This window comes from Streptomyces sp. NBC_01306 (assembly GCF_026340465.1).
Classification (GTDB): Bacteria; Actinomycetota; Actinomycetes; order Streptomycetales; family Streptomycetaceae; genus Streptomyces.
In genome coordinates, this window is record NZ_JAPEPC010000001.1 from 4,655,001 (window position 1) to 4,712,671 (window position 57,671).

46 protein-coding genes, 2 rRNA genes, 1 other RNA gene and 1 pseudogene (1 of these 50 only partly in view) are annotated in these 57,671 nt (G+C 68.9%); 33 read left to right on the top strand and 17 right to left on the bottom strand.

Annotation, left to right across the window (positions count from 1 at the left end; translation table 11 throughout):
* Positions 1–2,237: ribosomal RNA gene (locus tag OG385_RS20530) — 23S ribosomal RNA — on the top strand; it begins 886 nt to the left of the window's first position.
* A gap of 78 nt (positions 2,238–2,315) precedes the next feature.
* A 5S ribosomal RNA gene (rrf, locus tag OG385_RS20535) occupies positions 2,316–2,432 on the top strand.
* 400 nt (positions 2,433–2,832) lie between these two features.
* Here the strand turns inward: rrf and OG385_RS20540 are convergent.
* Positions 2,833–4,080 carry a hypothetical protein gene (locus tag OG385_RS20540; protein WP_266856421.1) on the bottom strand — a complete coding sequence of 416 codons (1,248 nt, stop codon included), beginning with the start codon at positions 4,078–4,080 and terminating at the stop codon, positions 2,833–2,835.
* 156 nt (positions 4,081–4,236) lie between these two features.
* Here OG385_RS20540 and mtnA point away from each other — a divergent pair, with 156 nt between their 5' ends.
* The 7 genes from mtnA (at position 4,237) to OG385_RS20575 (ending at position 12,952) form a co-directional block, all read left to right on the top strand.
* Positions 4,237–5,349, top strand: a complete 1,113-nt coding sequence (mtnA, locus tag OG385_RS20545) for an S-methyl-5-thioribose-1-phosphate isomerase (protein ID WP_266856423.1) — start codon at positions 4,237–4,239, stop codon at positions 5,347–5,349.
* Positions 5,350–5,364: 15 nt separating this feature from the next.
* Positions 5,365–6,042 (top strand): two-component system response regulator MtrA, encoded by a 678-nt coding sequence (gene mtrA, locus OG385_RS20550; protein ID WP_005486885.1) that lies wholly within the window; start codon positions 5,365–5,367, stop codon positions 6,040–6,042.
* 1 nt (position 6,043) lies between these two features.
* Positions 6,044–8,065, top strand: a complete 2,022-nt coding sequence (mtrB, locus tag OG385_RS20555; protein WP_266856425.1) for an MtrAB system histidine kinase MtrB — start codon at positions 6,044–6,046, stop codon at positions 8,063–8,065.
* An 85-nt stretch (positions 8,066–8,150) separates the two neighbouring features.
* Positions 8,151–9,971 carry an LpqB family beta-propeller domain-containing protein gene (locus OG385_RS20560; protein WP_266861028.1) on the top strand — a complete coding sequence of 607 codons (1,821 nt, stop codon included), beginning with the start codon at positions 8,151–8,153 and terminating at the stop codon, positions 9,969–9,971.
* 251 nt (positions 9,972–10,222) lie between these two features.
* Positions 10,223–10,945 carry a ComF family protein gene (locus OG385_RS20565; RefSeq protein ID WP_266856427.1) on the top strand — a complete coding sequence of 241 codons (723 nt, stop codon included), beginning with the start codon at positions 10,223–10,225 and terminating at the stop codon, positions 10,943–10,945.
* A 349-nt stretch (positions 10,946–11,294) separates the two neighbouring features.
* Positions 11,295–11,984 carry a ribosome-associated translation inhibitor RaiA gene (raiA, locus tag OG385_RS20570; RefSeq protein WP_266856429.1) on the top strand — a complete coding sequence of 230 codons (690 nt, stop codon included), beginning with the start codon at positions 11,295–11,297 and terminating at the stop codon, positions 11,982–11,984.
* 221 nt (positions 11,985–12,205) lie between these two features.
* Positions 12,206–12,952, top strand: coding sequence for a response regulator transcription factor (locus tag OG385_RS20575; protein WP_266856431.1), 747 nt, complete (start codon positions 12,206–12,208; stop codon positions 12,950–12,952).
* A gap of 61 nt (positions 12,953–13,013) precedes the next feature.
* On the opposite strand, the gene OG385_RS20580 is transcribed toward OG385_RS20575, so the two are convergent.
* A complete protein-coding gene (locus tag OG385_RS20580) occupies positions 13,014–14,198 on the bottom strand; it encodes a winged helix-turn-helix domain-containing protein (protein WP_266856434.1) in 1,185 nt (394 codons plus the stop codon).
* Between the two features lie 192 nt (positions 14,199–14,390).
* Positions 14,391–14,966 carry a GNAT family N-acetyltransferase gene (locus OG385_RS20585; RefSeq protein WP_266856436.1) on the bottom strand — a complete coding sequence of 192 codons (576 nt, stop codon included), beginning with the start codon at positions 14,964–14,966 and terminating at the stop codon, positions 14,391–14,393.
* A gap of 280 nt (positions 14,967–15,246) precedes the next feature.
* Between OG385_RS20585 and secA the strand changes: the two genes are divergently transcribed.
* Positions 15,247–18,060, top strand: a complete 2,814-nt coding sequence (secA, locus tag OG385_RS20590) for a preprotein translocase subunit SecA (RefSeq protein WP_266856438.1) — start codon at positions 15,247–15,249, stop codon at positions 18,058–18,060.
* A gap of 90 nt (positions 18,061–18,150) precedes the next feature.
* On the opposite strand, the gene OG385_RS20595 is transcribed toward secA, so the two are convergent.
* Complete coding sequence (locus OG385_RS20595; protein WP_266856440.1) at positions 18,151–18,549, bottom strand: Rv3235 family protein; 399 nt, start codon at positions 18,547–18,549, stop codon at positions 18,151–18,153.
* 349 nt (positions 18,550–18,898) lie between these two features.
* Between OG385_RS20595 and OG385_RS20600 the strand changes: the two genes are divergently transcribed.
* The 4 genes from OG385_RS20600 (at position 18,899) to OG385_RS20615 (ending at position 25,982) form a co-directional block, all read left to right on the top strand.
* A complete protein-coding gene (locus OG385_RS20600) occupies positions 18,899–19,405 on the top strand; it encodes a hypothetical protein (protein ID WP_266856442.1) in 507 nt (168 codons plus the stop codon).
* Between the two features lie 141 nt (positions 19,406–19,546).
* Complete coding sequence (locus OG385_RS20605) at positions 19,547–20,239, top strand: HAD family hydrolase (protein WP_266861030.1); 693 nt, start codon at positions 19,547–19,549, stop codon at positions 20,237–20,239.
* 344 nt (positions 20,240–20,583) lie between these two features.
* Positions 20,584–25,566, top strand: coding sequence for an NAD-glutamate dehydrogenase (locus OG385_RS20610; RefSeq protein ID WP_266856444.1), 4,983 nt, complete (start codon positions 20,584–20,586; stop codon positions 25,564–25,566).
* A gap of 260 nt (positions 25,567–25,826) precedes the next feature.
* Complete coding sequence (locus OG385_RS20615; protein WP_266856446.1) at positions 25,827–25,982, top strand: hypothetical protein; 156 nt, start codon at positions 25,827–25,829, stop codon at positions 25,980–25,982.
* Between the two features lie 75 nt (positions 25,983–26,057).
* Here the strand turns inward: OG385_RS20615 and OG385_RS20620 are convergent, their stop codons facing one another.
* Positions 26,058–26,861 (bottom strand): ABC transporter ATP-binding protein, encoded by an 804-nt coding sequence (locus OG385_RS20620; protein ID WP_266861031.1) that lies wholly within the window; start codon positions 26,859–26,861, stop codon positions 26,058–26,060.
* Between the two features lie 52 nt (positions 26,862–26,913).
* A complete protein-coding gene (locus OG385_RS20625) occupies positions 26,914–27,807 on the bottom strand; it encodes an ABC transporter permease (protein ID WP_266861032.1) in 894 nt (297 codons plus the stop codon).
* A gap of 220 nt (positions 27,808–28,027) precedes the next feature.
* On the opposite strand from OG385_RS20625, the gene OG385_RS20630 reads away from it, so the two are divergent.
* Positions 28,028–28,651 (top strand): TetR/AcrR family transcriptional regulator, encoded by a 624-nt coding sequence (locus OG385_RS20630; RefSeq protein ID WP_266856448.1) that lies wholly within the window; start codon positions 28,028–28,030, stop codon positions 28,649–28,651.
* A gap of 146 nt (positions 28,652–28,797) precedes the next feature.
* The gene (locus tag OG385_RS20635; protein ID WP_266856450.1) at positions 28,798–30,798 is read left to right on the top strand and encodes a glycosyltransferase family 2 protein; all 2,001 of its coding nucleotides are present in this window, start codon (positions 28,798–28,800) and stop codon (positions 30,796–30,798) included.
* Between the two features lie 110 nt (positions 30,799–30,908).
* On the opposite strand, the gene OG385_RS20640 is transcribed toward OG385_RS20635, so the two are convergent.
* The 5 genes from OG385_RS20640 to OG385_RS20660 all read right to left on the bottom strand — a co-directional run bounded on the left by OG385_RS20640 (position 30,909) and on the right by OG385_RS20660 (position 39,293).
* Positions 30,909–31,706, bottom strand: a complete 798-nt coding sequence (locus OG385_RS20640; RefSeq protein WP_266856452.1) for a class I SAM-dependent methyltransferase — start codon at positions 31,704–31,706, stop codon at positions 30,909–30,911.
* Positions 31,707–32,005: 299 nt separating this feature from the next.
* Entirely contained in the window at positions 32,006–32,932 is a 927-nt protein-coding gene (locus OG385_RS20645) for a carbohydrate ABC transporter permease (protein WP_266856454.1), read from the bottom strand.
* Positions 32,929–34,278, bottom strand: a complete 1,350-nt coding sequence (locus OG385_RS20650) for a carbohydrate ABC transporter permease (protein ID WP_266856457.1) — start codon at positions 34,276–34,278, stop codon at positions 32,929–32,931. Before OG385_RS20650 ends, OG385_RS20645 begins: the two co-directional genes overlap by 4 nt.
* Positions 34,279–34,285: 7 nt before the next feature.
* Entirely contained in the window at positions 34,286–35,662 is a 1,377-nt protein-coding gene (locus OG385_RS20655) for an ABC transporter substrate-binding protein (RefSeq protein ID WP_266856459.1), read from the bottom strand.
* Positions 35,663–35,816: 154 nt separating this feature from the next.
* Positions 35,817–39,293: an FtsK/SpoIIIE domain-containing protein gene (locus OG385_RS20660; RefSeq protein WP_266856460.1), complete on the bottom strand. Its 3,477-nt coding sequence runs from the start codon at positions 39,291–39,293 to the stop codon at positions 35,817–35,819.
* A gap of 527 nt (positions 39,294–39,820) precedes the next feature.
* Between OG385_RS20660 and OG385_RS20665 the strand changes: the two genes are divergently transcribed.
* The 4 genes from OG385_RS20665 (at position 39,821) to OG385_RS20680 (ending at position 45,497) form a co-directional block, all read left to right on the top strand.
* A complete protein-coding gene (locus OG385_RS20665) occupies positions 39,821–41,521 on the top strand; it encodes a serine/threonine-protein kinase (RefSeq protein WP_266856462.1) in 1,701 nt (566 codons plus the stop codon).
* Positions 41,522–41,786: 265 nt separating this feature from the next.
* Complete coding sequence (locus OG385_RS20670) at positions 41,787–43,067, top strand: serine/threonine-protein kinase (protein WP_266856464.1); 1,281 nt, start codon at positions 41,787–41,789, stop codon at positions 43,065–43,067.
* A 110-nt stretch (positions 43,068–43,177) separates the two neighbouring features.
* Positions 43,178–44,284, top strand: coding sequence for a peptide chain release factor 2 (gene prfB, locus OG385_RS20675; protein WP_266856466.1), 1,107 nt, complete (start codon positions 43,178–43,180; stop codon positions 44,282–44,284).
* Between the two features lie 304 nt (positions 44,285–44,588).
* Positions 44,589–45,497: a hypothetical protein gene (locus OG385_RS20680; RefSeq protein WP_266856468.1), complete on the top strand. Its 909-nt coding sequence runs from the start codon at positions 44,589–44,591 to the stop codon at positions 45,495–45,497.
* Positions 45,498–45,594: 97 nt separating this feature from the next.
* Here OG385_RS20680 and OG385_RS20685 read toward each other — a convergent pair whose 3' ends face one another.
* On the bottom strand, positions 45,595–45,789 hold the full coding sequence (locus tag OG385_RS20685; RefSeq protein WP_266856470.1) for a hypothetical protein: 195 nt from the start codon (positions 45,787–45,789) through the stop codon (positions 45,595–45,597).
* Between the two features lie 246 nt (positions 45,790–46,035).
* Here OG385_RS20685 and ftsE point away from each other — a divergent pair, with 246 nt between their 5' ends.
* From ftsE to ssrA, 5 genes are all read left to right on the top strand, one after another.
* Complete coding sequence (gene ftsE / locus OG385_RS20690) at positions 46,036–46,725, top strand: cell division ATP-binding protein FtsE (RefSeq protein WP_164266073.1); 690 nt, start codon at positions 46,036–46,038, stop codon at positions 46,723–46,725.
* 9 nt (positions 46,726–46,734) lie between these two features.
* Positions 46,735–47,655 carry a permease-like cell division protein FtsX gene (gene ftsX, locus OG385_RS20695; protein WP_266856473.1) on the top strand — a complete coding sequence of 307 codons (921 nt, stop codon included), beginning with the start codon at positions 46,735–46,737 and terminating at the stop codon, positions 47,653–47,655.
* A gap of 68 nt (positions 47,656–47,723) precedes the next feature.
* On the top strand, positions 47,724–48,893 hold the full coding sequence (locus OG385_RS20700) for a S41 family peptidase (protein WP_266856475.1): 1,170 nt from the start codon (positions 47,724–47,726) through the stop codon (positions 48,891–48,893).
* An 18-nt stretch (positions 48,894–48,911) separates the two neighbouring features.
* A complete protein-coding gene (gene smpB, locus OG385_RS20705; protein WP_266856477.1) occupies positions 48,912–49,391 on the top strand; it encodes an SsrA-binding protein SmpB in 480 nt (159 codons plus the stop codon).
* 117 nt (positions 49,392–49,508) lie between these two features.
* Positions 49,509–49,897, top strand: a transfer-messenger RNA (tmRNA) gene (gene ssrA, locus OG385_RS20710).
* Between the two features lie 98 nt (positions 49,898–49,995).
* Here ssrA and OG385_RS20715 read toward each other — a convergent pair.
* Positions 49,996–50,358 (bottom strand): hypothetical protein, encoded by a 363-nt coding sequence (locus OG385_RS20715; protein WP_266856479.1) that lies wholly within the window; start codon positions 50,356–50,358, stop codon positions 49,996–49,998.
* Between the two features lie 205 nt (positions 50,359–50,563).
* On the opposite strand from OG385_RS20715, the gene OG385_RS20720 reads away from it, so the two are divergent.
* Positions 50,564–51,220, top strand: coding sequence for a hypothetical protein (locus OG385_RS20720; RefSeq protein WP_266856480.1), 657 nt, complete (start codon positions 50,564–50,566; stop codon positions 51,218–51,220).
* Complete coding sequence (locus tag OG385_RS20725; protein WP_266861033.1) at positions 51,220–52,293, top strand: hypothetical protein; 1,074 nt, start codon at positions 51,220–51,222, stop codon at positions 52,291–52,293. Before OG385_RS20720 ends, OG385_RS20725 begins: the two co-directional genes overlap by 1 nt.
* A gap of 20 nt (positions 52,294–52,313) precedes the next feature.
* Here the strand turns inward: OG385_RS20725 and OG385_RS20730 are convergent, their stop codons facing one another.
* The 4 genes from OG385_RS20730 to OG385_RS20745 all read right to left on the bottom strand — a co-directional run bounded on the left by OG385_RS20730 (position 52,314) and on the right by OG385_RS20745 (position 53,755).
* Positions 52,314–52,778 (bottom strand): hypothetical protein, encoded by a 465-nt coding sequence (locus OG385_RS20730; protein ID WP_266856481.1) that lies wholly within the window; start codon positions 52,776–52,778, stop codon positions 52,314–52,316.
* A 26-nt stretch (positions 52,779–52,804) separates the two neighbouring features.
* Positions 52,805–53,227 carry a hypothetical protein gene (locus OG385_RS20735; RefSeq protein ID WP_266856482.1) on the bottom strand — a complete coding sequence of 141 codons (423 nt, stop codon included), beginning with the start codon at positions 53,225–53,227 and terminating at the stop codon, positions 52,805–52,807.
* Positions 53,228–53,384: 157 nt separating this feature from the next.
* Positions 53,385–53,531, bottom strand: coding sequence for a hypothetical protein (locus OG385_RS20740; RefSeq protein ID WP_266856484.1), 147 nt, complete (start codon positions 53,529–53,531; stop codon positions 53,385–53,387).
* Entirely contained in the window at positions 53,528–53,755 is a 228-nt protein-coding gene (locus OG385_RS20745) for a hypothetical protein (RefSeq protein ID WP_266856485.1), read from the bottom strand. The genes OG385_RS20740 and OG385_RS20745 overlap by 4 nt, the downstream gene beginning before the upstream one ends.
* A 113-nt stretch (positions 53,756–53,868) precedes the next feature.
* Here OG385_RS20745 and OG385_RS20750 point away from each other — a divergent pair, with 113 nt between their 5' ends.
* The 6 genes and pseudogenes from OG385_RS20750 to OG385_RS20770 all read left to right on the top strand — a co-directional run bounded on the left by OG385_RS20750 (position 53,869) and on the right by OG385_RS20770 (position 57,634).
* A complete protein-coding gene (locus OG385_RS20750) occupies positions 53,869–54,711 on the top strand; it encodes a helix-turn-helix transcriptional regulator (RefSeq protein ID WP_266856486.1) in 843 nt (280 codons plus the stop codon).
* Positions 54,687–54,890 carry a DUF397 domain-containing protein gene (locus OG385_RS20755; RefSeq protein WP_266856487.1) on the top strand — a complete coding sequence of 68 codons (204 nt, stop codon included), beginning with the start codon at positions 54,687–54,689 and terminating at the stop codon, positions 54,888–54,890. The genes OG385_RS20750 and OG385_RS20755 overlap by 25 nt, the downstream gene beginning before the upstream one ends.
* A 345-nt stretch (positions 54,891–55,235) precedes the next feature.
* Positions 55,236–56,156, top strand: a complete 921-nt coding sequence (locus tag OG385_RS20760; RefSeq protein WP_266856488.1) for a helix-turn-helix domain-containing protein — start codon at positions 55,236–55,238, stop codon at positions 56,154–56,156.
* A 56-nt stretch (positions 56,157–56,212) separates the two neighbouring features.
* Positions 56,213–56,797 (top strand): Uma2 family endonuclease, encoded by a 585-nt coding sequence (locus OG385_RS20765; RefSeq protein ID WP_266856489.1) that lies wholly within the window; start codon positions 56,213–56,215, stop codon positions 56,795–56,797.
* Between the two features lie 56 nt (positions 56,798–56,853).
* Positions 56,854–57,117 (top strand): annotated as a pseudogene (locus OG385_RS37385) (IS982 family transposase); the annotation flags it as partial.
* Positions 57,118–57,130: 13 nt separating this feature from the next.
* Positions 57,131–57,634 (top strand): DinB family protein, encoded by a 504-nt coding sequence (locus tag OG385_RS20770; protein WP_323183815.1) that lies wholly within the window; start codon positions 57,131–57,133, stop codon positions 57,632–57,634.
* Positions 57,635–57,671: the final 37 nt, after the last annotated feature.

Below are 57,671 nucleotides of genomic sequence, written 5' to 3' on the forward strand. Positions count from 1 at the left end.
AAGGCCAATCAAACTCCGTGATAGCTGGTTCTCCCCGAAATGCATTTAGGTGCAGCGTCGTGTGTTTCTTGCCGGAGGTAGAGCACTGGATAGGCGATGGGCCCTACCGGGTTACTGACCTTAGCCAAACTCCGAATGCCGGTAAGTGAGAGCGCGGCAGTGAGACTGTGGGGGATAAGCTCCATGGTCGAGAGGGAAACAGCCCAGAGCATCGACTAAGGCCCCTAAGCGTACGCTAAGTGGAAAAGGATGTGGAGTCGCAGAGACAACCAGGAGGTTGGCTTAGAAGCAGCCATCCTTGAAAGAGTGCGTAATAGCTCACTGGTCAAGTGATTCCGCGCCGACAATGTAGCGGGGCTCAAGCGTACCGCCGAAGTCGTGTCATTCCAGCACATACCCCTAACGGGGGCTGGGATGGGTAGGGGAGCGTCGTGTGCCGGGTGAAGCAGCCGCGGAAGCGAGTTGTGGACGGTTCACGAGTGAGAATGCAGGCATGAGTAGCGATACACACGTGAGAAACGTGTGCGCCGATTGACTAAGGGTTCCTGGGTCAAGCTGATCTGCCCAGGGTAAGTCGGGACCTAAGGCGAGGCCGACAGGCGTAGTCGATGGACAACCGGTTGATATTCCGGTACCCGCTTTGAAACGCCCAATACTGAATCCTCTAATGCTAAGGCCGTGAAGCCGTCCTGGACCCTTCGGGGAAAGGGGAGTGGTGGAGCCGCTGAACCAAGGTGGTAGTAGGTAAGCGATGGGGTGACGCAGGAAGGTAGTCCAGCCCGGGCGGTGGTTGTCCCGGGGTAAGGGTGTAGCCCGTTATCCAGGTAAATCCGGATGACATGTGGGTGAGACCTGATGCCGAGCCGATTGTGGTGAAGTGGATGATCCTATGCTGTCGAGAAAAGCCTCTAGCGAGTTTCATGGCGGCCCGTACCCTAAACCGACTCAGGTGGTCAGGTAGAGAATACCGAGGCGTTCGGGTGAACTATGGTTAAGGAACTCGGCAAAATGCCCCCGTAACTTCGGGAGAAGGGGGCCATTCTTGGTGATTGGATTTACTCCATGAGCTGGGGGTGGCCGCAGAGACCAGCGAGAAGCGACTGTTTACTAAAAACACAGGTCCGTGCGAAGCCGTAAGGCGATGTATACGGACTGACGCCTGCCCGGTGCTGGAACGTTAAGGGGACCGGTTAGTGATCTTTCGGGGTTGCGAAGCTGAGAACTTAAGCGCCAGTAAACGGCGGTGGTAACTATAACCATCCTAAGGTAGCGAAATTCCTTGTCGGGTAAGTTCCGACCTGCACGAATGGCGTAACGACTTCTCGACTGTCTCAACCATAGGCCCGGTGAAATTGCACTACGAGTAAAGATGCTCGTTTCGCGCAGAAGGACGGAAAGACCCCGGGACCTTTACTACAGTTTGATATTGGTGTTCGGTTCGGCTTGTGTAGGATAGGTGGGAGACTTTGAAGCGGCCACGCCAGTGGTTGTGGAGTCGTCGTTGAAATACCACTCTGGTCGTGCTGGATGTCTAACCTCGGTCCGTGATCCGGATCAGGGACAGTGTCTGATGGGTAGTTTAACTGGGGCGGTTGCCTCCTAAAGAGTAACGGAGGCGCCCAAAGGTTCCCTCAGCCTGGTTGGCAATCAGGTGTTGAGTGTAAGTGCACAAGGGAGCTTGACTGTGAGACCGACGGGTCGAGCAGGGACGAAAGTCGGGACTAGTGATCCGGCAGTGGCTTGTGGAAGCGCTGTCGCTCAACGGATAAAAGGTACCCCGGGGATAACAGGCTGATCTTCCCCAAGAGTCCATATCGACGGGATGGTTTGGCACCTCGATGTCGGCTCGTCGCATCCTGGGGCTGGAGTCGGTCCCAAGGGTTGGGCTGTTCGCCCATTAAAGCGGTACGCGAGCTGGGTTTAGAACGTCGTGAGACAGTTCGGTCCCTATCCTCTGCGCGCGTAGGAATATTGAGAAGGGCTGTCCCTAGTACGAGAGGACCGGGACGGACGAACCTCTGGTGTGCCAGTTGTCCTGCCAAGGGCATGGCTGGTTGGCTACGTTCGGAAAGGATAACCGCTGAAAGCATCTAAGCGGGAAGCCTGCTTCGAGATGAGTATTCCCACCCCCTTTGAGGGGTTAAGGCTCCCAGTAGACGACTGGGTTGATAGGCCAGATGTGGAAGCCCGGTAACGGGTGGAGCTGACTGGTACTAATAGGCCGAGGGCTTGTCCTCAGTTGCTCGCGTCCACTGTGTTAGTTCTGAAATAACGAACGACTGTGTTGTATCCGGTGTTGGTTAATTTCATAGTGTTTCGGTGGTCATTGCGTTAGGGAAACGCCCGGTTACATTCCGAACCCGGAAGCTAAGCCTTTCAGCGCCGATGGTACTGCAGGGGGGACCCTGTGGGAGAGTAGGACGCCGCCGAACAATTTTTAGCCTCAACCCCGAGCTGTAATAGCTCGGGGTTGAGGCATTTTTGCGTCCACGTGCAGTTCACTCCCAGGCAGCCGGTACCTGGCCGCTGGCCTTCCCCCTTTCTGGAGTCGGTCTGCTGAGCCCTTCTGCCATGCGGTCGGGCTAACTCCTTCCTGGGCCCTGTGCGCCGGCCTGGAACCCTCGTACCTCGTACCTCGTACCTCGTACACAGCGTCCAAGGTGCCCGCGCGTGCTGCCCCCGTCCGGCTCGCTGAGGTGCAGGTGTGCCTGGTCGTCGGCGATGCGGCCGCCGTATGGGACGTCTCGTCGAGGCTCCGACGACGAGAGCCCCAGCGCGCCCACTGGGGGCTTGCTGGGGCTCTTCGAAGAGGAGTGCCGGTACCGCGGCGGGTCAGCTCCCGGAGGGTTCGTAGCCGGGTACGCCCGCGGATCGTGCGAGGTCGATGTCGAGTGCCTCGCGGCGGATGCGCTGGTCGACGTAGAGGAGCACCGTCACGCCGGCGGTGAAGGGGTAGGTGAGCGCCGCCGTGAGCGTCGCGCCGATGCCGCTGATGATCAGGTACGGCCAGCCGAACTCCGGAGCCCTGCTGGAGACAAGGTCGCTGACGCTCTTGCCGTCGGCCATCGTGGCGGCCGCGTTGAACGGCAGATCGATGAGTCCCGAGACGAGGGCGGTCAGCAGCAGAGTCAGCAGTGTGATCCCGAAGATGCGCCACCAGACGCCCTTCACCAGCTTCGCCGAGCGGCGCAGCGCCGCCGCGATGCCCTGTCGCTCCAGCATCAGTGCGGGTCCGGCCAGGCTGAAGCAGATCCACAGCCAGACGACCACGACGACCGCGGCGAGCCCGCCGAGGGCGGCGAGTCCGGCACCCTCGGAGCCACCGACCAGGAGGCCGGGAAGAAGACCGACCGTCATCACCGCGGCGTAGGCGACGGGCAGCAGCAGGCTCAGCCCCACCAACCGGGAGAGCTGAGGCCTGGCCTCGCGCCAGGCGTCGGCGAGCGTCACCGGGCGGCCCAGCACGGAGCGGCTGACGACCATGGTCAGTACCGCGGTGGTGAAGATCGTCCCGATCAGCGTGATCGCGTACAGCGGTCCCAGGCCGATCAGGGTCGTCCGCAGCGAGTCCACGCTCTGGTGCAGCTGCTCTGTGGGGCCGGCCCCGCTGTCGATCTGGGTGGGCTCGGGGAGCAGGTAGTGCTGGACGAGGATCGAGCAGAGCTGGACGGCGGCTGCCACGCCGATCGTGAGGCCGAGTGCCGTGCGCCAGTGGGCGCGCATCGTCGACACCGCGCCGTCGAGGATCTCTCCCACGCCGAGCGGCCTGAGCGGGATGATGCCCGGCTTGGCCACGACCGGCTGCTGATATCCCCAGCCGTTCTGCGGCGGTCCGCCCCAGCCGGTGTTCTGCCGGCCGCCGCCGTTACCGGACTGCGCGCGCGGGCCCCGGCGGGACGTCTGCTGCGGTGGTACGGGAGCCGGGCTCGGCGGAGTCCACTGCGCGGCAGGCGGCTGATTGCTGGACCACTTCGGAGCGGCTTCTCCCTGGCCGGTCGGCTCGGCGGGGCGGGGGACGCCCGGCTCCTGTCCGTCGGAGGGGGCGGATCCGGGCGAGGCCCAGCCCGGAGAGTCGTTCATTGTCGCTCCTTCATCATGCCTGTCCGCCGCATGCCCGTCCGTGCGTCGAGGCAGCAGGTCGGCAGCCATCGTGTCATGCGGGGTGTGGCAGCGGAGCCGCTGCTGTATCTCCTTTGCACCTTCAATTGTCGGTGCCACACGGGGCAGACTGTGCGGATGGCTGATCAGGACGAGCAAACCCCGCTGGGCGCGGGGCCGCCCATGCTTCCTTCGCTTCGCTGGGACGAGCCGCCCGAGGGGCCGGAGGGGCCGGTCGTCGTGCTGCTCGACCAGACTCGATTGCCCGGTGAAGAGGTCGAGCTGGTGTGCACGGATGTTCCCGCGCTGGTCCGGGCGATCCGGACACTCGCTGTCCGGGGGGCGCCGCTGCTCGGGGTCGCCGGGGGGTACGGGGTCGCGCTCGCGGCGGTACGGGGATACGACGTGGAGGAGGCAGCGGCGCTCCTCGCGGGTGCGCGGCCCACGGCGGTGAACCTCGGGTACGGGGTGCACCGGGTGGCCGAGGTGTACCGGGCAGCTGTCCGGGGCGGTGCGGACACCGGTGCGGCGGCGGCGCTCGCCGAAGCCAGGGCGCTGCACCAGGAGGACGTCGAGGCCAGCCGGCAGATGGCGGTCCGGGGCCTGGAGCTCCTCGATGAGCTGCTGCCGGGCGGCGGGCACCGGATTCTGACACACTGCAACACCGGGGCGCTGGTCTCGGCCGGTGAGGGCACCGCTTTCGCCGTGGCGCTGGCGGCGCACCGCGCGGGCAGTCTGCGGCGGCTGTGGGTGGACGAGACGCGGCCACTGCTGCAGGGGGCGCGTCTGACGGCGTACGAGGCGGCCCGCAACGGGATGGCGTACACCCTGCTCACCGACAACGCGGCTGGTTCGCTCTTCGCGGCGGGCGAGGTGGATGCCGTGCTGATCGGTGCCGACCGGATCGCCGCTGACGGCTCCGTGGCCAACAAGGTGGGCAGCTATCCGCTGGCCGTGCTGGCCAAGTACCACCATGTGCCGTTCGTGGTCGTCGCTCCGACGACCACGGTCGATCTGTCCACGCCGGACGGTGCGTCCATCGAGGTGGAGCAGCGTGCGGGCGGGGAGGTCACCGAGTGCGGCGGGGTGCCGGTGGCGCCGTTGGGGACGCAGGCGTACAACCCCGCGTTCGATGTCACACCCCCCGAGCTCGTGACGGCCGTCGTCACGGAATCGGGGATCGCATCCCCTGTCACCAGGGACGCACTCACCGCATTGTGTGACAGGTCACGCCAGGTAACGATTAGCTAATGGGATGATGTCGGTATGAAGGGACGCGTCCTTGTCGTCGATGACGACACCGCACTGGCCGAGATGCTCGGCATTGTGCTGCGTGGTGAAGGTTTTGAGCCGTCATTTGTAGCGGACGGCGACAAGGCACTGGCTGCATTCCGTGAGGCCAAGCCGGACCTGGTGCTGCTCGATCTCATGCTGCCCGGACGGGACGGCATCGAGGTCTGCAGGCTGATCAGGGCCGAGTCAGGTGTGCCGATCGTGATGCTCACGGCGAAGAGCGACACAGTCGATGTGGTGGTGGGGCTCGAATCCGGGGCCGACGACTACATCGTCAAGCCGTTCAAGCCCAAGGAACTCGTCGCCCGTATCAGGGCGAGGCTGAGGAGGTCGGAGGAGCCCGCGCCGGAACAGCTGGCGATCGGTGATCTGGTCATCGATGTGGCCGGTCACTCCGTGAAGCGGGAGGGGCAGTCGATCGCGTTGACCCCGCTGGAGTTCGATCTGCTGGTCGCGCTGGCCCGTAAGCCCTGGCAGGTGTTCACCCGCGAGGTGCTGCTGGAGCAGGTGTGGGGGTACCGCCATGCTGCGGACACCCGGCTGGTCAACGTGCACGTACAGCGGTTGCGCTCGAAGGTCGAGAAGGACCCCGAGCGGCCGGAGATCGTCGTGACCGTCCGCGGTGTCGGATACAAGGCCGGACCGAGCTGACATGGCCCGCAGCAGCGCCGCTCCGGCGCCCGGGGAGCCGGGAGCACGGCCGGAGCGGGCTGCCGGAGCCGCGGTGAACGCGCCCCGGCTCACCGCACCGCCCGCGTCGTCAGGTCCGTCCGACGGCCGGGCGGCCGTGCTGCGCAGGTTCGGCGACCGTTTTCTGCGGGGTGGCCGGCTGCTCCAGGACGGAGCGCCCGGCGGTCATGTGCTGCGGCTCTTCGCGCGCTGGGTGCGCCGTCCGCTGCTTCCCGCTGTGCGCCTCTGGCGGCGGAACATCCAGCTCAGGGTGGTCGCGGGCACACTGCTGATGTCGCTGGGCGTGGTCCTGGTGCTCGGATTCGTCGTCATCGGCCAGGTGCGCAACGGTCTGCTGGACGCCAAGGGGAAGGCCGCGGTCAGTCAGGCCGCGGGTGGTTTCACGGTCGCCAAGGACAAGGCCAACGCGACGACGGTGTCCGACAGCGACTCCGCCGACACCGGGGCGGCCAGCAACTCCCGCCAGTGGCGAACCGACCTCGTGGCCCAGCTCGCCAGCGGCGGTCAGGGTGCGTACAACGTGGTCACCCTCGCCCCGGCCTCCGAGGAGACGGGTGCGGGCAACGGCGGGGAGCGTACGTCCGGCCAGGTGAGCCCCGACAGCGTCTCCGAGAAGCTGCGCATGAGCGTCGACCAGGGCACCGCGCCGTACAAGACGTACACGGACATCAAGTACGTCGACGGGCGGGCGCCGGAGCCCGGTCTGGTCGTGGGGCAGCGTCTTGAGGACATCGACCACAAGCCGTACCAGCTCTACTACCTCTTCCCGCTCTCGCAGGAGGAGAAGACCCTCAGCCTGGTGAAGCGCACCCTGGCCACCGCCGGGCTGTTCGTGGTGGTGCTGCTCGGGGCGATCGCCTGGTTCCTGGTGCGTCAGGTGGTCACGCCGGTGCGGATGGCCGCCGGGATCGCCGAACGGCTCTCTGCCGGGCGTCTCCAGGAGCGGATGAAGGTCACGGGCGAGGACGACATCGCCCGGCTCGGCGAAGCCTTCAACAAGATGGCGCAGAGCCTCCAGTTGAAGATCCAGCAGCTGGAGGAGCTGTCCCGGATGCAGCGCCGCTTCGTCTCCGATGTGTCGCACGAGCTGCGCACCCCGTTGACGACCGTACGGATGGCCGCCGACGTCATCCATGACGCGCGCAGCGACTTCGACCCGGTGACCGCTCGCTCGGCCGAGCTGCTCGGCGATCAGCTCGACCGTTTCGAGTCGCTGCTCGCGGATCTGCTGGAGATCAGCCGGTTCGACGCGGGCGCCGCTGCGCTGGAGGCGGAGCCGATCGACCTGCGGGAGACCGTGCGCCGGGTGATATCGGGTGCCGAGCCGCTCGCGGAGCGCAAGGGCAGCCGGATCCGCGTCGTCGGTGACGAGCAGCCAGTGGTCGCCGAGGTGGACGCGCGGCGGATCGAGCGTGTGCTGCGCAACCTCGTCGTCAATGCCGTGGAGCACGGCGAGGGCAACGATGTGGTGGTCCGCTTCGGTGTCGCGGGGGGCGCCGTCGCGATCGTCGTGCGCGACTACGGTGTGGGGCTGAAGCCGGGCGAGGCGACCCGGGTCTTCAGCCGTTTCTGGCGGGCCGACCCGGCGCGGGCCCGTACGACCGGCGGCACCGGGCTCGGTCTGTCCATCGCCGTCGAGGACGCGCGGCTGCACGGTGGCTGGCTCCAGGCGTGGGGCGAGCCGGGTGGCGGTTCACAGTTCCGGCTGACCCTGCCGCGTACTGCGGACGAACCGCTGCGCGGCTCCCCGATACCGCTGGAGCCCGACGACTCGCGCCGCGCCCGCGCCACGCAGGCCGAGGCGGGGCGGCTGGTCGCGGTGCCGGCCCAGTCCGGTGCGGACCGTTCGCCGCTGCCGCCGCTGCCCCGTGCGATACCGGCCGACCCGACGGCACTGCCGGGCAGCGGTGCCCGGGTGGTGCCGAGGGCCGGTGACTGTGCAACGCAAGCTTCGGACCGGGAGGACACCGCCCGTGGGCGATGATCGTGGGGGCAGCCGCGGCGTACGGGGACTGAGGGCGTACGCCTGGCTCGGCTGCGGGGGCGTGCTGCTGGCGGGCTGTGCGTCGATGCCGAACAGCGGGGACATCGAAGCCGTCGATCCTTCGCAGCGCAGCGACTCACAGGTCAAGGTGTATGCGGTGCCGCCGCGTGAGGGGGCCGCGCCGGCCGAGATCGTGGACGGTTTCCTGGAGGCGATGACCAGCGATGATCTGCAGTTCGCCACGGCCAGGAAGTATCTGACGAAGGAAGCGTCGCACAAGTGGGATCCGGGCGCGCGGACCACGGTGCTCGCCGACGGGCCCACGCGCCGGGCGAATCCGGCCAACGACCGGGACGCTCCGCAGGTCTCCTCCACCTTCGAACTGAGCGGCACGGAAGTCGCCGTGGTCGACAAGCAGCACGCGTACCAGCCCGACAAGGGCACGTACCGCAACTCCATCCATCTGGTGCATCAGAACGGCGGGTGGCGTATCGACGATCTGCCCGCCGGTCTGCTGCTCAGCCTCTCCGACTTCCAGCGCAACTATCACTCCGTCAACAAGTACTACTTCGCCTCGGTGCCGTCCGGGGCATCCGGGACGTCCGGGGGGTCGGGAGCGTCCGGTTCGCCCGGCGGCTCGTCCGGCCGCAACTGGCTTGTCGCCGACCCGGTCTATCTCCGTCAGGGCATCGACCCCGAGACGAGGATGGATCCACTGACGCAGACGGTCGCCTCTCTGCTGGACGGGCCGACCAACTGGCTGCGTCCTGTGGCGAATTCGCGCTTCCCGGTCGGAACGGCGCTCAAGAAGGGTGTCCGGGCCCTGACGCTCGACGACCGTAACGGCCTCAAAGTGCCGCTCAACGAGAAGGCGTCGGGCGTCGGGCAGGGGCAGTGCCGGCAGATGGCGGCTCAACTGCTCTTCACGCTGCGCGATGTGACGTCCATGCGGGTCGAGCAGGTGGAGCTGGAGCGTACGGACGGCTCGCAGCTGTGTGTGCTCAGCGCGGACCAGTCGCAGGAGTACGCGCCCGACCACACATCGGGCAGTCCGGCCGGCGAGTACTTCGTGGATGCCAAGGGCCGGCTCGTACGGATGCAGGCCATCGGCGGTGACAGCTCGGGGAAGGCGGATCCCGAGCCTGTCGAGGGTCCGCTCGGCACGGGCGCCAAGCCGCTGAGCACGGTTGCGGTGGCGCGCGACGAACGCCGCGCGGCGGGTGTGTCGAAGGACAGCAGCACGCTGTCCACTTCGTCGATCGTCTCCGGCGACGAAACGGCCGAGCAGCTGTACACCAGCCATGCGAAGCAGAAGAAGAACCGTCTGTCGGCCCCGAGTTGGGACGGATGCGGAGATCTCTGGGTGGCTGACCGGAACCCGGCGAATCCGCAGCTGCTGCGGTTCCCCGGCGGTTCGGGCGAGCCGCAGTCCGTCCCGGTACTGGGGCTGGACGGCGCGCATATCGCCGGGCTGCGGATGTCGTCCGACGGGGTACGGATCGCGCTGCTGCTGACGAAGGACGGGCATACGACGCTGAAGGTGGGCCGGGTGGTCCGGCAGGGCAGCGCCGACAGCCCGACGGTCTCCGTCGTGGACGAACTGCGCCCGGCCGCACCGCAGATGGCGGATGTGACGGCGGTGTCCTGGGCGGGGCGCAGCCGGCTCGTGGTGGTCGGCAAGGAGGCCGGCGGGGTGCAGCAGGTGCGCTATATGCAGGCGGACGGTTCGGTCTCCGGTGTGAACCCGCTGCCGGGCGCCAACCGGATCACCGCCGTCGCCGCTTCGGACGACGACAGGCTGCCGCTGATGGCGCTCTCGGACGAGGACGGAATTGTGCGTCTTCCCCCGCGTGCGAATTGGAAAACCGTGGTGGAGGAAGGGAAGTCGCCGGTCTATCCCGGATAGGCGGCTGTCCGGGACGGACCGGCTATCCGGAGGCGGCTTCCGGATAGCCGGATAGCTTCCGGAAGGCTTCGGAAGGGCTTCGGGTGGCTTCGGCATTGTTGCTGGACCGCTGCCGGATGATCGCCGGATGGCGCTGGACAGTTGTATCCGGATGACCGCTGGACAGTTGTATGCGGCAGGTGTCCGTGGCCGTCCGCCCCGGTTATCCACAGGGGTGGCCGGAAGCTCCGTTGCTTGGCAGAGTAGAGGCCATGAGGGGGTGGTGGCAGGAAATCTCCGAAGTGGTGCTGCCGAGCGCATGCGGAGGCTGCGGAAGATCTCGTACGGCGCTCTGCGCGGAATGCGCCGAGGCTCTCTGCGGCGGTCCGGTGCGCAGGGCCAGACCGGATCCCGAGCCGCCGGGGCTGCCGGCGGTGTGGGGTGCCGCGGCGTACGAGGACGCGGTGCGGGCGGTGCTGCTCGCGCACAAGGAGCGGGGCGCGCTGGGGCTGGCGGGGGTGCTCGGCCGTGCGCTCGCCACGGCGGTGCGGGCCGCGGCAGGGCGGAGCGCGGGTGAGGGGACGCTGCTGCTCGTCCCGGTGCCCTCGTCGCGCGGTGCGGTGCGGGCCCGGGGGCATGACGCGGGCCGCCGGATCGCCTGTGCCGCCTCGGCCGAGCTGCGCAGGAGCGGTACACCGGCGCGGATGCTGGGGGCGCTCAGACAGCGGCGTGCGGTGGCCGACCAGGCGGGTCTGGATGCCCCGCAGAGGCTGGCGAATCTCTCGGGTGCACTCGAAGTGGTGCCTGGGGGCGTAGGGCTGCTGGACGGGGGCAGGGTGGTGTTGGTGGACGATCTCATGACGACCGGAGCATCACTCGTGGAGGCCGCGCGTGCTGTACGGGCAGTGCCCGGCCGGGAATTCGCCGGAGCCATGGAACCGGTGGCCGCGGTCGTCGCCGCACCGCCGTTGTCTTTCGAAATAAACCGGAACTGATAGCTAACTTGCATCGTTGCAGGTAGCGAGGGAGAAAAACCACCTGAACGGGGGTACGCGTGAGTAGCAGGTGCCGATACCCGTCCCAGCGAGCTATGTTCGGTTGTGAGGAATGGCGAAAGCTGTGGCTCACTTGAATACACGGACGTGCATGGCACTTTCCGGTTTCTGCTGGTTCCGTGGAAACCCGGATGCTTGCGAGGCCGGAGGTTGGTGTGGGTGGGGATCTTCCCGACGGGGGAGGAGGAGGTGAAAGTCACCAAGTCCGAGACTCCGGTGCTCACCGGGGTCTGGTGCAAGAGGGAGCTGCTCCGCCGCTGAGCGGAGCGATCCGGGAACGGAGTTCTGCGTGGACATCGTCGTCAAGGGCCGCAAGACCGAGGTACCCGAGCGGTTCCGCAAGCACGTCGCCGAGAAGCTGAAGATTGAGAAGATCCAGAAGCTGGACGCCAAGGTGATCAGCCTTGACGTCGAGGTGTCCAAGGAGCCCAATCCGAGGCAGGCCGACCGTTCGGACCGTGTGGAAATCACGCTGCACTCCCGAGGCCCGGTGATCCGGGCGGAGGCAGCGGCAGGCGACCCGTACGCAGCGCTGGATCTGGCCACAGGCAAGTTGGAGGCGCGGCTGCGGAAGCAGAACGAGAAGCGCCACAACAGGAGGGGTGCGGGCCGCATTTCGGCGGCCGAAGTCGTCGACGCGGTGCCGGACACGGCGCCGATCAACGGCAACGGTGAGTTCACCGCCGACCTGGCGACCCAGACCATTCCGACCACCAGGATGGGTTCGCTCGAAGTCCAGGGCGAAGGACCGCTGGTGGTACGCGAGAAGACGCATATCGCAGCAGCGATGTCGCTCGACCAGGCGCTCTACGAGATGGAGCTGGTGGGGCACGACTTCTATCTGTTCGTCGACGCGGAGACAAAGGAGCCCAGTGTCGTCTACCGGCGGCACGCCTACGACTACGGTGTCATCCACCTGACGACCGACCCGCTCGCCGACATGGAGGCGGCCGGCGCCGGCGGTGCGCTCGGCGGATGACTCCATTACCCGTCGCGGTGCCCCTGGACGTGTATATGCGCGCCGGGGGCTCCGCCGTGCGGTAGGGATCGGTGCGGGGGATCGGGGCTGGGGATCACCGTTCCGTCGTTCCGGCATGAAATCATGGGCGCACGCGCCAACCGGGCTTCTGTGAGCTGCGGTTGGTGTCGTAGGTGAACGTCGTACATGAACTTCGGGCCCATGCTTCAGGGGGAGGAACGATGGCGGACCGCTTCGGTCCCGCACACGACCGGGACGAGGACCTCATGGACCATGGTGCGGCGGACCATGGTGGGGCTTCGTGCAAGGAGCCGATCCGGGTCCTGGTGGTGGACGACCACGCGCTCTTCCGGCGCGGTCTGGAGATCGTTCTCGCGGCTGAGGAGGACATCCAGGTCGTCGGCGAGGCGGGTGACGGCGCTGAAGCGGTGGACAAGGCCGCCGATCTGCTGCCCGACATCGTGCTGATGGACGTACGGATGCCCAAGCGCGGTGGCATCGAGGCCTGTACCTCCATCAAGGAGGTGGCGCCCAGCGCGAAGATCATCATGTTGACGATCAGCGATGAGGAGGCCGACCTCTACGAGGCGATCAAGGCCGGGGCCACCGGCTATCTCCTGAAGGAGATCTCGACCGACGAAGTGGCGACGGCGATCCGGGCGGTGGCCGACGGGCAGTCCCAGATCAGCCCCTCCATGGCGTCGAAGCTGCTCACCGAGTTCAAGTCGATGATCCAGCGCACCGACGAGCGCAGGCTCGTACCGGCGCCGCGGCTCACCGAGCGTGAGCTGGAGGTGCTGAAGCTGGTGGCCACCGGGATGAACAACCGGGACATCGCCAAGGAGTTGTTCATCTCCGAGAACACCGTGAAGAACCACGTCCGCAACATCCTGGAGAAACTGCAGCTGCACTCCAGGATGGAAGCCGTGGTCTACGCGATGCGCGAGAAGATCCTCGAAATCCGCTGAGGGCACCCGCTGAGCGCATCCGCTGGGGGGGCATCCGCTGGGGAGTGGATGGCCGGGGTCGCTACCGGGCCGCGTCCAGTGTCCCGGCCAGGGCCGCTGCCAGCGGAGCCCGCAGCTCCGGTTCGTTGATGCGCTCCACCCGCACGTCCGTGCACCCCACCCAGCCCGCGGCTTCGGTCAGCGCCTCGGCCATCGGCCGCACCGCCTTCCGGTCGGCCAGGGAGATCTGCCTGGCCACCAGGGTGGTGCCCTCCCGCGCGGGGTCGACCCGCCCCACCAGCTTCCCGCCGGCCAGCAGCGGCATGGAGAAGTAGCCGTGGATCCGCTTGGGCTTCGGCACGTACGCCTCCAGCCGGTGGGTGAAGCCGAAGATCCGCTCCGTACGGGCGCGTTCCCAGACCAGTGAGTCGAACGGCGAGAGCAGCGTCGTACGGTGGCGGCCGCGCAGCGGGGACGACAGCGCCTCCGGATCCGCCCAGGCCGGTTTGGACCAGCCCTCGACCTTGACCGGGACCAGGCCCGAGTCCGCGACGACCGCGTCGAACTGCTCGGCCTTGAGGCGGTGGTAGTCCGCGATGTCCGTACGGGTCCCCACCCCCAGGGACTTACCCGCGAGCGCGACCAGCCGCCGGACACACTCCAGGTCGTCCAGCTCGTCATGGAGCAGCGGGCCGGGGATCGCGCGCTCGGCCAGGTCGTACACCCGCTTCCAGCCGCGCCGCTCGGTGCACACCACCTCTCCGTACATCAGGGCCCGCTCGACCGCGACCTTCGACGCCGACCAGTCCCACCACTCGCCGCCGTTCTTCGCGCCGCCCAGTTCGGTGGCCGTCAACGGCCCCTCCGCGCGCAGCTGCTTGATCACGGTCTCGTAGGCCGACTCGGGCAGCTCGTGATTCCAGTGCGGGCGGTCGCGGTAGGCGCGGCGGCGGAAGGCGAAGTGCGGCCACTCCTCGATGGGCAGGATGCAGGCCGCGTGCGACCAGTACTCGAAGGAGCGGCCCCCCGACCAATACGCGTCCTCGACGGTCCTGCGCCCGACGGCGCCCAGCCTGGCGTAAGGGATGAGCTCGTGCGAGCGCGCCAGGACCGAGATGGTGTCCAGCTGCACCGCGCCGAGATGGCGCAGCACCCCGCGGACCCCGCCCCGCCGGTCGGGCGCGCCCAGGAATCCCTGGGCTCGCAGCGCTGTCCGGCGGGCTTCGTCGGCGGAGAGTTCGACGGCTGGGGGCGGCACAGGAGTCATGCCCCGAACGATAGGGGGCAGCACTGACAGCCGGGGGCGGGCCGGTGGATCCGGATCAGGAGCGGTGGACCTGGTCAGGACCGGCGGATCCGGATCAGGGCCGGCGGATTCGGATCAGTGGAGCAGGCCGATCGCGGTGCGGGGGCCCGGGCGCGCAGGCGGCGGATGCGGTCCGCGTGCAGGCGGCGCGGTTCACGGCCCTGCCGGAAGGTACACGTGTTCCGTGGGCAGCCCCAGGTCGGAGGGGAGTATCGCGCCCAGCCAGGCGTCTCGGCGGGTGCCCTTGTTGAGGAGGTCCGCGCGCAGCACCCCCTCGACGCGGAACCCGGCCTTCTCCGTCACCGCCCGCGACCCCGTGTTGCCGACCTCGGCCCGCCACTCCAGCCGCTCCGCGCCCAGCTTGGTCAGCGACCAGTGCGTGAGTACGGTCACGGCCTCGGCCATGTATCCGTTGCCCCGGTGCTCCTTCGCCATCCAGAAGCCGATCTCCCAGGTGCCTGCCTGTCCGCGCTGGAACACGGAGATCGCACCGATCAGCCGGACGTCCGCGCGGGCCAGCACGGCGAAGGCCAGACTGGTGCCCGCCCGCCAGCCGTCCGGGACCATCCGTACGGTGAAACTCTCCGCGTCCTCGCGCCGGTAGGGGGACGGGACGATCGTCCAGCGCTGGATGTCGGGGTCCTGACAGGCCTGGAACACGGCCTCGGTGTCAGCGGCGGTGAAGGGGCGCAGCAGCAGCCGCTCCGATGTCAGTGTTATAGGGTCCATCGGCTGATTCTGCTGCCCGTGCGGAGCAGGTGCCATGGCTTTTTCGGGGTTCTCCCGGCACCTTCCGTACGCCCCGACCGTTGTCCTGAGCGGCAGGCCTCCCGGCGCGGCGGGGTCCTCGCTTACGATGGCCGTTGCTCTACCCCGGTTTGCCGCGTGAAAGTAAGCCGGGCTCCCTGGTCGGTCTGTTTCTCCGGCCCGGGTCCGGGGGTAGCACCCCGGGAGGTTCAGACCATGAACTCGACCGCGCCAGGCCCGACCGGCAAGGAGACCAACCCCCGTGTCCGTCTTCAACAAGCTCATGCGTGCAGGCGAAGGAAAGATCCTGCGCAAGCTGCACCGCATTGCGGACCAGGTCAACTCCATCGAAGAGGATTTCATCAACCTCTCCGACGCCGAGCTGCGGGCCCTCACCGACGAGTACAAGGCGCGGTTCGCCGACGGCGAAAGCCTCGACGACCTGCTGCCCGAGGCCTTCGCGACGGTCCGTGAGGCCGCCAAGCGCGTCCTCGGCCAGCGCCACTACGACGTACAGCTGCTGGGCGGCGCTGCCCTGCACCTCGGCTATGTGGCCGAGATGAAGACCGGCGAGGGCAAGACCCTGGTCGGCACGCTCCCCGCCTATCTGAACGCGCTGTCCGGCAAGGGCGTCCACCTGATCACGGTGAACGACTACCTGGCCGAGCGCGACTCGGAGATGATGGGCCGGGTCCACAAGTTCCTGGGGCTCGAAGTCGGCTGCATCATCGCCAACATGACCCCGGCGCAGCGCCGTGAGCAGTACGCCTGCGACATCACGTACGGCACGAACAACGAGTTCGGCTTCGACTACCTCCGCGACAACATGGCGTGGGCCCAGGACGAGCTCGTCCAGCGCGGCCACAACTACGCCATCGTCGACGAGGTCGACTCGATCCTGGTCGACGAGGCGCGTACGCCGCTGATCATCTCCGGCCCGGCCGACCAGGCCACCAAGTGGTACGGCGACTTCGCGAAGCTCGTCACGCGGCTGACCAAGGGCGAGGCGGGCAACCAGCTCAAGGGCATCGAGGAGACCGGCGACTACGAGGTCGACGAGAAGAAGCGCACGGTCGCCATCCATGAGCCCGGTGTCGCCAAGGTCGAGGACTGGCTCGGCATCGAGAACCTCTACGAGTCGGTGAACACCCCGCTCGTCGGTTACCTCAACAACGCGATCAAGGCCAAGGAGCTCTTCAAGAACGACAAGGACTACGTCGTCATCGACGGCGAAGTCATGATCGTCGACGAGCACACCGGCCGTATCCTCGCCGGCCGACGCTACAACGAGGGCATGCACCAGGCCATCGAGGCGAAGGAAGGGGTGGACATCAAGGACGAGAACCAGACGCTCGCCACGATCACCCTGCAGAACTTCTTCCGTCTGTACGGCAAGCTCTCCGGCATGACCGGTACGGCCATGACCGAGGCCGCCGAGTTCCACCAGATCTACAAGCTCGGTGTCGTGCCGATCCCGACGAACCGGCCGATGGTCCGCATGGACCAGTCCGACCTGATCTACCGCACCGAGGTCGCCAAGTTCGACGCGGTCGTCGAGGACATCGCGGAGAAGCACGAGAAGGGCCAGCCGATCCTGGTCGGCACCACATCGGTCGAGAAGTCCGAGTACCTCTCGCAGCAGCTCTCCAAGCGCGGTGTGCAGCACGAGGTGCTCAACGCGAAGCAGCACGACCGGGAGGCGCCGATCATCGCGCAGGCCGGCCGCAAGGGCGCCGTCACCGTCGCGACGAACATGGCCGGACGAGGTACCGACATCAAGCTCGGCGGCAATCCGGACGACCTCGCCGAGGCGGAGCTGCGCCAGCGCGGCCTGGACCCCGACGAGAACGTCGAGGAGTGGGCCGCGGCCCTGCCCGCCGCACTGGAGAAGGCCGAGCACGCGGTCAAGGCCGAGCACGACGAGGTCAAGGACCTCGGCGGGCTGTACGTGCTGGGCACCGAGCGCCACGAGTCGCGCCGTATCGACAACCAGCTGCGCGGCCGTTCCGGACGACAGGGCGACCCGGGCGAGTCCCGGTTCTACCTCTCGCTCGGTGACGACCTGATGCGGCTCTTCAAGGCCCAGATGGTCGAGCGCGTCATGGCGATGGCCAATGTGCCCGACGACGTGCCCATCGAGAACAAGATGGTGACGCGGGCCATCGCTTCGGCGCAGTCGCAGGTCGAGCAGCAGAACTTCGAGACGCGTAAGAACGTCCTGAAGTACGACGAGGTGCTGAACCGCCAGCGTGAGGTCATTTACGGCGAGCGCCGCCGGGTCCTGGAGGGCGAGGACCTGCACGAGCAGGTGCAGCACTTCATGGACGACACCATCGACGCGTACATCCAGGCGGAGACGGTCGAAGGGTTCGCCGAGGAGTGGGACCTGGACCGCCTGTGGAACGCGTTCAAGCAGCTCTACCCGGTGAAGGTCACGGTCGAGGAGCTGGAGGACGCGGCGGGCGACCGGGCCGGCATCACCGCCGAGTTCATCGGTGAGTCGATCAAGGACGACATCCATGAGCAGTACGCGGGCCGCGAGGAGCAGCTCGGCTCCGAGATCATGCGTGAGCTGGAGCGCCGCGTGGTCCTGTCGGTGCTGGACCGCAAGTGGCGTGAGCACCTCTACGAGATGGACTATCTCCAGGAGGGCATCGGCCTCCGTGCCATGGCGCAGAAGGACCCGCTGGTCGAGTACCAGCGCGAGGGCTTCGACATGTTCAACGCCATGATGGAGGGCATCAAGGAGGAGTCCGTCGGCTATCTGTTCAACCTGGAGGTTCAGGTCGAGCAGCAGGTCGAGGAGGTTCCGGTCCAGGACGCGGCGGAGAAGCCCTCCCTGGAGAAGGACGCGGTGCCCGCGGGTGCGCGTCCGGAGATCCGGGCCAAGGGCCTGGAGGCCCCGCAGCGGCCCGACAGGCTGCACTTCTCGGCCCCGACCGTGGACGGTGAGGGCGGTGTCGTCGAGGGCGACTTCGAGAACGAGGACGGCCCGTCCCGCTCCGAGGCGGACGGGATGACGCGCGCCGAGCGCCGCAAGGCACAGAAGGGCGGCGGCCGGCGCCGCAAGAAGTAGCGGCGGCAGCGGCGCGAGCCGCATGTCGTAGGGGCCGGGCCGGACACCGCAGAAGCTGCGGTGTCCGGCCCGGCCCCTACCGTTTTCGGGTCATACGCCGACGCGTTCGCCGCCCAGCTCCACCGCTGCGCACCGCCAGCGCAGATCGCCGCCCTGTTCGAGCCGGAACGCCATCGCCTGTACGTGCTCGCCCGAGCCGATCCTGGCGAACGCCTCGATCACGCCGGGCGCCGGGACGAACTCGCCGCAGTGGCGTACGACGGGCCGCACCCCGGGCCCTCGCAGCGGTGTGCCGGGTGCCAGCAGCACGAGCTGGTCGTAGGCCTCGCCGATGGTGTGTCCGAGCATCCAGTGGACGGGCCGCTGCCCGCTGAGCACGGCGAGGAGCCGCTCGGCGAACCAGTAGTGCGGCTTGAGCCGACGGCGCTGGATCGGGGTGGTGCCTGGCCTGTGCTGGTCGTGCCGGCCCGCCGGCCTGGTCCGCTGCATGAAGTGAGTGCCCCCGCTCTGCCGGGCCCGGTTTCGATACCGGGCGGTAGCTTCTGCTGAGCCTCTTGTACGGGGGGCGGCGAAGCTGTGGCAAGGGAGCGGGCGGTGTGCGGACGGTGCTGTTCGGGATCACCTATCCGGGTGACGGGGCCGGTGCCACGGGCGGATGCGGCGTGCTCCCGGACGTCGCCGGGTGGACGCCGTACCGGGCTGCTCCCGGCGCCACGAAGGGGGACCCGGTACGTATCCTGGGACCCTCTTCATCAGGCATCACCGGGCTCTGCCGGGCCGCCTTCCGGTCCTCCGGACGGAGCCCGGGGCGCCCATCCGACGACGAAAGCGGCCGGCCATGCGTGTGTACGTCCCACTGACCCTCCCCGGTCTCGCAGCGGCGCACGCGGCGGGCGAACTGGGCCCAGGACCGCTGACCGCCTACGCCGTGACGCCCGGCCTGCGGGAGTGGTACGTCTCCGACGACATCGAAGAGCTGGAGTACGCGGCGCTCAACCGGGCCGCATCGGCCTCGCTGCGGCTGCTGGCCGGGGCCCCGGGCGTCGCCCGCCGCCGGGTGGTCGTCGCTGTCGACGTGCCGGACCAGGACGCGGTGGCCGACCCGGACCGCGGTCTCGACGCGAGTTCGCTCGGTGAGGTGCGGATCGCTTCCGCCGTGCCGCTGACGAAGGCCGCGGCCGTCCACGCCGACGCGGACGACGCCGAGCCGGACGTCGCGGCCGCGGCTGCCGCCCTGGGCGCCGCCGATCACGGTGACGACGACGCGCAGTTCACGGTGGACGGCGCCGAGGACCACGAACTGCTCTGGTTCGGTGTGCAGGAGATCCCGCATCTGATCGCCTGATCCCTGCCCGGTCACGGTCTGCGGGGTCCGTTGTCAGACCCCCCGCGTACCGTTGTCGAAGTGGGGAAAGCGGGGCACGGGCGGTGCCCCGCATGGTCCGGGAGAGGTTCGAACGGGGGGCTGGACATGAGCGGGCTGGACATGAGCGCGGACGTGGACACCGGGTCGGGTGCCGCACCGGCGGGGACGCACATCGTCTGGGACTGGAACGGGACGCTGTTCCACGACATCGACGCGGTGATCGGGGCGACGAACGCCTCGTTCGGCGAGGTCGGTATGGCGCCGATCACGCTGGAGCGCTACCGGGACCTGTACTGCGTGCCCGTTCCGCGGTTCTACGAGCGGCTGATGGGCCGGCTGCCGACGGACGCCGAGTGGGCCGTCATGGACGAGGCATTCCACCGGCACTACTGGGCGCTGGCCGAAGGGGCGGGGCTCGCTCCGGGGGCGGAGCAACTGCTCAGGGACTGGCAGGCGTCCGGGCTCACCCAGTCGCTCTGTTCGCTGGCGCCGCACGACCAACTGATACCGATCGTGCGGACACACGGGATCGAGCGGCGCTTCCTGCGCGTGGACGGCAGGACCGGCCCGTCGAACCGGGGGAAGGCGGAGCACATGGTGCGCCACCTGGCCGGGCTCGACGGTGTCGTTCCCGAGCGCGTCGTGGTGATCGGTGACGCGGTCGACGACGCGGTGGCGGCCGCGCACGCCGGGGCACGGGCCGTGCTGTACACGGGCGGATCGCACAGCCGGGCCAGCCTGGAGACCGCCGGGGTGCCGGTGGTGGACTCGCTGGCGGAGGCGGTCAGTACCGCACGCGACTGGGCACTCTGACCGGTTTCCGCACCTGGCCGAAGTGTCGAAGTGCGGGATGCCGACTTGTACAGATGCGGCCGGTGACGTCCACCGGTCCGGGGGCGATAGCCTAGGTCCCGTGATCAGCGCGATATCTCGCGGGGGCATTGACGCCTCTGCCCTGCGCCCGGAGCACTACGGTGTCCGGGTCATCGCTGGCACCCCTCACCCGGACCGGCCTTCGAAAATGGCCAATAACGTCGCGGGTATCTCTCAATGCGGCATAACGTCGACTTCGACCGGATACCTCGCGTCGTGGTCGTGGCGTTGCACCGCTTCTTTCACCTACGTCACGCAACGGCGCGCGACAGGAGCCAGAGGACATGCAGACCAAGCTGGACGAACCCAAGGCAGAACTGCTCGCACGCGCGGCCCAGGTGGCTGAGAACAGCCCGACCGGGGGGCAACTTCCGGGTGGGTCCACGAGCGGGGGGAGTCCGGACCGGGACACCGTCCTTGCGTACCTTGAGCGCTACTACCTGCATACCGCTCCGGAGGACATCGAGAACCGCGACCCCGAGGACGCGTTCGGAGCGGCGCTCTCGCACTACCGGCTGGCCGAGAAGCGCCCGCAGGGCACCGCGAACGTCCGGGTGCACACCCCGAGCGTCGAGGAGAACGGCTGGACCTGCAGCCACACGGTCGTCGAGGTCGTCACCGACGACATGCCGTTCCTGGTCGACTCGGTCACCAACGAGCTGACCCGCCAGGGCCGCGGCATCCACGTCGTGATCCACCCGCAGCTCCTGGTACGCCGTGACGTGACCGGCAAGCTCATCGAGGTGCTCGGCAAGGACGAGACCGGCGAGGGCCTCCACGACGCCCTGGTCGAGTCCTGGATCCATGTGGAGATCGACCGCGAGACCGAGCGCGCCGATCTGAAGCAGATCAGCACGGACCTCCTGCGGGTCCTCTCCGACGTACGGGAAACCGTCGAGGACTGGGACAAGATGCGTGACGCCGCCGTCCGCATCGCCGAGGAGCTGCCCACCGAGCCGACCGCGGCCGATCTGCCGGTACGCGAGGTCGAGGAGTCCCGCGAGCTGCTGCGCTGGCTCGCCGCCGACCACTTCACCTTCCTCGGCTACCGCGAGTATCAGCTGACGGACGAGGACTCACTGACCGCGGTGCCCGGCACCGGGCTCGGCATCCTCCGCTCCGACCCGCACCACAGCGTCGACGAGGAACACCCGGTCTCGCCGTCGTTCGGCAGGCTGCCCGCCGACGCCCGCGCCAAGGCCCGTGAGCACAAGATCCTCGTGCTCACCAAGGCCAACAGCCGCTCGACGGTGCACCGCCCCAGCTACCTCGACTACGTCGGCGTGAAGAAGTTCGACGCCGAGGGCAACGTCATCGGCGAGCGGCGCTTCCTCGGGCTGTTCTCCTCCGCCGCGTACACCGAGTCCGTACGCCGGGTCCCCGTCATCCGCCGCAAGGTCGCCGAGGTCCTCGAAGGCGCGGGCTTCACGCCCAACAGCCACGACGGCCGCGACCTGATGCAGATCCTGGAGACGTACCCGCGCGACGAGCTGTTCCAGACGCCCGTCGACCAGCTGCGCTCCATCGTCACCAGCGTGCTCTACCTCCAGGAGCGGCGCAGGCTCCGGCTCTACCTGCGCCAGGACGAGTACGGGCGCTACTACTCGGCGCTCATCTACCTGCCGCGCGACCGCTACACGACCGCGGTGCGGCTGCGCCTCATCGACATCCTCAAGGAGGAACTCGGCGGCACCAGCGTCGACTTCACCGCACGCAACACCGAGTCCATCCTCTCCCGGCTGCACTTCGTCGTGCGGGTCCCCGCGGGCACGGAGCTGACCGAGCTCACCGACGCCGACGCGGACCGGATCGAGGCCAGGCTCGTCGAGGCCGCCCGTTCCTGGGCCGACGGGTTCAGCGAGGCCCTGACCGCCGAGTGCGGTGAGGAGCGCGCCGCCGAACTGCTGCGCCGCTACGGCCAGTCCTTCCCCGAGGGCTACAAGGCGGACCACTCGCCGCGTGCCGCCGTCGCCGACCTCGGCCACCTCGAACACCTCCAGCCGGGCGAGAAGGACTTCGCGCTCTCGCTGTACGAGCCGGTGGGCGCGGCTCCCGGCGAGCGCCGCTTCAAGATCTACCGGATCGGCTCGCAGGTCTCCCTCTCCGCGGTGCTCCCGGTGCTCCAGAAGCTGGGTGTGGAAGTCACCGACGAGCGCCCGTACGAGCTGCGCTGCGCCGACCGTACACATGCCTGGATCTACGACTTCGGGCTGCGGATCCCGCAGATCGAGGGCGTGGGCGGCGACCACCTCGCCGACGACGCCAGGGAGCGCGTCCAGGACGCGTTCGCCGCTTCCTGGACGGGCGAGGCGGAGAACGACGGCTTCAACGCCCTGGTGCTCGGCGCCGGGCTGACCTGGCGGCAGGCGATGGTGCTGCGCGCGTACGCCAAGTACCTGCGCCAGGCCGGATCGACCTTCAGCCAGGACTACATGGAGGACACCCTCCGCAACAACGTCCACACCACCCGGCTGCTCGTCTCGCTCTTCGAGGCCCGGATGTCGCCGGGCCGCCAGCGGGCCGGCACCGAGCTGACCGACGGGCTGCTCGAAGAGCTCGACGGCGCACTCGACCAGGTGGCGAGCCTGGACGAGGACCGCATCCTGCGCTCCTTCCTCACCGTCATCAAGGCGACGCTCAGGACCAACTTCTTCCAGAGCGCCGACGAGAGCGGCGACCGCAAGGGCCGGGGCACCGAGCAGGGCACGTACCACCCGTACGTCTCCATGAAGTTCGACCCGCAGGCCATCCCCGACCTGCCCGCGCCGCGCCCGGCGTACGAGATCTGGGTGTACTCGCCGCGCGTCGAGGGCGTGCACCTGCGGTTCGGGAAGGTCGCCCGAGGCGGGCTGCGCTGGTCCGACCGGCGTGAGGACTTCCGTACGGAGGTGCTCGGCCTGGTCAAGGCGCAGATGGTCAAGAACACGGTGATCGTGCCGGTCGGCGCCAAGGGCGGCTTCGTCGCCAAGCAGCTGCCCGACCCGTCCGTGGACCGGGACGCCTGGATGGCCGAGGGCATCGCGGCGTACAAGACCTTCATCTCCGCGCTGCTCGACATCACCGACAACCTGGTGGCCGGTGAGGTCGTCCCGCCCACCGGTGTCGTACGCCACGACGAGGACGACACCTACCTCGTCGTCGCCGCCGACAAGGGCACCGCGACCTTCTCCGACATCGCCAACGCGGTCGCCGAGTCGTACGACTTCTGGCTCGGGGACGCCTTCGCGTCCGGCGGCTCCGCCGGCTACGACCACAAGGGCATGGGCATCACGGCCCGCGGCGCCTGGGAGTCCGTCGAACGGCACTTCCGGGAGCTCGGCCACGACACCCAGACCGAGGACTTCACCACGGTCGGCGTCGGCGACATGTCCGGCGACGTCTTCGGCAACGGCATGCTGCTCTCCGAGCACATCCGCCTGGTCGCCGCCTTCGACCACCGGCACATCTTCATCGACCCGACCCCGGACGCGGCGACGTCCTACGCCGAGCGGCGCAGGCTGTTCGAGATGCCGCGCTCCTCGTGGGCCGAGTACAACACCGCCCTGCTCTCGCCCGGCGGCGGCATCCACCCGCGCAGCGCCAAGTCGATCCCGCTCAACGCACACGTCCGTGAGGCGCTCGGCATCGAGTCGGGCGTGGCCAAGATGACCCCGGCCGACCTGATGAGGGCGATCCTCAAGGCCCCGGTCGACCTGGTGTGGAACGGCGGCATCGGGACGTACGTGAAGTCCTCCGCCGAGTCCAACGCGGACGTCGGCGACAAGGCCAACGACGCCATCCGGGTCAACGGCGAGGACCTGCGCGCCAAGGTCGTCGGCGAGGGCGGCAACCTGGGTCTGACCCAGCTCGGCCGTATCGAGTACGCCAGGTCGGGCGGCGACGGCACGGGCGGCAAGATCAACACCGACGCGATCGACAACAGCGCGGGCGTGGACACCTCCGACCACGAGGTGAACATCAAGATCCTGCTCAACGGGATGGTCACCGAGGGCGATCTGACCGTCAAGCAGCGCAACAAGATCCTCGCGTCGATGACCGACGAGGTCGGCGCCCTGGTCCTGCGCAACAACTACGCGCAGAACACCGCACTCGCCAACGCCGAGTCCCAGGCGCCGTCGCTCCTCCACGCCCACCAGCGCTTCATGCGCAGGCTGGTCCGCGACGGACATCTGAACCGGGCGCTGGAGTTCCTGCCGACCGACCGCCAGGTCCGTGAACTGCTCAACGCGGGCAAGGGGCTGAGCCAGCCCGAGCTGGCCGTGCTCCTCGCGTACACCAAGATCACCGCCGCTCAGGAGCTGATCACCACCGATCTGCCGGACGACCCGTACCTGCAGAAGCTGGTGCACGCGTACTTCCCCAAGCCGCTGCGTGAGCGCTACCCCGAAGCGATCGCGGGGCACGCCCTGCGTCGCGAGATCATCACGACGGTCCTGGTCAACGACACGGTGAACACCGGTGGTTCGACCTTCCTGCACCGGCTCCGGGAGGAGACGGGCGCCTCGATCGAGGAGATCGTACGGGCGCAGGCCGCGGCCCGTGAGATCTTCGGCCTGGCCGAGGTGTGGGACGCCGTCGAGGAGCTGGACAACAAGGTCGCGGCCGATGTCCAGACCCGTATCAGGCTGCACTCGCGCCGGCTCGTGGAGCGTGGTGCACGCTGGCTGCTCGGCAACCGTCCGCAGCCGCTCGACCTGAGCGAGACCATCACCTTCTTCACCGAGGGTGTGTCGAAGGTCTGGGGCGAGCTGCCGAACCTGCTCAAGGGCGACGACCTGGAGTGGTACCAGGGCATCCTGGACGAGCTGACCGCCGCGGGCGTGCCGGAGGAACTGGCCGGCCGGGTGGCCGGGTTCTCGGGGGCCTTCCCCGCGCTGGACATCGTGGCGATCGCCGACCGTACGCACAAGGACCCGATGGCCGTCGCCGAGGTGTACTACGACCTCGGCGACCGGCTGGCGATCTCCCAGCTGATGGACCGGATCATCGAGCTGCCGCGGGCCGACCGCTGGCAGTCCATGGCCCGCGCCTCCATCCGTGCGGACCTGTACGCGGCGCACGCCGGGCTCACCCTCGACGTGCTCTCGGCGGGGAACGGCGCATCGAAGCCGGAGGAGCGCTTCGAGGCCTGGGAGGAGAAGAACGCGTCGATCCTGGGCCGTGCGCGCACCACGCTCGACGAGATCCAGTCCTCGGACGCCTTCGACCTGGCGAACCTGTCGGTCGCGATGCGGACGATGCGCTCGCTCCTGCGGACGCACGTCTGAGGCGCTGAGGCGCCTGAGGCGTCGGAGCATGATGCGGGGGCCCGCCGCGTGCGTGCCCGCGTGGCTCTCGGCGGGCCCGCCGTGTGCGTGCCCCCCCCCGCGTAACCCAGGGGGCACGCGCCGTGCGTGTGCCCCCGTCGCGGCCCTGGCCCCGGCCCGTCTGTTGTCAGTACAGGCGGGCCGGGGCCGCTGCGTCTCCCAGCGGCGGTAGCGGTGGCGATTGCGGCGCCGGGCCGTGGCCTGCTGCCGGGGAGCTGCTGATGCTGCCGGGGCCCGCGCCCGTGCTGTACCGGCTGATCACCGGGAACGGTCTGCCCGCGGGCTGCCGGCCGGGTGCGGCCGCGCTGCCGGCGGGCGGGGAACGACCGGACCGGGTGCTGCTCCGGCTCCGGAGCAGCACCCGGCGGGGCGGCTGAGTACGACGGGCATGGGCCGGCCGACCCGGCGGGGCGGCCGAGCGCAATGGGCTGGGGCCCGGGTGCCCGCAGGCGTTACTTCTTGGAGGTGAACTCCTCGTAGGCGGCGACGACTTCCTCCGCAGGGCCGTCCATCCTCATCGTCCCCGACTCCAGCCAGATGGCCCGCTCGCAGGTCTCCAGGATCGACTTGTTGCTGTGGCTGACCAGGAAGACGGTGCCCGCCGACTCGCGCAGTTCGGCGATCCGGTCCTGGCTGCGGCGCTGGAACTTCGCGTCGCCGGTGGAGAGCGCCTCGTCGATCATCAGCACGTCGTGGCTCTTCGCCGCGGCGATGGAGAAGCGCAGCCGTGCGCCCATGCCCGAGGAGTACGTCCGCATCGGCAGCGAGATGAAGTCGCCCTTCTCGTTGATGCCGGAGAAGTCCACGATCTCCTCGTAGCGGTCGCGGACCTCCTCGCGGGTCATCCCCATGGCCAGACCGCCGAGGATCACATTGCGCTCGCCGGTCAGATCGCTCATCAGGGCGGCGTTGACGCCGAGCAGCGACGGCTGGCCCTGGGTGTAGACCCGTCCCGACGCGGCGGGCAGCAGCCCGGCGACGGCCTTCAGCAGGGTCGACTTGCCGGACCCGTTGGAGCCGATCAGGCCGATGGCCTCGCCCTTGTGCGCGACGAAGGTCACCCCCCGGACGGCGTGCACCTCGCGGGTGCCCGGCCGGGGTTTGCGGGAGACGATCCGGTTGAGGGCGGAGGTCGCGCTGCCCTTGCCGGATCCGGTGCCCTGGATCTTGTAGACGATGTGGAGGTCGTCGGCGATGACGGTGGGGGCACCGAGGACCACCGGTGCCGGGGCCTGGGGCACGGTGAAGGGCGTCATGGTCGGCGTCAAGGTGTCCGTCGGGGTCGGGTTCAGGGTGTTCACCGGGTTCTCAGCCACGTCCGTACTGCTCCTCTGCCTTCCAGAAGTAGATGAAGCCGCCCACGCCTGCCACGACCGCCCAGCCGATGGCCAGCGCCCAGACATGCGGCGGGAGCTGGTTGGCGTGGTAGCTGTCGATGAGCGCGTAACGCATCAGGCCGATGTAGACCGCGGCCGGGTTGGACTGGAGCCCCAGCAGGACGAGGTGCGGCAGGTTGTCGTGCGCCAGCACCTTCTTGATGCTCCACATCACACCCGAGACGTACATCCAGGTGCGCAGGATGAACGGCATCAGCTGCGAGACGTCCGGGGTCTTGGCCGCGAGCCTGGCCATGACCATCGAGATCCCGGTGTTGAACAGCGCCTGGAGGGCCAGTGCGGGGATCGCGAGCAGCCAGCTGATCTTCGGGTACTCGCCGAAGCAGACCAGGATGACGACCAGCGCGCCCATCGAGAACAGCAGCTGCTGGAGCTGCTGGACGGCGTACGCGATCGGGAGCGAGGCCCGCGGGAAGTGCAGGGCCCGCACCAGGCCCAGGCTGCCGCTGATGGCGCGGGTGCCCGTCTGGATCGAGTTGCTGGTGAACGTCCAGATGAAGACGCCGGTCACCAGGAACGGGATGAAGTCGGGGACGCCGTGGCTGGTGCCGAGCAGGACGCCGAAGATGAAGTAGTAGACGGCCGCGTTCAGCAGCGGCGTCATGATCTGCCAGACCTGCCCCAGCTTCGCCTGGCTGTACTGCGCGGTCAGCCGGGCGGTGGCGAAGGCGGTGATGAAGTGCCGGCGCCCCCAGGTCCTGCGGATGTACGTGAACAGCGGGGGGCGGGCACCGCTGATGGTCAGGCCGTGCTCGGCGGCCAGCGCGGCCAGATCCTGCGGGGGCTGCGGGGAGACCCTCGGAATCGCCGCCTCCGTGGCGGGCGCGTTCCGGGCTGTCGTGGGGATCACAGCATTCGCTTTCGACGGAGTTCGACGGGATTCACGGGATTCACAGGGAAGGGCGGCTATGAGCGCGCCCCCGACATACGTCGCAACGGATCCGTATCGTCGTAACGCCGAGGTTAGGACGGATCGACGTCGAAACGCAACCGTCTCGTCGCGACGAATAGGTAAACTTCTCCCCATGGCATCCCCTGATCCCCGTACGACTGAGCCCCGTACGACCCGCCGGGCCCCCGCCGGGGCCGCCGTGCTCCGCGAGGACGTGACGGAGGCGATCCGTGCCGCCGTCTTCGCGGAGCTGGCGTCCGTCGGGTACGCGCGGATGTCCATCGAGGCCATCGCCCGCCGGGCCGGCGTCGGCAAGACCGCGGTCTACCGCCGCTGGAAGTCGAAGCTGTATCTGGTCCTCGACCTGGTCACCGCGTTCGCGGCGCAGGGCCTGCCCGCACCCGCGACCGGCTCGCTGTACGGCGATGTGCGCGCCCTGCTCGCCGTGGCGTCGACGGCGCTGCGGCACCCGGTCGCTTCCCAGGTCATCCCCGATCTGCTGGTCGAGGCCGCACGCCAGCCGGAGATCGCGGACGCGATCAAGGCGGCGCTGCTCGACAACCAGAAGGGTGTCGCCGCCGCGGTGGTCCGCGACGCGGTGGCCCGCGGCGAGCTCCCTGCCGACGCCGACCCCGCGCGGGCGCTCGAACTGATCGTGGGGCCGCTCTACTGGCGGCTCGCGGTGGTCAGGGACGACCTGCCCAAGGGCTATCTGGACGGACTCGCGGCGGCCGCGGTGGCGGCGCTCAAGGCGTGAGGGCGGCCGCTGAGCAACGGTGAAACGAGGCGGATCGGCCCTGTACACGAGAGGGCCACCCGGCGGGCCGGATGTTCCCGGCGATAGTACTGTGCACCCGCAACGAGAGATCGCCGGCGCAGAGCAGTGGGAAACGAGTGCACAGCATGACGGTCAAAGTCAGCGTGATCATTCCGGTCTACAACCCGGGGCCCTACATCGAGGACTGCATCGCATCGCTGCTGAGACAGTCGCTGCCTGACGACGCATACGAAGCGATCTTCGTGGACGACGGTTCCACGGACGGCACCGGCGAGCGGCTGGACCGCCTCGCCGAGGCACACCCGCTGGTACACGTCGTCCACCAGGAGAACTCCGGCTGGTCGGGCAAGCCGCGCAACGTCGGGATCGACGCCGCACAGGGCGAGTTCGTGATGTTCGTCGACAACGACGACTGGCTGGGCGACGAAGCGCTGGAGCGGATGTACGACTACGGCGTCAAGCACGGCGCCGACGTCGTCGTGGGCAAGATGGCCGGCAAGGGGCGGCCCGTGCCGCGCGAACTCTTCCGCGTCAACCGGCCACGCGCCACGGTCAAGAACGCCCCGCTGATCGACAGCCTCACCCCGCACAAGATGTTCCGCAGGTCCTTCCTGGACGAGACGGGGCTGCGCTTCCTCGAAGGGCGCCGCCGTCTGGAGGACCACGTCTTCGTCACGGAGGCGTACCTGCGGGCGAAGAGCGTCGCCGTGGTCAGCGACTACGTCTGCTACTACCACGTCAAGCGGGACGACGCATCGAACGCGGGCTTCCGGCGCATCGAGCCGGTGGGCTACTTCCACAACCTCGGCGAGGCGCTCGACGTCGTGGAGAAGTACACCGAACCGGGGCCGCTGCGCGACAAGTTGCACCGCCGCTGGTTCCGCAACGAGATGATCGAGCGGATGCGCGGCGCCCGGCTGCTGGCCACGCCCGACGACGGCTACCGGCAGGACATGTTCCAGGAGATGCACAAGCTCGCCGTGGAGCGGTTCGGCCCGGGGGTCGGCGCGTCCCTGCTGCCCACCCAGCAGCTCGTCGGCGCGCTCATCAGGGCCGACCGCTACCAGGACGTCGAGCACTTCGCCCGCTGGGAGTGCGGCATCGCCGCGCACGCCGAACTCACCGGGCTCGCCTGGGAGGACGGCACGCTGAAGCTGGCGTTCACCGCAGGACTCAAGGCGGGGGACGAGCCGGTCCACTACGTCAGGGAGGGCGGCGACGAGCTGATCGGCCTGCCCGAGGGGCTGGACAGCCCCGAGGCGCTCGCACAGCTCGGGGTGAAGCCCCTGGCGGCCGCCGACCGGGCCAAGGCCGAACTGGTGGTACGGGAGCGGTCGAGCGCCGCCGAGTTCTACCAGCCCGTCGAGTTCACCAGGGAGCGGGTGGACGGCCCGCGGGCCGGCGAGTTCCGGCTGGTGCTGCGGGGAACGGCGGCGGTCACCCCCGGCACGGCGGCCGGCGGCGCACCGCTGGGCGCCGGTGTCTGGGACGTCCTGGTCCGTGTCCACCAGAGCGGCTGGAACAAGAACGTCAGGCTCGGCTCGGTACGGACCGAGGCGGTCACGGCCGGGCGGGAGCCGGCCGTGGTGGGCGAGCCCGCCCAGGTCGTCGTGCCGTACTGGACGGCGCACGGCAACCTCTCGCTCGACGTCGGCGCGACGACCGGCAGCCTCCGCAGGGAGTACCGGAAGCTCGGCGTGCGGGAGGTCCGGGTGATGGACGAACCGCTGCTCCTCGAAACGCTGCTGCCGCTGCACACCGAGGCCGCCGACGCAGTACCCGCCGAGCTCCACCTCACGGACCGGAAGGGCTCGGGCGACACCGTACGGGTGGCGGCGACGCTGACCACGTCCAAGGGGCGCGCGGGAACGGTTCTGTGCGCCGAGCGGCCGGCCGGGGAACTGCCCGCAGGTACCTGGGAGATGGCGGTGAGCGTCGGCGGCGAGGACGCGGAGCGCACGCCGTTGCCGCTGGTGCTCGTCGCTTCCGGGGCCTCCGGCGCGCTGACGGTCCGGCGCCCGCGCGAGAGCCTGGCGCACCGGCGGGCCCGGCTGATGCGGACGCTCCGGCGCAGTGCGCTGGGGCGCGTGGTGCGCAAGGTGCGGCGGAGGGCTGCGACGCGCTAGCGACGTGGTGTAGGGCGCGAAGCGCACGAAGGGGCGCGGAGGTCATCCTCCGCGCCCCTTCGTACGGTGCGGCCGCCGCGGCTCGTACGGTGTGGCCGCCGCGGTGCGGTTCAGTAGCCGCGCAGGGCCGCCAGCTCCTGGCGTACCGTCCGCAGGCCGGCGGTCCGGCCCCGCCTGCGGGCCAGTGCCGGCCAGATCCGGGAGCCGAGCAGGGCCTCGGGCTCGACGGCCTCCACCCGTTCGAGCAGCGCCTCCGGGACCTTCTGCGGGTCCGGCGTCAGCCACTCCTGGATGATCCCGTCGTACCCGTCCTTGAGGATGGTGTTCGAGCGGTCCATGCCGAACACCAGGAAGACACCGGTCGGCTGGGTGTCGACCTGGACGGTGATCAGATCCGGCCGGTGCTTGGCCACCACCGGGATGAACTTGTAGACGTCCCCGGTCCAGGGGCCGGACGGCGCGACCCGGTCGCGGACGGCCTCCGCGTTGTTGCGCGGCAGCATGTCGTCCAGGACCACCACGCTCGACCAGCCGGTGAACCGCTCGGTGTTGATGAAGTCACGCAGCGCGTACTCGAAGAGATGCATCCCGTCGATGAACGCCAGGTCGACCTGGTTGGCGCCGGTGTACGCGCCGAGCAGCGGGCGGCCCTTGCGCATGTTGCGCAGCGGGTTGCGACAGCTCATCAGATGACCCATCGGGTGCCGGCCGGCGAAGAAGGTGTCGCTGGTGGCCGTGATCAGCTGGAGGTCGCAGTGCAGCCGCGTCCGGATCTTCGGGGCCGGGTCGACCGCGATGCTGGGGACGCGGGAGAGGGCGAGGCTCCGCCCGTCGTTGGTCCCGATCTCCAGATAGGTGCGCGGCTTCAGCACCGCGTGCAGCCGCTGCAGGAATTCGTGCCTGTGCATGGGGGCTCTCTCACGTGGGGGGATGGCACATCGTGATCAAAAGGCCATGTCGGGCTTAACGAAGGCGCCATGACGCGGTTGCGCCGGAGCACATCCCGGCCGCCCGAACCACCCTTTCGGGCACACGCCGGCCCCCCCGGGCCGGTACGTAACGCCCGTCTGCCCCCGGCCCGGTACGCAGCAGACGGGCGGGTCCGCCCCCGTACATCCGGGAACGGGCCCGCCCGTCTGCTGCCTGACTCCGCTGCTGCCCGGCTGCTCTGCTTACCCGACTGGCCGTGTCCCACCTCGACGGTGGCCTACTTCACCGCGCCCGCCATGACGCCGTTGACGAACTGCCGCTGGAACGCGAAGAACACCGCCAGCGGGATCACCATCGAGATGAAGGCGCCGGGTGCCAGCACGTCGATGTTGTTGCCGAACTGCCTGACCTGCTCCTGGAGCGCGACCGTGATCGGCGGGTGCTTGGAGTCCGCGAAGATCAGGGCGACCAGCATGTCGTTCCACACCCAGAGGAACTGGAAGATCCCCAGCGAGGCGATGGCCGGACCGCCGAGCGGCAGCACGACCCGGGTGAACAGCCGGAGCTCCCCGGCCCCGTCCAGCCGCGCGGCCTCCAGGAGTTCCCTCGGGATCTCCGCGAAGAAGTTGCGCAGCAGGAAGACCGCGAACGGCAGCCCGAACGCCACATGGAAGAGGACCACCCCCGCCGTGGTCTCGAAGAGCCCGATCTCGCCGAAGAGTTTCGAGACCGGGATCAGGGCCACCTGGACCGGCACGACCAGCAGGCCGACCACGACCAGGAACCACCAGTCGCGACCGGGGAAGTCCATCCACGCGAAGGCGTACGCGGCCAGCGAGCCGATGACCACCACCAGGAGGGTCGCCGGGACGGTGATCATGACCGTGCTGAGCAGGGAGTCGGTGATGACCTTGTTGTCGAGGATCTTGGAGTAGTTGTCGAAGGTCAGCTGCGAGGGCGCGGTGAAGACCTTCCACCAGCCGGACGCCGCGATGTCGGACGAGCCGCGCAGCGAGGAGAGCAGCAGCCCGATCGTCGGCATCAGCCAGAACAGGCCGACCAGGACGAGGAAGACCCGCATCACGCTGCCGCCCGCGCGGGCCGCGATCCGGGAGGCCAGCGGCTCCTTCGGCTTCGCCGCCGGGACCGCGGGCAGCCGGTCGTCGGGGGCCCGTGGCGCGGGCACCTGGGCTTCGGTGGTCATCGGCGCCCCTCCTTCCGCATCCTGCGGATGTTGACGAGCATGATCGGGACGACCAGGAGCAGCAGCAGTACGGCGATGGCGCTGCCGGTGCCCAGATCCGCGTCCGTACCGAACGACGAGCGGTAGAGCTGGAGCGCCAGGACGTTCGCGTCGTCCTGCGAGGAGCCGGGCGCCACGATGAAGACCAGGTCGAAGATCTTCAGGACGTTGATCATCAGCGTCACCAGCACCACCGCGAGGACCGGAGCGAGCAGCGGGATGGTGATCCGGCGGAAGACCTGCCACTCACTGGCCCCGTCCACCCGGGCCTGTTCGAGGAGTTCACGCGGGAGTCCGGCCAGGCCCGCCGCGATGAGGACCATGGCGAAGCCGGCCCACATCCAGACGTAACTGCCGATGATCGACGGGGTGACCAGGGTCGGCCCGAGCCAGTTGACGCCGTTGTACGGCTCGCGGAAGTTCGAGTCGGGGAGCCGGAGCAGCGCTCCGTCCGCCTTCGCGGGCAGCGTGAACGTACCGTCGGGCGCCGCCTTGGCGCTCGCCACCACCTTGCCGCCCTTGACCGCCTCGACCGTGACGCCCTTGAGCCCCAGCTCCTTGGGGTCGATGACGTTCGGTTTGCCGCCGCCGCCCAGGGTGAAGTCCAGCCAGGCCGTGCCGGTCACCGAACCGGCCGCGGCCTTCGGGGCTTTGGCGGGCTTCGCCGACGACGGCATCTTCGTGGGCAGTACGCCGACGAGCGGCAGCCGGACCGGGGTGCCCGCGTGCACCGGCTGCTTGGTCAGGTACGAGCCACCGCCGCCGGACTTGAGCGGGGCCACCGGCAGCGGGTGCGCCCCCGGGTACCCTGCCGACTCGGCGAAGGTGTCGTGCACGCCCACCCAGACGGCGTTGGCCACCCCGCGCCCCGGATCCTGCTCGTACACCAGCCGGAAGATGATGCCGGCCGCGAGCATCGAGATGGCCATCGGCATGAAGACGACCAGCTTGAACGCCGTTCCCCAGCGCACCCGTTCGGTGAGTACGGCGAAGATCAGGCCGAGCACGGTGGCGACGGTCGGGGCGACCACGACCCAGATCGCGGTGTTCTTGATCGCGGTGCGGATCGCGTCGTCGGTGAAGAGGGTCTTGTAGTTGTCGATACCGATGAAGCTGGAGCCTGCCTGGTCGAAGAAGGACCGGTAGACCGAATACCCGATCGGGTAGACCACGAGCGCGCCGAGCAGCACCAGGGCGGGCAGCAGGAAGGCGGCCGCCAGGACTTTACGTGTGCCTGTCACGCTCTTGTGCGGCTTTCCGGCGGGGGGCGCCCCGTTGAGGACGTCCCCCGCGACAGCGGAGGTCATCGCGGCGTCAGTTCTTGTACGCCTTGGCCGCGTCGGACTCCAGCTTCTGCTGTGTCCCCGCGATGTCCTTCGGGTTCTTCAGGAAGTCCTGGAGGTCCTTCCACTCGCCCTTGCCCGGTGTGCCGCCGAAGGACTGCGGTGCCTGGTCCGACATGTCGAAGCGGATGTCGTCGCCCGCCGCGACCAGTGCTTTGGCGATGGTGCGCTGCACGTCATTGGGGTAGGCCGACAGGTCCAGGCCCTTGTTGGGCGAGACGAAGCCGCCCGACCCCGCGGCGATCTTCGCCGCGTCCGTGGAGGCCAGCCAGGTCAGCAGCGCCTGCGCGCCCTTGGAGTCCTTGAGGATCACCGCGGCGTCGCCGCCGGTCACCACCGGCGCCTTGGCGCCCACCGCGGGGAACGGGAAGACCTTCGCGTCGGTGCCCACCTTCGCCTTGGTCTGCGCGATGTTGGTCTGCGCGAAGTCACCCTCGAAGACCATCGCGCCCTTGGGCTGGTCACCACCGGTGAAGGTCTGGGTGACCGACGTCGGGAACTCGGTCTGGAGCGCACCGTCCGCACCGCCCGAGATGAGCGACGGCTTGCCGAAGAGCTGCGCGAGCGTGGTCAGTGCGGCCTTGACCGACGGATCCGTCCACTTGATCTTGTGCTGGGCCAGCTGGTCGTACTTGTCCGGGCCCGCCTGGGAGAGATAGACGTTCTCGAACCAGTCGGTCAGGGTCCAGCCGTCCGCGCCGCCGACCGAGACCGGGGTGACACCCGAAGCCGACACGGTCTCCGCGGTCTTGAGGAACGCCGGCCAGGTCTTGGGTACGGTCGCCCCCGCGTTCTGCATCGCCTTGGTGTTGTACCAGACCAGGGACTTGTTGGCGGCCTTGAAGTACACGCCGTACTGCTTGCCGCCGACCGTGCCGAGGTCCTTCCAGACCTGCGAGTAGTTCTTGTCCAGCTGCGCCTGCGCGGCCGGGCCCACCGGCTTGGCCCACTTCTTGGCCACCGCCTGGGTGATCGCGCCCACCTGCGGCATCATCGCCACGTCCGGCGGGGCGCCGCCGGCGATCTTCGTACCGAGGAAATTGACGATCGGGTCCTGCGCGGGCACGAAGGTGACCGACGCTCCGGTCCGCTTCTCGAACTCCTTCAGCACCTTGACGAAGTTCGCCTGCTCGGGGCCGGTCCAGACCGCGGCCACTTCGAGCTTCGTACCGCTCAGCTTGGGAAGCTCGACCCCGGACGCACTGCTCTTCCCCGCGGGCTTGCCGCTCCCGCTGTCCTTCTTGTTGTCGCTACCGCTGCCGCATCCCGCGGCCAGGACCAGCGAGCCCGCGGCCACCACCGCCAGAACGGTCCTGCGTGAACGTAGAGCTGTGCCTGTTGTGCGCATTTGCCCCGACCTCTCCCATGCGCGTGCGGTCGGCGCGCCCATGACATCGGCGACGCCGTTGTCCCGTGAGCACAGTCCTACGCCGGGTGACTCCGGCGCCGCAATACCGGGCCTTGGTCCAACTATTCGATTGTGATGGGCCTGTGACGTTACGTCAGGCATTCAGGGAGGGTATGGACATCGCGTCGACGGACCTCGCGGCCCGTTCCAGGGCGCTGGCCAGCAGGGCCAAGTCCGTTGGTCCGTTGCCGAGTTCGCGGACGGGGCGGCGGTCGGGCGGGTCACCCATCCGCTCCCACTCCAGGGGTACGACGGTGGGGCGCAGCGTCGCCGTACGCGGAATGCGGCCGGTCACCCTGCCGCCCTGGAACGGGGTCACCCCGCCGTCGGGGCGGCCCAGCCTGCCCCGGCCCGGTGCCGGGGCGTCCGGCGCCGGGGAGGCCGGCGGGGCGTCGAGCACCACCCGCAGCCTGCTGACCCTGGCCAGCTCGGTGTCGGCCGTACGGTCCGGCCGGGCCGAAGCGGCTATCAGATGGACGCCGAGCCGCTCACCGTCCCTGGCCACCGCCTCCAGCGCCCGGACGACCGAGCCCGCGGTGGGGCGTCCGGGGCTGCCGAGCGCCGGTGCGACCAGCGCGTCGAAGTCGTCGACGATCACCACCAGCCGGGGGAGCGGGGTGGGTCCCGGCATCGGGTCCGTACGCGCTCCGGCCGGGCGCAGCCGCAGGGTGCCGCTGGTCGGCGACTCGATGTCGCCGCTCTGCTCGGCCTGCCCCGGCTGCCGCCGGCCGACCAGCCGCTCCGCCACCTCACGGGTCCGGTGCCACTCGGCGAAGCTCCCGGCGCCCAGCAGCTCGGCCCGGCGCTTCAGCTCGCCGCCGAGCGCCTGCGCGAACTCCCGCATCCGGACCGGGTCGGACGCCACCAGATAGGTCGAGGTGTGCGGCAGCTCCGTGCAGGCCCGCAGGCCCTCGCCGCGCTCACCGCCCGCGCCGTCGACGAGGATCAGCCCGAGCCGGTCCGGCCGGGCGGCCGCCGCCAGCGAGGCCGCCGCTGCGCGCAGCAGCTCCGTACGGCCGCTGCCCGCCGGGCCCTCGACCAGCAGATGCGGACCCTCGGTCGCCAGGTCCATGGTGACCGGGCCGCGGGGGCCCGCGCCGAGCACGGCGGTCGTCTCGGCCGCCGCCGCCCAGCGGGCCATCAGCGAAGCGGGGGTGGCACGGGCGAGCCCCAGCTCGTCGAGCAGCCGGGACGACGCGGGCAGCGCCGCGGCCTGCCGGGCGGGGGTGCCGGCCGCCGACACGTCGGCCCGCAGTGGTGCGAGCGCCCGGCCGAACCGCTCGGCCCAGGCCGACGACACCGCGTCGACCACGGCGAACGTGCCGCGGCTCGCGGACTGCCCGCCGGCCGCCGGATGGATCCCGCGCGCGGTGCGCAGCAGCCGCAGCGAGGTGGCCACATCGCCGCTCAGCAGGGCGGCGGCGCCGCACTCACGGAAGGCGAGCGAGGCTGCGCAGGCCGCCTCGTAGGTCGTTTCGAGCGGAGAGGCGGGGGAGGCCGCCGCCGTCTCGGCGAGACAGAGGACATGGACCCCGCAGGCGGAGCCCGCCGACGCCAGCCGTGCGGTGGTCTCGCGCAGGGCGGCCGAGCCGGGGTCGCCGTCCACGATCAGCAGGGTGCAGGGGCCGTCGTACCGCCCGGCCGCCGCCGAGACCGCCGCCGGATCGGCCGAGGCCCAGCCGGTGCCGAGCGGACTGTCGTCCAGCCGGCGCACCAGCTCAGCGGTGCGGGCGGTCGCCTGGTCCCTGTCGTACGCCAGCAGGAGCCGGCAGTCCTGGCCGTGGGCGGGCCGCACATGTGGCAGCCAGCCGAGCCAGCCCCAGTCGGATCTGCGGGCCTCCAGCGGGCGGGCCCGGTCCGTGCTGACCAGCACGATCTCCAGATCGGTGGGCGGATGCAGCGCGGCGAGCTGGGCGACCGCCGAACGGGCCAGCCCGGCCAGCCGCTCACGGGGACCCGCGAGCCCGAGCGAACCGGCCTCGCGCAGCGAGACCGTCACCGGCACCGCGGGCACCACGCCGACCCCGCCGGGCCCGGTCCGGTCGGCGGTGCCTAGCCGGATGACGAGCGCCTCCCGGTGGTCGGGGGTGCGCTCCCAGAGCCGGGGTCCCGGTCCCAGCGCGGTGAGCAGCAGCGCGGCCGGGTCGGGCCAGGTGTCCGCGCCGGGGATTCCGGCGGCCGGGTCCGGTGGCGTGTCGGACGGATCGGCGGACCGCTCCGCCGGACTGTCGCGTACGGCGTCGGGCCGGCTGCCCGCGAGCCGCCTCGCCCAGGCCCCTATACCGCCGCGTCTGCGGGCGCTGTCGTCCGTGTCGGAGGCGGAATCGGTGCTGTAGCGAGCGCCGTTGCCCCATGTGCCGGTGTCATCCGCGCCGCCGCTGCCGTCGGCGGGTGCGGCGCCGCGGGTGCGGCCACTGCCGAAGCCGTCCGGTGTCCGCTCGTGGGTCTCCGCGCCCCGGTCGGAGCGGAGCTTGGTGCCGCGCGGGGGAGTGCCCTGGCGGCCCCGGGAGGTGAACCCGGGGTCCTGGGCGTAGGCCGCCGCGGCCTCGTCGTACAGATTGCTGTAGGGGTCGTGCGGCTGCTGCGCCCCGACCGCGCTGACGCGCCGCGAGCTCGGTCCGCCGCTCGGTCCGCCGCCCGGTCCGGCGTCAGGGGAGCCGCCCTGCTCGGGTATCCGGGCCTCGGCGGGGACGGCGGGGGCCTGGCGTGCTCCGGGAACGGCGCCGGCCGGGCGGGCGCCGGTGGCCCCGGTGGCCTGAGCGGGCACGGAGGCGTAACGGGGCTCGCCCGCCCCGTGACCGGATCCACCGGAGCCCGGACCCGCCGCGGCGCCCGCCTGCGTACCACCGGGGACGCCGGAACCGGTGCTGGAACGGGAAGCGGCGCCGGACCCGGAACCCTGAGCGCCGTCCGGGCCAGTGTCCTCGCGGGCGACCCGCAGATGGCCCTCGCCGTCCGGGACAGCCGCAAGCACTCCGCCGGTCGCCGTGGTGATCCGCAGCGCCGACTCGCCGACCCGGAGCAGGGAACCCGGTGTCATACGGACCGGGGCGTCGCCGACCCCCGAACCGTCCAGCGTCGTGCCGTTCGTCGAGCCGAGATCGGCGACGGTCACCCGGCCGTCCTGCTCCACCGTCACCGTGCAGTGCATCCGTGAGACGTCCGGGTCGTCCAGTGGGACGTCCGCGTCGGCGGAGCGGCCGACACGGATCCGGCCGCCGTGCAGCAGATGGACACCGCCCGCGTCCGGCCCGGCGACCACATGGAGCTGAGTGGCCGATCCGTCGCCCCGGTCGTCCTCCTCGGCGGGGACCTGGAGAGAGAGCACCGCTCCGTCCACCAGCGGGGGCTCACCCAGCGCGGAGCGTTGCAGGTCGAGGCGGTGCCCGCCCGCGTACAGCACCACGCTCCCGGACCCTGTGCCCTCCGGACCGGCGGCCGCCGTGGCGAGGCCTGACGCGACCGTGGCCAGCGCGGCCCCGGCGGGGGCGGTGACGAGCACGTCGCAGGTGCGCGCCTCGGACGCGGAGCGGCCGCTGCGCGGCGCGAGGACGGTCAGCCGGATCTGCATAGCCGTCAGCGGTCCCTTCTGCGGAGGGTGCCTGGCAGGAGCCGCCCTGTGATCTCCCCCACCCGGCAGGTCGGCACGGCTTCACAGGACTCCCGACCCCATAACTCCGTGCTGAAGGCATCCTCGCATCTGCCACTGACAACACGCCCGGGGGTCACCGCTAAGTGATCTTGAATGGTCGGCTCTGGACGTAAAAGTGCCTGGTTGGGATCGCACCTGACCTGCCAGGAGGTGCCGGCGGGCGTCCCGGGGCAACCAAGGGGACAGTCTTCGCGTCTTCCTTTCGAACACGGCTGGAACACAGCTGGAACACGACTGGCGCCTGGCCGGAACACGGCCGGCGGCCGGCTGGAACCGGCTCCGGAATCCGATCCCGGACACCGGCCGTCACACCGGCCGCACACAGGGAAAGCCGCTCCGGAAGATCGTCGGCCAGTGCCCCCGCGGGCGGCACTAGAGTGGGGCGGACATCCGGGCGGGGGGCCGGTGGACCAGGCAAGGGACGACGATCACAGGGAGCGCATGACGTGCGGCCCGTAGGCAGCAAGTACCTGCTCGAGGAGCCGCTGGGACGCGGCGCCACGGGCACCGTCTGGCGTGCCAGCGTGGGGGCACCCCCTGGCGCGGAGCCCGTCGGAGCCCCTCGGGGGCGGGAGACCGCGGGCGCCGAGGCGGCCGTCGCCGGTCAGCCCGGCGAGACCGTGGCGATCAAGGTCCTCAAGGAGGAGCTGGCCGAAGACCCGGACGTGGTGATGCGGTTCCTGCGGGAGCGCTCCGTCCTGCTGCGGCTGACCCACCCCAACATCGTGCGGACCCGGGACCTCGTCGTCGAGGGCGATCTCCTCGCGCTCGTCATGGACCTGATCGACGGCCCGGACCTGCACCACTACCTCCGGGACAACGGCCCGTTCAGCCCGGTCGCCGCCGCGCTGCTCACCGCCCAGATCGCCGACGCACTCGCCGCCAGCCATGCGGACGGCGTCGTCCACCGCGACCTGAAGCCAGCGAACGTACTGGTCAAGCACGACGCCGACGGCCAGATGCACCCGATGCTCACCGACTTCGGCATCGCCCGCCTCGCGGACTCGCCGGGCCTGACCCGTACCCACGAGTTCGTCGGCACGCCCGCCTATGTGGCACCGGAGTCCGCCGAGGGCCGCCCGCAGACCTCCGCGGTCGACATCTACGGCGCGGGCATCCTGCTGTACGAACTGGTCACCGGGCGGCCCCCGTTCGCGGGCGGCACGGCCCTGGAAGTCCTCCAGCGGCACCTCAGCGAGGACCCGCGCAGGCCCACCACCGTCCCCGAAGCGCTCTGGACGGTCATAGAGCGTTGCCTCAGCAAGGACCCGGGCCGCCGCCCCAGCGCCGAGAACCTGGCCCGCGGGCTGCGGACCGCAGCCGAGGGGATCGGCGTGCACGCCACGCCCGCGCAGGTCGCAGCCGCTCTCGGGGTGGCCGCGCTGCTGGCACCGGACCCCGAGCCCGCCGAGGTCCCCGGGACGCCCGGAGCCGCCGACCCCACCCAGGTCCTGCCGAACAACGCGGGGGCCTACGACCCCGCGGCGCGCACCAGCGTGCTGCCGAGCACGGGTGCTCCGGGTCCGGACGGCCGCCCCGGCCCCGGCGCCGCGGACCCGACCGCCGTGCTGCCGCCGGTGCCCGGCCGGGCACCGGACCAGCCCGAGCAGCCGCACCCCTGGCAGAACCAGCTCAGCGCGGCCCGCGACCGCAACGAGCAGACCCAGGTGCAGTATCTGGCCCCGGAGCAGGACCCCCTGCGCCACCGGCCGCAGCGGCCCCAGCAGCAGCGGCAGTACCCGCCGCAGCAGTACCCGCAGCAGCAGCCGCAGCAGTACGCGCCGCAGCAGCAGCAGCCCCAACAGCCCCAGCAGTACGCCCCGCAGCGCCAGCCCCAGCAGCGCCCGCAGCAGCAGTACGCGCCCCCGCAGCAACCCCAGGCGCCCGCCCCGCGCGAGCCACGGGAGCCGAGGCGGCGCAGCGCCAACCCGGTGAAGATCCCCGGCCTCGGCTGCCTCAAGGGCTGCCTCGTCATGGTCGTGATCCTCTTCGTGGGTTCCTGGCTGATCTGGGAGCTGACCCCGCTGCAGGAGTGGATCGGTACCTCCAAGAGCTTCATCTCGGAGATCTCCGACGGCTTCAACTCGGTCAAGGACTTCGTGCAGGGCCTGGGCGGATCCAGCGGGTCGGGCGGAACCGGAAACTGACGGCCCGCGCGGGCCGGCCGGGGCGGACAGCGCGCCATGCCCCGGCCCCCGTCCCGAGTTCCAGTCCCAGCCCGGCAGCCGGTCTGTATACATGTCGACTTCTGCGCAATGAATTACCCCCGCAGAAGTGAGGGTTCCTGCCATCCGGGGCACTGAACACCCCGATGCCCGCGTATTTTGGGAGCCGGGGACCGCCCGGAACCCGGCGCCTGTCCAGGGACGCACCCCCGGGCACGGCACAGCGCCAGCCGCTGAGGGAGCAGTCTTGGCACGGAAGATCGGCAGCCGGTACACCGCGCACCAGATCCTGGGTCGCGGGAGCGCCGGCACGGTGTGGCTGGGCGAGGGGCCCTCGGGGCCCGTCGCCGTCAAGCTGCTGCGTGAGGACCTCGCGGCCGACCAGGAGCTCGTCGGCCGCTTCGTACAGGAGCGCACCGCGCTGCTCGGCCTCGACCACCCGCATGTCGTCTCCGTACGCGACCTCGTCGTGGACGGCAACGACCTCGCCCTTGTGATGGACCTGGTCCGCGGCACCGATCTGCGCACCCGGCTCGACCGCGAGCGCCGCCTCAGCCCCGAGGCCGCCGTCGCCATCGTCGCGGACATCGCGGACGGACTCGCCGCCGCGCACTCCGCGGGCGTCGTGCACCGCGACGTCAAGCCCGAGAACATCCTGCTTGACATGCAGGGCCCGCTCGGCCCGGGCGGCTCCCACCCGGCGCTGCTCACGGACTTCGGCGTCGCCAAACTGATCGACGCTCCGCGCCGGGCGCTGCCCGCGGGTCCGGCCGGACCGGGCCGCCCGCAGGCGTCGAAGATCATCGGTACGCCCGACTACCTCGCCCCCGAGATCATCGAGGGCCTGCCGCCGCGCGCGTCCGTCGACATCTACGCCCTGGCGACGGTCCTCTACGAGCTCCTCGCGGGCTTCACGCCCTTCGGCGGCGGACACCCCGGCGCGGTCCTGCGCCGCCATGTCACCGAGACTGTCGTGCCGCTCCCCGGCATCCCCGACGACCTCTGGCAGCTGCTGGTCCAGTGCCTGGCGAAGGCCCCCGCGTCCCGGCTGCGTGCGTCGGAGCTCGGCGAGCGGCTGCGCGAACAGCTCCCGCACCTCGCGGGCATCCCCCCGCTCGACGTGGACGAGCCCGACGAGTCGGAGCCGGGGGAGCAGCCGTACGAGGAGACCTCGTACGAACCGGCCACGCCCACCGAGACCCGCCGCCGCGGCGCGGTCCCGCTCGTCCCCGGCTCCTCCGCCGACTCCAACCGCGACACCCACACGAGCATGCGCGTCCCGGCCCCCGACGAGCTGGCGGGCGGCCCGCTGGGCACGGCCCGCGCCCCCCGCTCCCCGAGCAGGCCGGGCTCCGCACGCCACCGCTCCACGGCCGAGGCGGTGCGCAGACGCCGTATCAAACTGGGCGCAGCCGCGCTGGTCGTCGCCGCCGCGGTGGGCGTCGGCGGCTGGCTGGCCACGTCGTCGGGCGACGGCGGCGGACCGGCCCCGCAGGACAGCCACCAGTCGGCGCCGTCCGGACCGTAAGGGCCTGCCCCGGCCCGTCCGGCCCGCCCGGCACCGCACCGGGCCCCGTCCCCCCGGTCCGATCGGAAGGGCCGGGGACTGCCCCCGCTCCAAGCCGTTACGCTGGTGGCGTGGCAGTCGTCGATGTATCCGAAGAGCTGAAGTCCCTCTCCTCGACCATGGGGTCGATCGAGGCCGTCCTGGACCTCGACAAGCTGAGGGCCGATATCGCCGTGCTTGAGGACCAGGCCGCGGCGCCGTCCCTGTGGGACGACCCGGAAGAGGCCCAGAAGATCACCAGCAAGCTGTCGCACCTGCAGGCCGAGGTCCGCAAGACGGCGACGCTGCGCGGGCGGATCGACGACCTGGGGGTGCTCTTCGAGCTCGCCGAGGCCGAGGACGACGCCGACACCCTCGCCGAGGCCGAGTCGGAGCTGCTCGCCGTGCGCAAGGCGCTCGAAGAGATGGAGGTCCGCACCCTCCTCTCCGGCGAGTACGACGCCCGTGAGGCGCTCGTCAACATCCGCGCGGAGGCCGGCGGCGTCGACGCCGCGGACTTCGCCGAACAGCTCCAGCGCATGTACCTCCGCTGGTCCGAGCGGCACGGCTACGGCACCGAGGTCTACGAGACGTCGTACGCGGAGGAGGCCGGCATCAAGTCGACCACCTTCGTCGTGAAGGTGCCGTACGCGTACGGCACGCTCTCCGTCGAGCAGGGCACCCACCGGCTGGTCCGGATCTCGCCCTTCGACAACCAGGGGCGCCGCCAGACCTCCTTCGCGGGTGTCGAGGTGCTCCCGGTGGTGGAGAAGACCGACCACATCGAGATCGACGAGACCGAGCTGCGCGTGGACGTCTACCGCGCATCGGGCCCCGGCGGCCAGGGCGTCAACACCACGGACTCGGCGGTCCGGCTGACACACATCCCCACCGGCATCGTCGTCTCCTGCCAGAACGAGCGCTCGCAGATCCAGAACAAGGCCAGCGCGATGAACGTCCTCCAGGCGAAGCTCCTTGAGCGCCGCCGCCAGGAGGAGCAGGCGCTGATGGACTCGCTCAAGGGCGACGGCGGCAACTCCTGGGGAAACCAGATGCGTTCGTACGTCCTGCACCCGTACCAGATGGTCAAGGACCTGCGTACGGAGTACGAGGTCGGAAACCCGCAGGCGGTGCTCGACGGCGAGATCGACGGCTTCCTGGAAGCCGGAATTCGCTGGCGCAAGCAGCAGGAGAAGTAGACCGCCTTTCCGGCGCCGCCGAACCAGCGCTTTATCGACATAGTCAGTAGAGGAACTACCGTCCTGGAGACGGTAGTTCCTCTACTGCGTCACAGTCGTATTCCCGTACGCCGGGCAAGTCATTGCATTTCAGGCATCGCGCCCGCAACGGCCTTGACGCGGTTCTTAAAAGTGGGAAAAGTGACACGCGGCATGCGTAATTCTGGGGCGCGTGTGATCGGGGGGACGGAAACACATGATCCCTACGGCCTGCCTGCCCCGTGCGCTGCACCATTGACAATGAGCTACTGGGGGTAGCAGCCAGATGACCAAGAAGACGCGGATTCGCGTAGCGCGCATAGCTGCGGGCGCAGTGATCGCCGCAGGCGCCTCGCTGACCGCCGCGGGCGCGGCACAGGCCGCAGATATTCATGTCCCGCTTCTCGGCACCGACATCTCGATCACGTCGGGCGACGACGGCGGCGCGGACGGTGGCAGCACCGACGGCGGCACCAACCCGATCGGTGGCGTCGACGGCGGTTCGTCGGACCAGGGTCAGGACGGCGGTTCGTCCGACCAGGGTCAGACGGGCGGTTCGTCGGACCAGGGTCAGGACGGCGGTTCGTCCGACCAGGGTCAGACGGGCGGTTCGTCGGACCAGGGTCAGGACGGCGGTTCGTCCGACCAGGGTCAGACCGGTGGTTCGAGTGACCAGGGTCAGGACGGCGGTTCGTCCGACCAGGGTCAGACCGGTGGTTCGAGTGACCAGGGCCAGGACGGCGGTTCGTCCGACCAGGGCCAGACCGGTGGTTCGAGTGACCAGGGCCAGACCGGTGGATCGTCCGACCAGGGCCAGGACGGCGGTTCGACCACGAGCGGTTCCACCAGCGGCTCGACGAGCGGTTCGACGAGCGGTTCCACCAGTGGTTCGACCACCAGCGGTTCGACCACCGGTGGTTCGGGCGACAACGGGGGCACCTCCGGTTCCACCGGCGGCTCCCACTCGTCCACCACGGGCGGTTCGTCCACGACCGGCGGTTCCTCCAGCACCGGCACCCAGCCCGACAACCTCGGCTCCCAGCCGGTCGAGCAGGGCAAGCCCAAGCAGGAGCTCGCCGAGACCGGTGCGGGTGACACCACGTTCCTGATCATCGGTGCCGCGACGATGATCGCCGGTGGCATCGGCTTCCGTATGCTGCCGCGTCTCGCCGGCCGCGGCGGGAACCTCGCCTGAGGTTAAGGTTCAGCACGTACGAGGAAGGGCCCCGGGTTCCAGTCGGAACCCGGGGCCCTTCCCCATGTGAGCGGACGGCGCCGTTCAGATGTCTCGTTCAGATGGTCTGGTGTGCCAGCAGGGCCAGCGCGGCCACCAGCACTATCAGCGCGCTCACCAGAACCAGCGGACTCAGCCCGCCGAAGGAACCCTCCTCCTGCTGAAGGCGCTCTCTGCTGGCCCGGCAGACCCGGCAGCGGCCTTCACTGACAGGGGACGCGCAATTGGCGCACACCAATCGGTCGTAGGTCATGCGCACTCCTCCCATGCGGCGGAGCCGTTCCACGCGCTGTCACTCCCGACAACGCCCGGCGAACCGCAACTGTTCCCCTTACCACTGTGCCAGCTCCCGCGCGTTTCGGCGCGCCCCGCCGGATTCCACCCGGTCCGTACCCGGGCTCAACGCGGACATACCACGCATCGACGGATGCTGCATGCGGGCGCACTGCGGCTTCGCGTAATGTCACGCTCACCTATTCCCGGCCGACGTGGTGCACTCGTGATCCGATTCGACAACGTCTCCAAGACCTACCCCAAGCAGAACCGCCCCGCCCTGCGGGATGTCTCCCTTGAGATCGAGAAGGGGGAGTTCGTCTTCCTGGTGGGTTCCTCCGGTTCGGGCAAGTCGACCTTTCTGCGGCTCGTCCTGCGTGAGGAGCGCACCAGCCACGGCATGGTGCACGTCCTCGGCAAGGACCTCGCGCGCCTGTCGAACTGGAAGGTGCCGCAGATGCGCCGCCAGCTCGGCACGGTCTTCCAGGACTTCCGCCTGCTGCCCAACAAGACCGTCGCGGAGAACGTCGCGTTCGCGCAGGAGGTCATCGGCAAGCCGCGCGGTGAGATCCGCAAGGCCGTGCCCCAGGTCCTCGACCTGGTCGGCCTCGGCGGCAAGGAGGACCGGATGCCCGGTGAGCTCTCCGGTGGTGAGCAGCAGCGCGTCGCCATCGCGCGGGCCTTCGTCAACCGCCCCATGCTGCTGATCGCGGACGAGCCGACCGGCAACCTCGACCCGCAGACCTCCGTCGGCATCATGAAGCTGCTGGACCGGATCAACAGGACCGGAACCACTGTGGTGATGGCCACCCACGACCAGCAGATCGTCGACCAGATGCGCAAGCGCGTCATTGAACTTGAGAAGGGCCGTCTCGTACGCGACCAGTCGCGCGGCGTCTACGGCTACCAGCACTGAAAGGACGCCATGCGCGCCCAGTTCGTCCTGTCGGAGATCGGCGTGGGTCTCCGCCGCAATCTCACGATGACCTTCGCGGTCATCGTCTCCGTCGCCTTGTCCCTCGCCCTGTTCGGTGGCTCGCTGCTCATGCGCGACCAGGTGAACACGATGAAGGGCTACTGGTACGACAAGGTCAACGTCTCGATCTTCCTCTGCTCCAAGGGTGATGTGGATTCCACCCCGAAGTGCGCCAAGGGTCCGGTGACCGAGGAGCAGAAGAAGTCGATCGAGACCGATCTGAACAAGATGACCGACCTTGTCCAGAAGGTGAGTTACGAGAGCACAGACGAGGCGTACAAGCACTACCAGCAGGAGTTCAAGGGCGCCCCGATGACGGGCTCCATCACGCCGGACCAGCTCCAGTCCTCGTTCCGCGTCAAGCTCAAGGACCCCACCAAGTACAAGGTGATCGCCACCGCGTTCGCCGGCCGGGACGGTGTCATGACCGTCCAGGACCAGCGCGGCATCCTGGAGAACCTCTTCGCGCTCCTCAACGGGATGAACGTCGCCGCGCTCTGTGTGATGGCCCTGATGCTGGTGATCGCGCTGATGCTGATCGTCAACACCGTGCGCGTATCGGCGTTCAGCCGCAGACGCGAGACCGGGATCATGCGCCTGGTGGGCGCGTCCAGCTTCTACATCCAGATGCCGTTCATCATGGAGGCGGCGTTCGCCGGTCTGCTGGGCGGACTTGTGGCCTGCGGGATGCTGCTCGTCGGCCGCTACTTCCTGATCGACCACGGACTCGCCCTGCACGAGAAGCTGAACCTGATCGACTTCATCGGCTGGGACGCCGTCCTGTCGAAACTGCCGCTGGTACTGGCGATTGGGCTGCTGATGCCCGCGCTTGCCGCTCTCTTCGCATTGCGCAAGTACCTGAAGGTGTGAGACACGCCCCGGGCGCCGTGGGGTGAACGCCCCCTACGGCGCACGGGCGTCGGTCTACAGTGGTCGCCATGTCAGGCCCGGAATTCGTTTCGCCGCCCCGCAGCCTTCGCCGCGGGGCGGCTCTGGCTTTGGTCTTCGTGAGCGTTCTCGCCACGGCGGCGGCCACCAACTCCCTGCCGGGAGACGAGCGGACGCCCCGCCCGGCGCGAACACGCGGCGCCGCGTCCACCGTCGACCGCGCCGAACTCGTCAGGGCGACATCGGACGCGGTCGCCGACGGCAAGTCCGGTACGAAGGCGGCCGAGGACGTCGTCGGCCGCAGCGGTGACCGCTGGGGCGCCGTCTACGACCGGACCGACTACGAGCAGTTCGAGGACGCGCTCGACGGCGAGTACACCGGCGTCGGGCTGTGGGCCAGGCGCGTCCGCGACGGCCGGATCGAAGTGGCCCGGGTCCAGCCGGGCGGCCCGGCGGCGCGGGCCGGTCTCCGGGCCGGCGACCTGCTCCGTACGATCGACGGCCGCCAGGTCGGCACCCGGCCGGTGACCGACGTCGTCTCGCAGCTGCGCGGCGGTGACACCGCGTCCGTCCCGGGTACCCCGGTGGTCGTCGGCGTACGGCGCGGTGGCGACACCGTGACGAGGACCCTGCGCAGAGCCAGGCTCACCACCGACCCGGTCACCGTGACGCGGCTGCCCGGCCGGGCGACGCTGATCAAGGTCACCGCCTTCACCAAGGGCTCGGGCGCCCGGGTGGACAAGGCCGTCCGGACCGCTCCCGCGGGCGGCGGCATCCTGCTGGACCTCCGGGGCAACAGCGGCGGCCTGGTCACCGAGGCCACCACGGCGGCCTCCGCGTTGCTGGACGGCGGCCTGGTCGCCACGTACGACGTGCACGGCGCGCAGCGCGCCCTCTACGCGCGCCGGGGCGGCGACACGGACCGTCCGCTGGTCGTCCTGATCGACGGCGGCACGATGAGCGCGGCGGAGCTGCTCACGGGGGCCCTCCAGGACCGTGGCCGGGCGATCACGGTCGGTTCCCGCACCTTCGGCAAGGGCTCGGTGCAGATGCCGAGCGCGCTGCCGGGCGGATCCGTGGCGGAGCTCACCGTCGGCCACTACCGCACGCCAGGGGGCCACAGCGTCGACGGGCGGGGCATCACACCGGACGTGACGGCGGGTGATCGGGCCGAGTCGAGAGCCGAGACAGTATTGAGTGGCCTCGGGGGAGGGGCTTAGTGCGAAAATGGACGCACTATGGCTAAGGAAACCGGGCGAAAAATGATCGCCCAGCACAAAAAGGCACGGCACGACTACCTCATCCTCGACACGTACGAGTGCGGGCTTGTCCTGACCGGGACCGAGGTGAAGTCGCTGAGGATGGGCCGGGCGTCCCTGGTCGACGGCTTCGTCCAGATCGACAACCACGAGGCGTGGCTGCACAACGTCCACGTACCCGAGTACACCCAGGGCACCTGGACCAACCACAGCGCGCGCCGGAAACGCAAGCTGCTGATGCACCGCATGGAGATCGACAAGCTGGAGTCGAAGGCACAGGAGTCGGGCCACACGATCGTGCCCCTGGCGCTGTACTTCAAGGACGGCCGGGCCAAGGTCGAGATCGCGCTGGCGAAGGGCAAGAAGGAGTACGACAAGCGCCAGACCCTGCGCGAGAAGCAGGACCGCCGCGAGACGGACCGGGCGGTCTCGGCGGTCCGCAGGAAGCAGCGCGCCTGACGGGACGGGCCGGCGTGACGGGCGACCTGCGGGGAATACAGTGGCACCGTCGTGCGTTGGTCACGTACGATGGCACTGCACCCCACGGGGCGCGGTACCACCTTGAAAAAACAACATGGGGATGATCGGTTTCGACAGCGGCTGTTGAAGCAGGTGAAGCGAGCCGAGGAAGCGGCAATGATCTCGTAAACCATATGTCGCAAAAAATAATCGCCAATTCTAAGCGCGATTCCCAGTCCTTCGCCCTCGCTGCCTAATAAGCAGTGACTGAAGGACCCTAAATGGGTGTCAGCCCGGGGAAGTTCCCGACCCGGATCCTGGCATAAGCTAGGGAACTAAACCACCGGTCCCGGTCACGGGGATCGGTGGGAAATCAAACAGTGACTGGGCCTGTCGGAGACTTGTTCGCGAGATCTCCGGGGCCGAGAAAATCGCAGCGAACTGCGCTCGGAGAAGCCCTGGTTCTGCACCGTTGGACGCGGGTTCGATTCCCGCCATCTCCACCACCCCATGTGTGGCTCATGCCCTGCCGGAATTTTCCGGTGGGGCATGAGCCTTTTTTGTGGTCCGGGCTGCTGTGCGGGTGCCGCGCCAGAAGCGGGATTCAGGGCCAGTCGACCAGCCCACGGAACAGCAGGAAGACAAGCAGCAGGGAAACTGGGGCGGCCAGGGCGAGGAGCAGTCGGCGGTCGTTGTTGCGCTGCTGCCGCGGCAGGGACCAGCTGGCGAACAGAAAGCCCAGAGGCAGCAGGAGGCCCAGAACGAATACGTTGAAGCCGAGAGTGGAGTTAAGAAGATCGGCCACAGCTTGTTCATCGTGTGTATTGCTGCAGACGCCGGCGGCTTGTATATGGCCGCGCGCCCCGTCGAATGCTCCGAGGAGGTAGGCCAGAAGGAGGCCGATGGCTTGGCGCAGCTGCTTCGGCTGCCCTGAGGGAAGTCCCGAGGTGCTGACCAGCTGGTTCACGGAGCGGTTGGTCCGGCGGGCGACTTTGGTGATCTCGCTGCAGCTCAGGGCTCGATGGGCTTCCCGCCATGCTGGCGTAGGACTTCGGCTTGTTTGCAACCATGCCCGCTCGGGACCGTGCCACCCGTGGTGGTATCACCCCGCGGTTACAGATAGCGTTGGGATCTTACTCAGCCTTTACCCTCCACCCTCTGGGAGTCCTCGCGTGAACCGCCCGACCCGGCTCGTGACAGCCGCGCTCACCGTGTCCGCTGCTCTGTTGCTGGCTGCCTGCGGCTCGGGGGGCGGTAGTGACTCGACCTCGGGCAAGATCAAGGGGGCTGATGACGGGACCGGGAAGGCGTCGGCTCCGGCCGGTGATGCGACTTCGGCGGCGCCCGGTGGGGCCAAGCGACCGGTGATCACGTTCCCGAGTGACTTCCAGGTGGAATTCGAGGGCTGGACGAACAGTGACCCGAAGCTTCAAGCCATCTTGAATGACGGGCGGGAGGAGCTGAAGTCCGAGTACGCCGCGATTATCGCCGCAGATTCAAACTTGGATGCGGTTACGTTCTACAATTCCGGTGAGTCCCTGACGTCAGCGCACAAGTGGATCAAGAGCTTCGTCGACGACGACAACAGCTTGACCGGTGCAATCCGGGTCTTCACTCCCAAGGCAGCTATCAGCGATACCGGTTCAGCCGCGCTCTTCTTCTGCGTCGACGAGCGGAAGTCATCCACGAAGAATCGCAAGACCCACAAGGTGGTGCACACCCCGGACGAGGCTGATTCCGTACTTCAATACCGTGCCAAGCTGCAAAAGAGTGGCCAAGGCGTATGGAAGACGGTCTATGTGGACACCATCGCCGGCGGATGTCGCTGATGCGGTTGGTTATGAAGGCCCTTGTCTGTGTCCCCGCCTCGGTGCTTACTCTCACCTTCTGCGCGTCGACGGCCTTGGCGATCGGGGAGGGTGATCACCACAAGCATCCCCCTGCTGATGGCCCGACCGGGGATGCCTCAGGCAACACCCTCACTGCGGCAGCCGGTGCCAGCAGCATCAAGGTCAGCCAGGTGAGCGGAGGTTTCGGTGGCAATAGGCCCAAGGCCCTCACACCTGTTGACCCCAATTGGAAGCCCCCGGCGTGCTGGTACGAGCCTGTCGCAACCCCCGAGCAGTTGAAGTCGGCTGTGGACCGGCTTAAGAAGGGTGGGGATCTGGTGCATGTCACCCCGACGCTCAGTTGGGGTGAAGACTTGATGGTGAGCAGCTATGAGAAGGACAAGTCGGCGGGTGCTGGTTTGCCGAGCTATAAGAACTACAACCTGGGTAAGAGCGGGATGTTCTGGCGTGGAGTCATGAACAAGGACCTGAAAGATGACCCGGAGTCCTGGTCCTGTGAACGCAACCTGTTTTGGCAGGAAGCCAATACAGTCCCCGACGACAAGCACGCCCCTACGCCTGACGTTCTCGCTGCCTACGCCTACGACCGGATCAACGTCCCGGACACGAAGTTCGAACTCAAGCCGGCCACCAAATCCACGGTGAATCTGCCGACTTGGGTGTGGTCGGACAAGGGCAGGTTCCAGGACGTCAAGGTCCGCGCTGAATTGCCGCATACGAATCTGTGGGCCGAGACAACGGCCAAGCCGGTCAGTCTCCACCTGGAGGCCGGTACGCCGGACGCGGAGACGTACCCCGCATCCGGCGAGTGCGCCATCAACGACGACGGCACTATCGGCGCCCCCTACAGCAAGGGGGACGCGGAAAAGACACCCCCGTGCGGCATCACGTACCTGCGGGCGACCGACGGCAAGCCGTATCAGCTGAAGGCATCGGTGACGTGGCAGATCTCGTGGACGGGGTCCGGCGGGGCGAACGGGGATCTCCCGGACGGGACCTTCGAGTCCACGCAGGACATGAATGTCCAGGAGATCCAGTCCGTCAATCGCTGACTCGCGGCAGGGGTGCCTCGCTACTGTTGCCGGGTGAAGCTGTAGGCGGCCACCGCCGAGGTCTTTCCGTACGGCCGCAGAGCGAGCCCCGTCAGGTCGCCTCCCTGGAAGCTGAATTCTGCTGGCTTCCCTCCGCATTCCACCGTGGGGATGTCGCCCGCGTGTGGCCTCTTGGTTGTCCGTAGCACGTCGAAGCTTCCCTCGCCTCCGCAGGCCACGACGAATTTCACTCTCTTCGCGGTGGTGGCAGGGATGGGAACGAGCACCTCTGATGCCGTGACGCGCAGCCAGTTGCTTTCGATCGGGCGCTCAGAATCCGTCGGCGGCGGCAGAGCCTTCACCGCTGCCGCTCGCAACTGCGCAGCACTGGTTTCCCGGTGGGCTGGCGACGCGTTCGTCGTCGGCTGATGCCTGCCTCCGGAGCCACCGCCCACGCATCCGGTCGCGAGGATGACGGTCCCGAAGAGGCAGCAACTTGCGCTCATGAGGCGGGATCCCGTTCCGGGCGCCATCATGCTGCCGGCCGGTAGCCCGTCAGCATTCCCAGTAGGTGGTCCATCTCCGGGCGCCAGATGCGGTGCACGTTCATCTTGGTGGGCTTGGGCTGGCCCGGCAGTTGGAGGCGGAACGAGCTCCACAGGGAGCCGCGCTTGATGTTGCTGACCGCACTCATGGCCTCGGCCGGCTGGAGGGCGTGGACGATCTCGTGTGGGCGGTTGCTCATGCGGCTGGCCTTGTGGATCAGGACGGCCTGGTCGGTCACGGTGACGAAGTAGTACGTGAGGAACGACTGGCCGATGACGCCCAGCAAGCTCATCAGTACCGGGTTCGGGCCCGCGATGGCCTGGATGGAGACGTGCGGGCGGTCGGTCGGGTTGGCCTGAGCGATGGCCGCGTTGATCTGCTCTTGGATGGTCGCCTTACGTATGGCCATGAGGCCCTCCCCCTGTGGTGATGAACGATGCAGAGTAGCGGGGGAGATCATGGGGCTTCCGGGCGGGGTGTCTGGTGGTGGCACGCCTTTCTCTGCGAACCCTCGTGCTCGTCTTTATGGTTGGCTGCGCTGAATGGCCGTGTTGTCCATCGTCGGGCTATCGGGGGCGGAAGCGGCTCTGCTTGTTCGCCTCACGGACCCTGGCGAGCAGTTCCTCGCGGCGGCGCTGCGCGGCGGATTCCTCCTTCTTCTCCTTCTCTTCCTTCCGTAACTCCTCTTCCTGTTGCTCGGGCACGCTGGTCATGTGGCACGCCGCCGCAGGACTTCCGCCAGACGCCGGGCCACATCGGGGTTGCACCGTCCGAGTTCCACGAGAGGTGGCAGATAGTCGCTGGCGAGCGAGACCGGGTCGAGCCCCAGCGATGGCAGGAGGACGTCCGCCGCCGTCAGCGCTTCGCGCAGTTCGTCCCGGGCCGACTCCGCGTCGCGTAGCTGTGCAACTGCCTTGCTGTGATGCGCCGTTCCCATGACCGTCGTGCCTTTCCCTCTGCCTGTACCTTTCACTCAAAGCATCGGTGTGTAGAGCTTCGGTCACCAGGGGTAGCGGTTTTCGGAGCGCTGGAACGAAAACGGGAGCGACTGTGCCTGCGCCGAAGGAACTCGACCCGTCCGCATCACTCGCCGCGTTGTACGGGACGAAGCTGCGCAAGCTCCGTACGTGTGCCGGTTGGACGCAGCGGGAACTCGGCGACAGGATTCCCATCGCGCACAGCCGGATCGCGCAGTTCGAGCTGGGTAACGAAACCCCGCCGGAGGACGTCAACAGGAAGCTGGACGCGTTGCTGGGCGCGGATGGCGATCTGGTTGATCTGTGGGTCCATGTCAGACGGACCCCGTTCCCCGACTGGGTGCAGACGTTTGTGACCTATGAGGCCAAGTCCAAGATGATGCGTAAGTTCTCGCAGATCATCCCGGGCCTGGCGCAGACGGAGGCGTATGCGCGAGCGGTACTGCACGCAGGACAGATTTATGACGACGGGGATCCGGAGGAGAAGGTCAGGGCCAGGCTCGCCCGCCAGGCTGTCCTTGAGCGCACTGATTCTCCCTGGGTGTGGATAGTCCTGGACGAGGCTGTTCTGTATCGCGTGGTTGGCAGCAGGATGGTCATGCGAGACCAGCTGGCGCGTCTGCTGGATTTAGGGGAGAGGCCGCGCATCCATGTGCAAGTGCTTCCCTTCGGGGCTACGGACCCCGCTGCCATGGGAGGCTCGTTCACGCTCCTGACCCTGCCGGATGGGCGCGAAGTGGGTTATGAAGAGGGAATCATCTTCGGGCGCCTTGTCGAGGACGCGGACGAGGTCATGCGGAGGGCCGTCCTTTACGATCGGCTGCAAGCCAATGCCCTGTCCCCGGCAGCGTCAGCTCAGTTGATCCGATCGGCCATGGAGGAGCACGACTCATGCGCGTCATCCGAGAAGCCTTGACGAGCGCGCAGTGGCGCAAGAGCAGCTACAGCAACGCTGCCGGCGGCGATTGCCTGGAGGTCGCCGATGGCATATCGGGTGTTGTCCCCGTCCGGGACAGCAAGAACCCCACCGGCCGTTCGTTGGTCTTTCCGGGGGCTGCCTGGACCGCGTTCATAGACGGCGTACGTCGGGATTGAGTAGCAGGTTGCGACTCGCCAAGTCCGTTGCTGTAAGCCCGCGTTCGCGCAGGTCGGCGCCGGGGCCCGGGATTCCGCGTCCCGGTCGGGCGCGCTCCTTTTTAAAGCAACGGGAGAGAACCAACTACCCAACCCCACCGCCCAACTGCCCCCGTCACACGTACGGGTGATGGCGCAGTCGGTTGTCGGATCGGTGCGGTACGGTCGGCCGCAGCGGTGCCGTTACGTACGGACCATTACCTACGCACCGCCGCGTACTCACCACCACAACCGAAAACAGACGGCCCCCGACAGGACGGCAATCCTGGCCGAGGGCCTGACCACCCTGGAAGAAAGAGCTTCCCGATGGCTGATCCGCAGTTTAGCGCTGGCATGTCCGCGCTCCCCGAGGGCGTTCCGCGTGCCGGAGTCCTCCACGTACGTCACCGTCATACCGACCGGTTCACGGTGATCGGCAACCACCTCGCCCAGCATCCGCGTCTCTCCGCGACCGCGATGGGCCTTGCCCTGCACATCCTGTCGCTCCCCGATGGCGCCTCCGTCACCGCCAAGGCGCTGACCTTGCGCTTCCCGGAGGGCGAGACGACCATCCGTAGAGCGCTCAACGAGCTTGAGAGGGCTGGTTACTTGGAGCGTCGACGGGTCCCGTTGGGTGGTGGGCGGGTCGCTACTCGTACCTTCGCCTATGACAAGCCGGGGTGCGTATCTGAGCCGGACTCGCACCCGGCTCAGGACCTCGCCCCGTCGGTCGTCGCGCGGGCCGGTCGTCGGCTGCCCGCCACCGATTCGGTGCGGCGTCCCGTCGCCCCCGTACAGCCCCGGCCGCCGTCGCCGTCCCCGCCGTCCCCGCCGTCGCCCTCCCCGCCGTCACTTCCGCCGCCGCCCGCGACCGGGCCCGCCGCCGATCTTCTGGCCCGGCTTCGGGCTGCCGACCCCAGGCTCCTTCTCTCCGCCCGTGACATCCAGCGCCTCGCCCCGGCCGTTGAGGACTGGTTCGCCCGCGATGCCGCGCCCGCCCAGGTCACGCGCACTCTCACCGCGAACCTGCCACGCGAGCCCGAGCCCATCCGGCACCCGGCCCGATTCCTGGAACACCGCCTCGCCACGCTTCTCCCCCCACCGCTTCCGGCCGGCCCCGCGCGGCACACCCTCGCCCCGCTCCACACCTGCGACGGCTGCGAACGCGCACACCGCACCCATGACCCGGCCGAGCTGTGCGCCGACTGCCGTCCGGCAGCCCGTGCGACAGCCCGTGCCGCGGCCTGACGGCTGCCCTAAAGCGAGGAATACCGCATGAGCTCCGCATGCAAGGAGGAGACACCTTGGCAGGTCAGGTCCACCCCTCCATCCCCGTTCGCCGGGGGCATCTGCGTGAGGCCGCCGAGAGCATCGAGCAGGCCACAGGCATGCGAGTCGAGATCATCGGGGGGACTCTCGTGATGCCCCCGAGCCCCAGCGGCAAGCGCGCGGGGATCGTCATCGATCTTCGGGACGCGATCAGGCCCGGTCTGGCCGCCGTGAATGAAGCGTTCGAGAATGTGTCTGTTCCGATGGCCGATGACCCCGACGACTACGCGACGCCGGATCTGACCATCGGCCCGCGCGCGTTCAAGGACGCCGACGAGTGGCTGCTGGACGCGGACGCTGTCGAGCTGGCGGTGGAGGTCATCTCCCCGAGTGAACGGCTCAAGGGCATCAACGAGAAGACCGCGTGGTACGCCGCCGCAGGTGTCGCGCGGTTGCTGCAGATCGATCCGCGTACGGGGACGTGGTCGCTGTTCACCCGGCCCCGTGCGGACACGTACCAGGGGGGCGTCCATGGTCTGTACGGCGAGCCGGTACCGCTGCCCGCAGAGCTCGGCGGAGATCTCGGCACCGGTGGGCTCTCCCGGTACGGCCCCCGCTAGATGATCGATTCCAATGGTTGGCTGCGCGTGAGACGCGGGAGCCCACAGCCAGGTTTGTGACGCCAGACATGGACTCCCTCGCGACCGCGCTTTACGTCAAGACCGACGACTTGCTGAAGGGTTCGCCGCAGCTCGCCCCGTGGCGGCCGGTGGCCGGCATGGCGCCACAGCTCGGCGATGCCGAATTGGTGCCGCTTCCGATGATGCGGCCAATGCTCGGCTACACCTCCGAAGCTCGGTGGCTGCGCCATGCCCGAGCGTATCTGCGACGCCTGTTCCCGTACCTGCCGAAGCAGCCCGGCTACAAGAAGAGGCTGCAGCTACGGTTCCGCCATGACAACTATGAAGCCCCGCACCGATCTTCGACCCCCCGGCCTGAACGTCGACGAGAAGACCACCCTGCTGACCTTCCTGGACTACCTGCGCGAGTCCGTGCTCGTGAAGGCGGCCGGTGTCCCGGAGCCGGCGGTCCGCACGGCCGGCGTCCCTTCCGGGACAAGCCTGCTCCAACTGCTCAAGCACCTGACGGCCGTTGAGCTCAACTGGTTCGTCTGGGCCTACGCCGGCGCCGACCGCGAGCAGTGGGAGGACGAGGGTACGGTGTCCGCCGACGACACCGCCTCGGACTTGGCAGACGCCTATCGCGAGGCGGTCGCCCGGGCCAACGAGGTCGTCCTCGCCTGTACCGACTTGGACCGCCCCGGTGCCCGCTCGCTGCGCGAGACCCCGGCGCCGTCGATGCGCTGGGTGCTGGTCCACATGATCGAGGAGACCGCCCGGCACGCCGGTCACGCGGACATCCTGCGCGAGCAGATCGACGGTTCGGTCGGGCGGTGATGCGGGTGCGGTAAATCAGGTGCGATCGCACCGGCCA

Excerpts from the sequence above, each read along its gene's own strand:
- OG385_RS20540 (WP_266856421.1), bottom strand. The coding sequence starts at position 4,080 with ATGAACGACTCTCCGGGCTGGGCCTCGCCCGGATCCGCCCCCTCCGAC.
- mtnA (WP_266856423.1), top strand. The coding sequence starts at position 4,237 with ATGGCTGATCAGGACGAGCAAACCCCGCTGGGCGCGGGGCCGCCCATG.
- mtrA (WP_005486885.1), top strand. The coding sequence starts at position 5,365 with ATGAAGGGACGCGTCCTTGTCGTCGATGACGACACCGCACTGGCCGAG.
- mtrB (WP_266856425.1), top strand. The coding sequence starts at position 6,044 with ATGGCCCGCAGCAGCGCCGCTCCGGCGCCCGGGGAGCCGGGAGCACGG.
- OG385_RS20560 (WP_266861028.1), top strand. The coding sequence starts at position 8,151 with ATGCCGAACAGCGGGGACATCGAAGCCGTCGATCCTTCGCAGCGCAGC.
- OG385_RS20565 (WP_266856427.1), top strand. The coding sequence starts at position 10,223 with ATGAGGGGGTGGTGGCAGGAAATCTCCGAAGTGGTGCTGCCGAGCGCA.
- OG385_RS20575 (WP_266856431.1), top strand. The coding sequence starts at position 12,206 with ATGGCGGACCGCTTCGGTCCCGCACACGACCGGGACGAGGACCTCATG.
- OG385_RS20580 (WP_266856434.1), bottom strand. The coding sequence starts at position 14,198 with ATGACTCCTGTGCCGCCCCCAGCCGTCGAACTCTCCGCCGACGAAGCC.
- OG385_RS20585 (WP_266856436.1), bottom strand. The coding sequence starts at position 14,966 with ATGGACCCTATAACACTGACATCGGAGCGGCTGCTGCTGCGCCCCTTC.
- OG385_RS20595 (WP_266856440.1), bottom strand. The coding sequence starts at position 18,549 with ATGCAGCGGACCAGGCCGGCGGGCCGGCACGACCAGCACAGGCCAGGC.
- OG385_RS20600 (WP_266856442.1), top strand. The coding sequence starts at position 18,899 with ATGCGTGTGTACGTCCCACTGACCCTCCCCGGTCTCGCAGCGGCGCAC.
- OG385_RS20605 (WP_266861030.1), top strand. The coding sequence starts at position 19,547 with ATGAGCGCGGACGTGGACACCGGGTCGGGTGCCGCACCGGCGGGGACG.
- OG385_RS20610 (WP_266856444.1), top strand. The coding sequence starts at position 20,584 with ATGCAGACCAAGCTGGACGAACCCAAGGCAGAACTGCTCGCACGCGCG.
- OG385_RS20615 (WP_266856446.1), top strand. The coding sequence starts at position 25,827 with ATGCTGCCGGGGCCCGCGCCCGTGCTGTACCGGCTGATCACCGGGAAC.
- OG385_RS20620 (WP_266861031.1), bottom strand. The coding sequence starts at position 26,861 with ATGACGCCCTTCACCGTGCCCCAGGCCCCGGCACCGGTGGTCCTCGGT.
- OG385_RS20630 (WP_266856448.1), top strand. The coding sequence starts at position 28,028 with ATGGCATCCCCTGATCCCCGTACGACTGAGCCCCGTACGACCCGCCGG.
- OG385_RS20635 (WP_266856450.1), top strand. The coding sequence starts at position 28,798 with ATGACGGTCAAAGTCAGCGTGATCATTCCGGTCTACAACCCGGGGCCC.
- OG385_RS20640 (WP_266856452.1), bottom strand. The coding sequence starts at position 31,706 with ATGCACAGGCACGAATTCCTGCAGCGGCTGCACGCGGTGCTGAAGCCG.
- OG385_RS20645 (WP_266856454.1), bottom strand. The coding sequence starts at position 32,932 with ATGACCACCGAAGCCCAGGTGCCCGCGCCACGGGCCCCCGACGACCGG.
- OG385_RS20650 (WP_266856457.1), bottom strand. The coding sequence starts at position 34,278 with ATGACCTCCGCTGTCGCGGGGGACGTCCTCAACGGGGCGCCCCCCGCC.
- OG385_RS20655 (WP_266856459.1), bottom strand. The coding sequence starts at position 35,662 with ATGCGCACAACAGGCACAGCTCTACGTTCACGCAGGACCGTTCTGGCG.
- OG385_RS20660 (WP_266856460.1), bottom strand. The coding sequence starts at position 39,293 with ATGCAGATCCGGCTGACCGTCCTCGCGCCGCGCAGCGGCCGCTCCGCG.
- OG385_RS20680 (WP_266856468.1), top strand. The coding sequence starts at position 44,589 with ATGACCAAGAAGACGCGGATTCGCGTAGCGCGCATAGCTGCGGGCGCA.
- OG385_RS20685 (WP_266856470.1), bottom strand. The coding sequence starts at position 45,789 with ATGACCTACGACCGATTGGTGTGCGCCAATTGCGCGTCCCCTGTCAGT.
- ftsX (WP_266856473.1), top strand. The coding sequence starts at position 46,735 with ATGCGCGCCCAGTTCGTCCTGTCGGAGATCGGCGTGGGTCTCCGCCGC.
- OG385_RS20700 (WP_266856475.1), top strand. The coding sequence starts at position 47,724 with ATGTCAGGCCCGGAATTCGTTTCGCCGCCCCGCAGCCTTCGCCGCGGG.
- smpB (WP_266856477.1), top strand. The coding sequence starts at position 48,912 with ATGGCTAAGGAAACCGGGCGAAAAATGATCGCCCAGCACAAAAAGGCA.
- OG385_RS20725 (WP_266861033.1), top strand. The coding sequence starts at position 51,220 with ATGCGGTTGGTTATGAAGGCCCTTGTCTGTGTCCCCGCCTCGGTGCTT.
- OG385_RS20730 (WP_266856481.1), bottom strand. The coding sequence starts at position 52,778 with ATGAGCGCAAGTTGCTGCCTCTTCGGGACCGTCATCCTCGCGACCGGA.
- OG385_RS20735 (WP_266856482.1), bottom strand. The coding sequence starts at position 53,227 with ATGGCCATACGTAAGGCGACCATCCAAGAGCAGATCAACGCGGCCATC.
- OG385_RS20740 (WP_266856484.1), bottom strand. The coding sequence starts at position 53,531 with ATGACCAGCGTGCCCGAGCAACAGGAAGAGGAGTTACGGAAGGAAGAG.
- OG385_RS20745 (WP_266856485.1), bottom strand. The coding sequence starts at position 53,755 with ATGGGAACGGCGCATCACAGCAAGGCAGTTGCACAGCTACGCGACGCG.
- OG385_RS20755 (WP_266856487.1), top strand. The coding sequence starts at position 54,687 with ATGCGCGTCATCCGAGAAGCCTTGACGAGCGCGCAGTGGCGCAAGAGC.
- OG385_RS20760 (WP_266856488.1), top strand. The coding sequence starts at position 55,236 with ATGGCTGATCCGCAGTTTAGCGCTGGCATGTCCGCGCTCCCCGAGGGC.
- OG385_RS20770 (WP_323183815.1), top strand. The coding sequence starts at position 57,131 with ATGACAACTATGAAGCCCCGCACCGATCTTCGACCCCCCGGCCTGAAC.